Here is a 54,640-nt window from a genome sequence, read left to right on the forward strand (position 1 = left end):
CACCGGAATGCTCAATGCATTGCCATCCACGCCCAGCAGGGCCTGGGTCAGCTGGGCCTTGAGCACCTGGGGCAGGTGGATGTCGTAATCGCTGATGCTGGTCTGTGCATTGGCCTGGTCGCGCACGAAGGCGGCGCTGGCGTCATCCGGGTTGTCGTTCCAGGCCACGTTCCAGTGACCATGGGCGGCCGACTTGGGCAGCGCGGCGCTGCAGCCGGGCTGCTCGATGCTGAACCCCACGGAGATGGCCTGGGCCTTGTCGTTGGTCTGCCCGGCCAGCCAGCTCCAGGCCAGCCCGGCTCCCGGGCCGATGCCGGCAACCAGCGTCGGCGTGCCCTGCAACTGTTGCAAGGCCTGCTGCAGCGCCTGCTGCTGCAGGTTGCAGTCGCTCGGCGGCAGGATCACCTGTACCAGCTGGGCGCGGGCACTCTGGCTCAGGTCGATCAGTTGCTTGTCGCTCAGGGCCTGGTCCTGCGGCACGGCCACAGCCACCAGGTCCTTGCCTCGCGTGCTTGGGGTAACCCGCACCAGGCTGCTGCCATCGGCCAGGGTCAAATGTTCAAGGTGCGGTTGCGGGGCAGGGCGGGCCCACAGCCAGAAGCCCAGGGCCGCCGCGAGCAGGGCCAGCACCAGGGCGGCCAGTACATGAAGCCAGTAGCGTCGAATCATCAGCGTTTCACCAATCCGGTCAGGCCGCCTGCAATCAGGGCGGCGGTATCGGCCAGGGCCACCAGGGGATCGAGCCCGGCGGGTACGGCCATGTAACGGGGTTCCCAGTCAGGCTGGAACTTGTCTTTGAAGCGGCGCAGGCCCTGGAAGTTGTACAGTTGCTCGCCGCGCTGGAACACCATCGAGCCCAGGCGCTGGGTCAGAGGTGCGCCGCGACGCGGCTGCAGCCCGGACAACGGCACCATGCCGAGGCTGAAGCGCGCATATCCATGCGTCTTGTAGTGTTGGATCAGGCCGATCATCAGAAACTCCATGGTCAGCTTCGGTGCTTGCGGGTGCGCGCGCATCAGGTCCAGGCTGGCCAGCTCGCGGCTGTGGGTTTCGAGCAGGTTGGCAAAGGCCACCGGCTGGCCCTGGAAGCGAATCAGCGCGATGCGGAAGTGCTGCAGGTACTCTGCGCTGAAGCGGCCCAGCGAAAAGCCTTTTTCGCGCACGTTCTTGCCTTCGAGCCAGGCATCGGAAATCACCTTCAGTTCCTCGAGCGGGGCTTGCCCGGGCTCGTGGATCTCCAGGCTCAGGCCGTCGCGCCCGCCGCGGTTCCAGGTATAGCGCAGGTCTTTCATCTCCTTGCCCTTGGCGTCGAGGTCGAAGCGCAGCAGGTCCACGCGGGCCTCTTCGCCCAGCTTGATCGCGGTCAGGCCGATGTCCATGTAGAAGGGCAGGTTCTCGGCACGCACCTGGTAGAACACCGGTCGAGCGTGGTGGATATCGCACAGGTCGCGAAACTGCCAGATCATCTCGGCGCGGCGCTGGGCCGGGCCGATCGGGTCGTACAGCGCCACCAGGCTGCGCCCGCGGCGGGCGTACATCAGGAAGGCGTCATCCTGAGGGTGGAACAGCAACGCCTTGTCGCCGGTCAGCGCCAGGCCGCCATCGGGCTGGTCGGAGCTCTGCAGGATGCGGTTGGCCCGTTGCAGCTCGTCACCTGTAGGCAGGTGGATGGTCGGGCGTGCGGTACGCAGCAGCCAGGTCAGTGCAACGATCACCAGCAGTACCGCGCTACCGAGCAATGAGCGCAGCCCGCGCGGGGCATCGGCGTCCAGGGTGAACTGCCACCACAACTGGTGGCTGTAGGGCACGTCCTGGTAGGCGAACAGCAGCAGCCACACCGACGCGCCGATCACGCAGGCACTGGCCACCACGTAGACCGGCGAGAAGGGCAGCTCGAGCAGTCGGCTGGGCCGGTAGAACGAACCGCGGAACACTGCCAGCAGGCAGGCGGTAAACGTCAGTAGGCTGGCCTCTTCCCAGTCGAAGCCCTTTAGCAGCGACAGCAGGGCGCCGACCAGCAGCAGCACGGTGGTGAGTATCCAGGCTGCCGACAGGCGCCGCCGCAGTCCCTGGGCCAGCAGCAGGCACAGCACGCCGATCAGGCTGGCGCCGAAGTGCGAGGCATCGATCAAGCGGTGCGGCACCAGGAAACCCAGGTGCTCCAGGCGCGTGTCGATTTCAGGCGTGGCCCCGGAGAACAACAGCACCACGCCCGACAGGAACACCAGAATCGCCAGTACCGGTGCGGCAAGCCCGGAGGCCACCTTCATGGCCTGGCGCGCGAACAGAAAGCGCTTGGCTTCGCTGGCCAGCAGGACCACGCAGGCCACCAGCAGCGGCAGCACGACATAGATCAGGCGGTACAGCAGCAGCGCAGCGGCAAGTGGCGCTGCCCCCAGCTGGTCGGCGAAGGCGGCCAGCAGGATGGCCTCGAAGACCCCGACCCCGCCGGGCACGTGGCTGAGCACACCGGCAGCCAGGGCCAGCAGGTACACCAGCAGGAACGCACCGAAGGGCGGAGCCTCGGGCAGCAGCAGGTACAGCACCGTGGCGGCGGCAGCCACGTCCAGTGCGGTGATCAGCAACTGCAGCAAGGTCAGGCGCGCGCCCGGCAGGCGCAGTGTGCGTCGGCGTATGCGTACCAGCAGGTTGTCGGCCAGCGGCTGTTCCGGCAGTCGACGCCGGTACAGCCCGTAGGCCAGGGCCATGCTCAGGCCCAGTACCGCGACGGCGATGGCTGCCAGTACCGGGGCCGGCGTGCGCAGCGCCATGGCCGCGGCGGGCAGGTTGCTCAGGGTGGCCAGCGCTGCCAGCGGCGGCAGCGCGCAGCCCAGCGACAGGCTGGCAAACAGCGTCATGCGGGCCACTTCGGCACCGCCTATGCCGTGGCGGGCGTACAACCGGTAACGCACCGAGCCGCCGGACAGCAGCGACAACCCGATCGCGTTGCCGATGGCGAATGCACAGAAGCCGCCCATGGCCAGGGTGGCTGAAGGCAGCCGGACCCCGGCATAACGGCTGGCTGACCATTCATAGCCCAGCAGGATGACAAAGCCTGCGACCGTGGCCAGCAGTGCACCGGCCAGGGCGGGCTTGGGCACACTCAGCAGCGAATCGTGCAGGGCATAGATATCCAGCTCGCTGAGCAGATGGCGACAGGCAATCAGGGCGATGCCGAACAGTAGCAGGGTGACCGCCAGGCCGATCGGCTGACGATACCGGCTGAGCAGTTCCAGCCAGCGCAGGCGATGCGGGGCGATGGGCTGGGCGGCGCTAACAGGGGTTTCTGCTTCGGGCGTTTGTGGGCGCATCAATCACCTTTTTGGATTGCGCGCGACTGGACGATGTATCCGACCAAGTTACCAATCCCTATGGAAAAATAATGTCTGAATCTTACTCGCGATCATGCCGATCCGCGCCCATCAGGATAGTTAAAGAAGTTTCATGCTGCCGCAAGGGCATGGAGAGGAGGGGAAGGTAACTTTTCGCCAGACGCAAAAAAGGCCACTTTTTTCAAAGTGGCCTTTTCTGTTGTTTGGTTGCGGGAGCCGGATTTGAACCGACGACCTTCGGGTTATGAGCCCGACGAGCTACCAGACTGCTCCATCCCGCGTCTGTGGGGCGGATTCTACAGCGTATGGAGATGCTGTCAATGCTTAATTGTTGATTTACAACAAAAACCTGCTATGGGCCAAACAGCGCCCAACAAAAAAGGCCACTTTTTCAAGTGGCCTTCTCTGATGTTTGGTTGCGGGAGCCGGATTTGAACCGACGACCTTCGGGTTATGAGCCCGACGAGCTACCAGACTGCTCCATCCCGCGTCTGTGGAGTGGATTCTACAGATATCTCAGAACGTGTCAACCGCTAAAGTCCAGAAATCCTTTTTTGTTCAATTGCTTAGCGTTTGTGATCTGGCTGCGGGCGCGCTAAGGCGGGGGCTGCAGGGCATTTGCCCGGGGTGACGGGTGCAGGGTGCAGCCGGTGGTGACGAGTGAGATACTGCGCGTACGAATCAACGGTGTTAACGGTCATCCATGTCCCAACGCAAGATCATCCACATCGATTGCGACTGTTTCTACGCAGCCATCGAGATGCGCGACGACCCGCGGCTGGCCGGCAAGCCTCTGGCCGTGGGTGGCTCGGCCGACCGACGCGGGGTGATTGCTACCTGCAACTACGAAGCGCGGGCCTTTGGCGTACGCTCTGCGATGTCGTCGCACCACGCGTTGAAGCTGTGCCCCGACCTGACCATCGTCAAGCCGCGCATGGATGCCTATAAGGAAGCCTCGCGGGAGATTCACAACATCTTCCGCGAGTACACCGAGCTGATCGAGCCATTGTCGCTGGATGAAGCCTATCTGGACGTATCCGACAGCCCGAAGTTTTCCGGCAGTGCCACGCGCATTGCCGACGACATTCGCCGGCGGGTGTCCCAGCGCCTGCACATCACGGTATCGGCGGGGGTGGCGCCCAACAAGTTCCTGGCCAAGATTGCCAGTGACTGGCGCAAACCCAACGGCTTGTTCGTGATTACCCCGGCACAGGTGCAAGACTTCGTCGCCTGCTTGCCAGTGACCAAGCTGCATGGAGTTGGCAAGGTCACGGCTGACAAGCTGGGGCGCCTGGGCATTGTCGATTGCAAGGATCTGCGCGAGTGGGACCGCCTGGCCCTGGTCCGCGAGTTCGGCAGTTTCGGCGAGCGTCTTTACGGGCTGGCGCGCGGCATTGACGAGCGGGTGGTGCACAACGACAGCCGGCGCCAGTCGGTGAGCGTCGAGAACACCTACGACAGCGACCTGCCGGACCTGGCCAGCTGCCTTGAAAAACTGCCTGAACTGCTGGAATCGCTGGGCGGTCGCATGGCCCGGATCGACGACAGTTACCGGCCGGGCAAGCCGTTCGTTAAGGTCAAGTTCCATGACTTCACCCAGACCACCCTGGAGCAGGCGGGGGCGGGGCGTGATCTTGAAAGCTACCGGCAACTGCTCAGCCAGGCTTTCGCGCGTGGCGCCAAGCCGGTCAGGTTGCTGGGGATTGGCGTGCGGTTGCACGACTTGCGCGGGGCGCATGTTCAGCTGGAGCTGTTCACGCCCGAATGAAACGCCAGGCATCGTGGTCGATGCCTGGCGTTCATGGAGCTGGAGCTACTTCGCGCCGGGGTCTGCCACCAGGCGGCCGGCATCCCTGGTCAGCGCCTTGAGAAACTCCTGTTGCAGCTCAGGATCATTGCGGGTCAGCTCGATCAGGCTCTGTTCCAGCTCGCTGGCTTCCTCTTCCAGGCCCAGTTCGGACAAGCGCTTGACCCGGTGCACCCACTCGCTCACCTCGTCGTCTTCAAGGTCGTCGTAGATCAGCTCATGGGCTTCGACCAGTTTGCCGCGCAGCGTTGGGCTGAGCAGCAGGCTGGCGTCGGCACGCACGTTATTTTCTTCATCGGCCACGGCCAAGTGCAAGGTGCCCACCTGGGTCAGGTTCTGTTCGGTGAACGGGCTGTCGAGCAGGTTCAGGCGCAACACACCATTGCGGTCGGTGGTCAGCTCGTGGGTGAGCTTGCCAGCCTTGACTTCGACCGGGCGTTCGCCCCACGGCAGGCTGGTGTACTCCTGGCGTTTGTCCTTCTGCACTTCGCTGATACTGGCCAGGTTCTGTTGTGCGCGGCCGTTGGACTGCACGTTCATGAACGGGTTGAGCCCGGCCACGCCATAGCTGAGCCAGTCATGGGTCACGCTGTCGGGCAGGTTGCCCAGTGCGAACACATTGACCACATTGGCGCCGATACCGGCAACCACGGCCACTGCGCCCAGCGGGATCTCGTAGATTTCGCGCCAGGGTTGGTAGGGCGTGTAGCGATCATAACGACGGGTCACTTCGAATTCGGTGACTTCGAAGTTCTTCTGTTCGTGAACGCGCACGCGCCGTTGCGGCAGCTCGAGTACCTTGGGCTCTCCGACATCGATCTGCAGGCTGTGCTCGAGCAGCTTGCGCTCGATCCGCTCCTCATGCTCGCTGCGCTGGGACATCTGGTTGGCGCAGCCGCTGAGCAGCACGGCGCCGCACAGGGCGGCGCCTCCGAAGGTGATTCGCTTGAACATGGCTACTCTTGTGTTGGCTATCAGCGACGAATACGGGCTTGCAGGAACGACAGCACCTCGGCCACGGGCAAGGCCTGGGCCTCGCTGTCCTTGCGGTACTTGTATTCCAGGTTGCCTTCGGCCAGGCCCCGGTCGCTGACCACGATGCGGTGCGGGATGCCGATCAGTTCCATGTCGGCGAACTTGATCCCCGGGCTGGTTTTCTTGTCACGGTCGTCCAGCAGCACTTCGAAACCGGCGGCTGTCAGCTCGGCGTAGAGCTTGTCGGTGGCTTCGCGCACTTCAGCGGTTTCGTAGCGCAGCGGTACCAGGGCGATCTGGAATGGCGCGAGGCTATCGCTCCAGATGATGCCCTTGTCGTCGTAGTTCTGCTCGATGGCAGCGGCGACCACGCGCGAAACACCAATGCCGTAGCAGCCCATGGCCAGGGTCACCGGCTTGCCGTTCTCGCCCAGCACCTGGCACTTGAGTGCTTCGCTGTACTTGGTGCCCAGCTGGAAGATGTGCCCGACTTCGATACCGCGCTTGATCATCAGCGTACCCTTGCCGTCCGGGCTCGGGTCGCCGGCTACCACGTTGCGCAGGTCGGCGATTTCCGGTACGGGCAGGTCGCGCTCCCAGTTCACGCCGAAGTAGTGCTTGTCGTCGATGTTGGCACCGATGCCGAAGTCGCTCATGAAGGCCACGGAACGGTCGATGATGCACGGCAGCGGCAGGTTCAGCGGGCCCAGGGAACCGGCGCCGGCGCCGATGGCGTCGCGCAGTTCGGCGTCGCTGGCCATCACCAGCGGGCTGGCCACCTGTGGCAGGTTGGCAGCCTTGATTTCGTTGAGCTCGTGGTCGCCGCGGACGATCAGGGCAATCAGCTTGCCTTCTTCGGCGGCATGCACGATCAGGGTCTTGACGGTGCGCTCGATCGGCACGCCGTAGTTTTCGACCAGGGCGGCGATGGTTTTCGCGTCCGGGGTATCGACCAGGCGCAGCTCCTCGGTGGGGGCAGGGCGCACGGTTTCCCGCGGGATTGCTTCGGCCTTCTCGATGTTGGCGGCGTAGTCGGAGCTGTCGCTGAAGATCACGTCGTCTTCACCGGACTCGGCCAGCACGTGGAATTCGTGGGACCAGCTGCCACCGATCGAGCCGGTGTCGGCCTGCACGGGGCGGAAATCCAGGCCCAGGCGGGTGAACACATTGCAGTACGCCTGGTGCATTCGGTCGTAGGTTTGCTGCAGGGACGCCTGGTCGGCATGGAAGGAGTAGGCATCCTTCATGATGAACTCGCGACCGCGCATCAGGCCGAAGCGCGGACGGATCTCGTCGCGGAACTTGGTCTGGATCTGGTACATGTTCAGTGGCAGCTGTTTATAGCTGCTCAGCTCGTTGCGCGCGAGGTCGGTGATGACCTCTTCGTGGGTAGGCCCCACGCAGAACTCGCGACCATGACGGTCCTTCAGGCGCAGCAGCTCGGGGCCGTACTGCTCCCAGCGGCCGGACTCCTGCCACAGTTCAGCGGGCTGAATGGCCGGCATCAGCACTTCCAGGGCGCCTGCGGCGTTCATTTCCTCGCGTACCACGGCTTCGACCTTGCGCATCACGCGAAGGCCCATCGGCAGCCAGGTATAAAGGCCGGATGCGAGCTTGCGGATCATGCCGGCACGCAGCATGAGCTGGTGGCTGATGACGACCGCGTCGGAAGGGGTTTCTTTCTGTGTGGCGAGCAAATATTGACTGGTGCGCATGGTAGGCCGTTGTCGGTTGCTTAACTGAAATGACCCCGCATTGTACGGGGGCGATTCGGTGACGTATAGGATGGTGGCGCGGGAAACTGCGCCAAGTGCATCAACACAAAAGAAAAAGCCCGGCAGGGCCGGGCTTTTTCGAGCTGGGGTCCGTGAGCCGGAAGGCTTACAGGATGCTCAGCGGGTACTCGACGATCAGGCGCAGTTCGTCGATCGAAGGCGACGAGTTGTTGTACACCGCATCGCTGGAGCGGTAGGTGGCCTGGCGAACGCGGAAGCTCAGGTCTTTGGCCGGGCCTTCCTGCAGTACGTACTTGGCTTCGATGTCGCGTTCCCACTCTTTGCCGTTGTTGCCGGAGGAAACGTTGGCATCGGTACCACGGATGTAGCGGGTCATGAAGCTCAGGCCCGGTACGCCGAAGGTGGCCATGTTGATGTCGTAGCGAGCCTGCCAGGATTTCTCGTCTTCGGAGTTGAAGTCCGAACGTGCCACCGAGTTGGCCAGGAACACGGTACCGCCGCCGTCGACGCCGTAGGCGTAGCCGCCGTCGCCGCTGATGCGCTGGTGCGCCAGGGTGAAGGTGTGCGCGCCGATGGTGTAGGCAGCGGACAGGCTGAATGCACGGCTGTCGATCTTGTCGCCGTCGTAGGCTTTTTCCAGCGCGGCGCCGGTGCTCTTGGTGTTGTAGAAGTTGAAGTCGAACACCAGGCCCTGCTCGTCGTTGATCGGCAGGCTCCAGTTCACATTGGCGTAGTATTTGCGCCAGTAGTCTTCGACCTTGGAGTAGTAGAGGCTGGTGCTGAGCTCGTCGCTGAACGCGTAGGTGCCGCCCAGTACGTCGGCCTTGGTCAGGTGGATGCCGCCGTCACGGTTGGTCTGGTCTTGTGCGGTGATGCTGGTGAAGCGACCGGCGTTGAGCGTCAGCCCCTTGATTTCGTTGCTGGTGATCAACGCGCCCTGGGCCATTTCAGGCAGCAGGCGGCTGTCGTCGGTGGCCAGCACTGGCAGCGAGGTGAACTGGTCACCCACTTTCAGGACGGTGTCGGAAATCCGGAACTTGATGGCTGCGCCGCCTTTGGAGTAGTCGTCCTGCGAGCGTTCGTCGGAGCCGGTCGGGAACAGGCCGGTGCCGGCAGTGCCCTTGCCGCCGTCCAGTTTCAGACCCAGCATGCCGATTGCGTCGACGCCGACGCCGATGGTGCCTTGGGTGAAGCCCGACTCGAAGGTGCCGATGAAGCCTTGGCCCCACTCTGCAGCGCGGCTCTGCTCGGTGTTGGGGACGTTGCGGTAGTCACGGCTGAAGTACAGGTTGCGAAGTTTGACGTTCAAGCTGCTGTCTTCTACAAACCCCTTGGATTCATCCTGAGAAGACGCCATGGCCAGCTGCGAGGTGCCTGCCGCTACGGCCAGGGCGATTATGCTCCACTTCATCACGCGCATCGTGATTTGCTCCTTTGGTTTTGGAAGATTACGGCCTTGCCCCCTGGTTTTTTTATGGGGCGGCTCTTTCTTTTTTGAGTCGGCGAAATGTATATCACGCTGACTGTCGTTGGCGATACTTGCGAAAGGAACCTTTCATTAACTTTATGGTCCCGTCGCAAACGGTTAAATCCCTGTCGCAAATTACGCCCCGGCATGACCGGTGCGTTCAACTACAGCGCTGTTTCGCAGAGCAGCAAAGGCAGCGCAATCACGCCAAGCCTTTGATGCCAAAACTCCCTGGTTGCCCTTGCAGCTGTTGTTATTTGTCGCACTTGGCTTGCTTATGCAGGCGCCATGCCGACGTTGGGCAGAGATGAATGCAACAAGCGTGCTCAATTGCGCGGTGCGTTGATGAAATTTTCACATTTCGTTGGCCGAAGGGCGCGTGGTGCCCGAAAACCGGGGGTGTACAGATCTTTTGGTTTGAGGGTCGATGCCGTCGCGGAATAAGCAAAAAATCGACTTTGAAGTCAAAACGTTACCGGCTTGTAGGACAAGTGAGTAGTTTTCGGTAGGAGGCGGTGCTGATTGTGTTCGCGAGGCGCTATTTTGGTGCGAAAAGTAGCGTTTTGTTACCGGCGTGAGCGGACCTCCTGCGTGCAGTGTGGTCTGCCTGCCCCGGGATGGAGCGCCATGTACTCATGCCTGTGACTCCAATCGGGGGTATCCTTGCGTCAATCACCTGCCGGGTGCAGGTATCGGGATTGAAAGGTGCGAGGAGATTGTTCTGTGTTTGCTCTTGATTCACGTTTGCAACAAGACACGATTGCGCTGGGGGACTTACCTCTTTGTCGCTTGTTACTTAGTAAGGATGCTAACTATCCGTGGTTCATTCTGGTGCCGCGGCGCCCTGCTGTCAGCGAAGTATTCGAACTTGATGAAGAGGCGCAGCAGCAACTCTGGCAAGAGACCACGTTGCTGGCCAAGTTGCTCGACGGGCTGTTCGATGCCGACAAGATGAATGTCGCGACCCTGGGCAACGTCGTGAGCCAGTTGCACATGCATGTGATCGTGCGACGCCAGAGCGATGTGGCATGGCCTGGCCCGGTGTGGGGGCGCGTGCCGGCGCTGGTTTATACAGCCGAGGCGCTGGCTCATGTGCGCCGCATCGTCGAGCGTGAGCTTGGTGATTATCTTCAACCGATCGAGGCTTGAATCATGACCCTGGAAGCACGGGTAACCGAGCTGGAGAGTCGTCTGGCATTTCAGGACGATACGCTGCTGGCGCTGAACGATGTGTTGGTGGAGCAGCAGCGGGTGGTTGAAAGGCTGCAGCTGCAGATGGGCGCGCTGCTCAAGCGTTATGAGGAGATGGTGGGGCAGTACGAGTCCAACGAGGAAGAAGCGCCGCCCCCGCACTATTGATGCATGCGCCTCGCGCAGCGGGCCTAAAGGCTCAGTGCAGATCCACAGCAGAACAGGGCGGGTGAGTAGGCGTAAAAAAACCGCGATCGGCCGAGTGGCCGTCGCGGTTCTTCACGCGAGGATCAGCGACGCGGTGCCGCAATCACATCCTCGGCCTGCAGGCCCTTGTCCCGGTTCATCACCGAAAACTCCACGCGCTGACCCTCCACCAGCACCCGGTGACCCTCGCCACGAATGGCCCGGAAGTGCACGAAGATGTCATCGCCGGAATCCCGCGAAATGAATCCAAAGCCCTTGGACGTGTTGAACCACTTCACGGTGCCCGTGTCGCGGTTGCTCATGTCGTAGGCAGGTGCCTGGCTGCGCGCACGGCCAACCTTGGCCAGGCCCGCCACCAGATGCAGCAGCACGGCCAGCAGGGCGCAGACCATGGCCGCGACATTGCCCAGCTCCGGGCGCAGCAGCACAGTGACCGCTTGCAATACCACTGCAAGCACCAGCAGCGCGCTGGCAGTGTGTTGCAGGTACTGGCGCGCGCCGCGGTAGTGCATTGGCAGCACAGGCACCAGGATCAGGTTGAGCAGCCCGAACAGCGCCAGGTAGATGGCATCGGGTTGTTGCAGGAAAGGGACAGCTTCGCCCCTCAGGCTAGGAATCAGGGACAGCAGCAAGGCAGCTGCGCCCGTCAACAGGTGAACGATCTTGAACATGGTGGTTTGGCTCACATTTTATTCAGGCATATCACAGGAAGAGCTGAACCCACGGTGCGCGGTTACCGATGAGGCGCCAAAGCGTGGCTGCAGCCTATGCGCCATTGCACAAAAAATGCGCAATGACGGCACAGTGCCTATTTAACAGCAAAGCCGGGTGCTTCTCAAATCAGCGGGCCAAACGGGCCGCGCGGCTGCAGCCCTGTGTCGCACGCCAGACCGGCAATCGGAGCTGCAGGCACGCGCAACTCTTGGTACAGTGCTTCCAGCATGTTGAACTGACATCACAGGAAGGAAATGTACATGGCAATTGATATTGGTATCAGTGAAGAAGATCGCAAGTCCATTGTTGACGGCTTGTCGCATCTGTTATCGGATACATATGTACTGTACTTGAAGACCCATAACTTCCACTGGAACGTGACCGGGCCGATGTTCAATACACTGCACTTGATGTTCGAAGGCCAGTACAACGAACTGGCCCTGGCAGTCGATGCCATCGCCGAGCGAATTCGTGCACTGGGCTTCCCGGCGCCGGGTACTTATTCCACCTACGCCAAGTTGTCCTCGATCAAGGAGGAGCCAGGTGTGCCGGCGGCTGAAGAGATGATCAAGCAACTGGTCGATGGCCAGGAAGCCGTGGTGCGGACCGCGCGCAGCCTGTTCCCGTTGCTGGACAAGGTCAGCGACGAGCCGACCGCCGACCTGTTGACCCAGCGCATGCAGGCCCATGAAAAGACTGCCTGGATGCTGCGCTCGCTGTTGGCCAAGTGAGTGTTCGGCGCCTGTAAAGGCGCCTGTTGAAAGACGCAAGCCCGATTTTTCTTTAGAGGAGTCGGGCTTTTTTAATGGGTACTTCCTGCGTGCTGCGGCCGGCGTGGAACAGTTTCAGCAGGTGTGGTACATGAACTCAACTAAAAGGTTATTCCTACGCTGCGCAGGCTCGCGGTCTGCTGGTTGCAATACGATGAACAGCGCTTCATAGGCAGGTACCTGGATAGCAAGTATCCCGGTGATGAACTTCCTGTCAGTCAATGCGTGGGATGAATATGTCGCGAGTCGTGAATGAACGTGCATGCACCGCCGAGCAACTTCGTATGGCCCCTGGTGATCCTTTTCAGGCAGATTTCAATATGGGCCTGGCGCGCCCGCTGTCGCGTTCGGTGCGACTCAACGGCTTCGCCACCTGCTTGCGCCTGGAAGAGGTCTACTGGAAAATCCTCGAGCGCATTGCCGCCGCCAACCGGTGTACGGTCAATGCGGTGCTGTCCCATGTGGACCGCGAAGTCCACCTTCGCCACGGCGGCGTCAAGAATTTCAGCGGCCTGGTGCGGGTGATCTGCGTGGTCTACGTGCTGGGGGGCGGCGCCAAGCCCTGAACCATTCGTGCGCTGGCACGGCGGGCGGGCTGCACAGCCCCGGTTAACCATATATAATCCCGCTTTTTGCTGCGTGGCGCGGCCCGCGCAGTGGTCAACGAGATACGCCAATGCCCCTGTACGACTATCAATGCGGTTCCTGCAGCCACCAGATGGAAGTTCTGCAGAAGATCAGCGCAGCGCCGCTGACCGATTGCCCGGCCTGCCAGGCACCTGCCCTGAAGAAGCTGATTTCTGCCCCGGGCTTCCGCCTGGGCGGCACCGGCTGGTATGAAACCGACTTCAAGACCGGCACCAAAAAGAACCTGGCGGGCGCCGACAAGGCCGACTGAGTTGAACTGTACTGCCAGGGTCTTGCACTATGGGCCCCCTGGGGCCGGCAAGGTCCACACCCGAATTCACGAATGACGAGAAGCGAAACCACCATCATGATGCGCAGCCACTATTGCGGCCAACTGAACGAGAGCCTGGAAGGTCAGGAAATTACCCTTTGCGGCTGGGTCCATCGTCGTCGCGACCACGGCGGGGTGATTTTCCTCGACATCCGTGATCGCGAAGGCATGGCTCAGGTCGTGTTCGACCCGGACCGCGCAGAAAGCTTTGCCGCCGCCGACCGCGTGCGCAGCGAGTACGTGGTGAAGATCACCGGCAAGGTGCGTCCGCGCCCTGCAGGCGCAGTCAACGCCAACATGGCCTCGGGCGCCATCGAAGTGCTGGGCTACGAGCTCGAAGTGCTGAACGAAGCGGAAACCCCGCCGTTCCCGCTCAACGAGTACTCCGACGTGGGTGAAGAGACCCGCCTGCGCTATCGCTTCATCGACCTGCGTCGTCCGGAGATGGCCGAGAAGCTGCGTCTGCGCTCGCGCATCACCACCAGCATCCGTCGCTTCCTTGACGAAAACGGCTTCCTCGACGTCGAGACGCCGATCCTGACCCGCGCTACCCCGGAAGGCGCGCGTGACTACCTGGTGCCAAGCCGTACCCACGCTGGCAGCTTCTTTGCCCTGCCGCAATCGCCCCAGCTGTTCAAGCAACTGCTGATGGTGGCCGGTTTCGATCGCTACTACCAGATCGCCAAGTGCTTCCGCGACGAAGACCTGCGCGCCGACCGCCAGCCGGAATTCACCCAGATCGATATCGAGACCAGCTTCCTGGACGAGACCGAGATCATGGGCCTGACCGAAAGCATGATCCGCAAACTGTTCAAGGAAGTCCTGGACCTGGAGTTCGGCGAATTCCCGCACATGACCTTCGAAGAGGCCATGCGCCGCTACGGTTCGGACAAGCCTGACCTGCGCAACCCGCTGGAACTGGTGGATGTGGCCGACCAGCTGCAAGCGGTCGACTTCAAGGTGTTCAGCGGCCCGGCCAACGACCCGAAATGCCGCGTTGCCGCACTGCGTGTACCGGGCGGGGCGAGCATGCCGCGCAGCCGTATCGACGAGTACACCAAGTTCGTCGGCATCTACGGTGCCAAGGGCCTGGCGTACATCAAGGTCAACGAGCGCGCCAAGGGCGTCGAGGGCCTGCAGTCGCCAATCGTCAAGAACATCCCCGAGGCCAACCTGAACGTGATCCTCGATCGCGTGGGCGCGGTCGATGGCGACATCGTGTTCTTCGGTGCCGACAAGTCCAAGATCGTCAGCGAAGCCCTGGGCGCGCTGCGCATCAAGGTCGGCAACGACTTCAACCTGCTGACCTGCGAATGGGCACCGATGTGGGTTGTAGACTTCCCGATGTTCGAAGAGAACGACGACGGCAGCTTCACGGCGCTGCACCACCCGTTCACCGCGCCAAAATGCTCCCCTGAAGAGCTGGAGGCCAACCCGGCCACCGCGCTGTCGCGCGCCTATGACATGGTGCTCAACGGCACCGAACTGGGTGGCGGTTCGATCCGTATCCACCGCAAAGAGATGCAGCAGGCCGTGTTCCGCCTGTTGGGCATCGAGGCGGCGGAACAGGAAGAGAAGTTCGGCTTCCTGCTCGACGCGCTGAAGTTCGGTGCACCGCCGCACGGTGGCCTGGCCTTCGGTCTGGACCGCCTGGTGATGCTGATGACCGGCGCCCAGTCGATTCGTGAAGTGATCGCCTTCCCGAAAACCCAGAGCGCGGCGTGCGTCATGACCCAGGCCCCAGGCCTGGTCGATGCCAAGGCACTGCGTGAGCTGCACATCCGTCTGCGCGAACAGCCCAAGGCTGAGTAAGCGGGCCCGGGGCGCATCCACTTGGATGCGCCTTTGCGTTACGGCATACCGAATTGATTGCCCACGCCAGGTTTTCTTCTGGCGGGGGCGTGGTTTTGTTTCAAGGATTTCTGGAGTCAGTTATGGCGGGTCATTCCAAGTGGGCGAACATCAAGCACCGCAAAGAGCGCCAGGATGCCAAGAGAGGCAAGATCTTCACCAAGTGGATTCGTGAGCTGACCGTCGCTGCCAAGCAGGGCGGTGGTGACCCGAATTCCAACCCGCGCCTGCGCCTGGCGCTGGACAAGGCCTTGGGCGCGAACATGAGCCGCGACATCATCGATCGCGCCGTGGCCCGTGGTGCAGGCGCAACCGAAGCCGACAATGTCGAAGAGCTCAGCTACGAAGGCTACGGCCCGGGCGGCGTGGCGATCATGGTCGAGGCCATGACCGACAACCGCAACCGCACCGCCGCGGCCGTGCGCCATGCCTTCAGCAAGTGCGGTGGCAACCTGGGCACCGATGGCTCGGTGGCCTATCTGTTCGAGCGCAAGGGGCAGATCAGCTTTGCCGCCGGTGTCGATGAAGACGCGCTGATGGAAGCGGCGATGGAGGCCGATGCCGACGACGTGGTCAGCAACGAAGATGGCTCGTTCGACGTGTTCACCTCGTTTGCCAGCTTCTACGCGGTGCGTACTGCCCTGGAGGCTGCCGGCTTCAAGGCTGCGGATGCGGAAATCGTCATGCAGCCGACCACCAGCGCCGAACTCGACCTGGAGGGTGCACAGAAGGTGCTCAAGCTGATCGACATGCTTGAAGACCTGGACGATGTGCAGAATGTGTATTCCAACGCCGAAATTCCTGACGAAGTCATGGAACAACTCGGCTAAGGTTCAGTTCTGGCGTACTCGAGGCCGGATTCGTCCGCAGGCACCTTGTGCCCGTGACGGGTCCGGCTTCTGTCTTTTTAATGGCGCCCCGGTGCGCCACTGGTTGCGCAGGCGATATGACTCTGATTCTTGGTATTGACCCCGGCTCGCGGATTACCGGCTATGGTGTGGTGCGCCACACGGCGCGCGGGTGCGAGTACGTGGCCTCCGGTTGCATCCGTACCGGCAGCGGCGAGCTGCCCGAGCGCCTGCAGGTGGTATACCGCAGCGTGCGCGAAATCATCCAGTTGCACGGGCCGGTGACCATGGGTATCGAGCGGGTGTTCATGGCGCGCAACGCCGACTCGGCGCTCAAGCTCGGCCAGGCGCGCGGCGCCGCCATCGTCGCCGGGGTCGAAGAGGGCCTGGAGATCGCCGAGTACAGTGCCACCCAGGTCAAGCAGGCGGTCGCCGGTACGGGCGGGGCCAACAAGGAACAGGTGCAGATGATGGTCATGCACCTGCTCAAGCTCACCCAGAAGCCGCAGATAGACGCCTCCGATGCCCTGGCTATCGCCCTGTGCCATGCCCATACCCGTTCCAGCCTGGTGCCGCACGGGCTGGGCGCTGCACGCAGCCGCAGTGGCCGCCTAAGGCTCTGATAGCATCATCGGTTAACACAATTTCGCTTGCCGGCCACCGCCGGCTTGCAATCATGGCGGCTGATGGCGGGCTTGATCGCCCCGGCGCCCTGGATAAAGGACCTGAACGTGATTGGACGTTTGCGCGGTACCCTGGCTGAAAAGCAGCCGCCGCACCTGATTGTCGATGTCAACGGCCTGGGCTACGAGCTCGAGGTGCCGATGACCACCCTGTATCGCCTACCCAAGGTTGGCGAGGCAGTGACGCTGCACACCCACCTGGTGGTACGTGAAGACGCGCACCTGCTGTATGGCTTTCACGAAAAGCGCGAGCGCGAGTTGTTCCGCGAGCTGATCCGCCTCAACGGCGTAGGGCCCAAGCTGGCCCTGGCATTGATGTCGGGCCTGGAGGTCGACGACCTGATACGCTGCGTGCAGGCCCAGGACACCTCGGCGCTGGTCAAGGTGCCGGGGGTGGGCAAGAAGACCGCCGAGCGCCTGCTGGTCGAACTCAAGGACCGCTTCAAGGCCTGGGAAACCGCGCCAAGCCTGTTTACCCTGGTGTCCGACGGCCCGCAGCCGGTGGCAAGTGCCTCCACTGCCGAAACCGATGCGGTCAGCGCGCTGATCTCGCTGGGCTACAAGCCGCAGGAAGCCAGCCGCGCCGTGGCGGCCATCGATGCCAAGGGCCTGAGCAGCGAAGAGCTGATCCGGCGCAGCCTCAAGGGGATGATTTAAGTGATCGAAGCCGACCGACTCATAGCCGCTACCGGGCGCGACCGCGAAGAGGTCCAGGACCGGGCGATCCGGCCATTGCGCCTGGACGAGTACATCGGGCAGCCAGTGGTGCGCGAGCAGATGGCGCTGTTCATCCAGGCGGCACGTGGGCGCAGCGAGTCGCTGGACCATACGCTGATCTTCGGCCCGCCGGGTCTGGGCAAGACCACCCTGGCCAACATCATCGCGCAGGAGATGGGCGTTTCGATCAAGAGCACCTCCGGGCCGATCCTCGAGCGCCCGGGCGATCTGGCGGCGCTGCTGACCAACCTGGAACCCCACGATGTACTGTTCATCGACGAGATTCACCGGCTTTCGCCGATCGTCGAGGAAGTGCTGTACCCGGCCATGGAAGACTTCCAGCTGGACATCATGATCGGCGAGGGGCCGGCCGCACGTTCGATCAAGCTCGATTTGCCGCCGTTCACCCTGGTCGGGGCAACCACCCGCGCCGGCATGCTGACCAATCCGCTGCGCGACCGTTTCGGTATCGTGCAGCGCCTGGAGTTCTACAACACCGCAGACCTGGCCACCATCGTCAGCCGCTCGGGCGGGATTCTTGGCCTGCCGATCGAGGACGAGGGCGCCTTCGAGATCGCCCGGCGCGCCCGTGGCACCCCGCGTATCGCCAACCGCCTGCTGCGTCGTGTACGCGACTACGCCGAGGTGCGTGGCAAAGGTGACATCACCAAGGCCATCGCCGACCTGGCGCTGAACCTGCTGGACGTGGACGAGCGTGGTTTCGATCACCAGGACCGGCGCCTGCTGCTGACCATGATCGAGAAGTTCGACGGTGGCCCGGTGGGTGTTGACAGCCTGGCAGCGGCGATCAGCGAAGAACGTCACACCATCGAGGACGTGCTGGAGCCCTACCTGATCCAGCAGGGCTACATCATGCGCACACCCCGTGGGCGCGTGGTGACCCGGCACGCCTACCTGCACTTTGGCCTGAACATTCCGGGCCGCATGGGCGAGTCGGTCAACGGCGAGGGTTTTTCCGACCTGGCCGATGAATGACAGACTTATCCGGCGTTTTCGTGGTCCTATCGGCGGACACGCATGAGTCGCGCTGGCAATACGACATAATCCGTTAAAAACAGTTGGTGGGGCGGATTGGCAAGCTGAGGAGTTAGCACTAGAGTATGCGCGCGCAAAATGGGGTTGAGTCGTTCGCACATCGCTGTCGCGTCTATTACGAGGACACCGATGCGGGCGGCGTGGTGTATTACGTCAATTATCTGAAATTCATGGAGCGTGCCCGCACCGAGCGGTTGCGCGAGCTGGGCTTTGCCCAGTCTGCGATGGCAGAACAGAACACCTTGTTCGTCGTTCATTCCAGCGAGGCGCGCTACCACGCGCCGGCCCGCCTGGACGATGAATTGCGGGTCACCGCACAAGTGCTTGAATTGAATCGTGCCAGCCTGCGCTTTGTGCAGCAGGTCTGGCGCGAGCGTGATGCAACGCTGCTCTGCGAGGGGCAGTTCCTGGTGGCCTGTGTGCGCGCCGATACGTTCAAACCCCGGGCCATTCCTTCCGAGCTGCGTGCAGCCTTTGTGGCGGCGGATGGTGCGGGTAACCAAACAATTGCAGGAGATTAAGCGTGGAAGCTAACGTCGTCGACCATACCTCCATGTGGAGCCTGGTCAGTAATGCCAGCATCGTGGTGCAGCTGGTCATGCTGATTCTGGTGGCCGCATCGGTGACCTCGTGGATCATGATTTTTCAGCGCAGCACCATGCTGCGTGCCGGTCGTCGTGCGCTGGAAAGCTTCGAGGAGCGCTTCTGGTCGGGCATCGACCTGTCCAAGCTGTACCGCCAGGCCGGCAGCAACCCGGACCCGGACTCGGGTGTGGAGCAGGTCTTCCGTGCCGGCTTCAAGGAGTTCTCGCGCCTGCGCCAGCAACCGGGTGTCGACCCTGACGCCGTGATGGAAGGCGTTGGCCGGGCCATGCGCGTGGCCATCTCGCGTGAAGAAGAGAAGCTCGAACAGAGCCTGCCGTTCCTCGCCACCGTCGGTTCCACCAGCCCGTACATCGGTCTGTTCGGTACCGTATGGGGCATCATGAACTCCTTCCGCGGCCTGGCTTCGGCCCAGCAGGCGACCCTGGCCACTGTGGCTCCGGGTATCGCCGAGGCACTGATCGCCACCGCGATCGGCCTGTTCGCCGCAATCCCGGCAGTTATTGCCTACAACCGTTTCGCTGCACGCAGTGAAGTCTTGATCGGCCGCTACTACACGTTCGCCGACGAGTTCCAGGCCATCCTGCACCGTAAAGTGCACACCAGCGAAGAGTGATCAGGTAAAAGCCCATGGCTCGAGTTCGACACAAACGCAAGCCGGTCGCGGAGATGAACGTGGTGCCCTACATCGATGTGATGTTGGTACTGCTGGTCATCTTCATGGTGACCGCACCGATGCTCAACCAGGGCGTGAAGGTCGACCTGCCCAAGGTTTCCAGCGAAGCCTTGCCGCAGGACAACAACGTCCAGATCCTTACCATTTCGATCAAGGCCGACAAGACCTATTTCTGGAACCTTGGCAGCGAAGTCGACACCGAAAAGCAGATGGACAAGGCCATGACCTTGCCGCAAATGACCGACGCGGTGACCAAGATCATCGCGGCCGGACGTGACCAGGGCAAACAGACCCAGGTGTTCATCCGTGGCGACAAGGCCGTCGACTATGGCGCGGTGATGGGCGCCATGGGCGGGTTGCAGAAGGCCGGTGTCGGTAACGTTGGCCTGATTACCGAGGCGCCCTGATGCAACAGCGAGAGCCATCCGCCTCGGAAAGCTATTTCTGGCCCAGCGTCTGGGCCATCGCGCTGCACGTTCTGGTGTTCGGCATGCTGTTCGTCAGCTTTGCCATGACCCCGGAACTGCCGCCGGCCAAGCCTATTGTCCAGGCGACCCTGTACCAGCTGAAGTCCAAAAGTCAGGCCACCACCCAGACCAATCAGAAGATTGCGGGTGAAGCGAAGAAAACCGCTGCGCGCCAGACCGAAGTCGAGCAGATGGAACAGAAGAAGGTCGAGCAGCAGAAGCAGGAAGCGGTGAAGGCTGCGGAACAAAAGAAAGAAGAGGCGGCTCAAAAGGCCGAAGAAGCCCGCGAGGCGGCCGAAGCCAAGAAGGCCGACGAGGCCAAGAAAGCCGACGAGGCCAAAAAAGCGGACGCGGCCAAGAAAGCCGAGGAAGCCAAGAAGGTCGAAGAGAAACAGCAGGCCGACCTCGCCAAGAAGAAAGCCGAGGAAGAGGCCAAGAAACAGGCAGCAGAAGAGGCCAAGAAGCAGGCCGCTGAAGACGCCAAGAAGAAAGCCGCCGAGGATGCCAAGAAAAAGGCAGCCGAGGATGCGAAGAAAAAAGCGGCAGCCGAAGAGGCCAAGAAAAAGGCCGCCGAGGATGCCAAGAAGAAAGCCGCAGCCGATGCGGCCAAGAAGAAGTCAGCAGAAGCGGCGCGCAAGGCGGCGGAAGACAAGAAAGCCCAGGCCCTGGCTGAGCTGTTGTCCGACTCCACCGAACGGCAGCAGGCGCTGGCCGACGAGCAGGGTGACCAGGTGGCCGGCGACTTCGACGACCTGATTCGTGCCCGCGCAGCCGAAGGCTGGGCGCGCCCACCTTCTGCACGCAAGAACATGACGGTGGTCCTGCAGATTGGCATGTTGCCCGATGGCACCGTGACCACGGTGAGCGTTGCACGCTCCAGTGGTGATGGTCCGTTCGATGCCTCTGCGGTAGCAGCGGTCAAGAACATTGGCCGCCTGACCGAAATGCAGGGCTTGAAACCGAGCGAATTCAATCCCTATCGTTCATTCAAGATGACATTCACACCTGAGGATCTAGCCTTGTGATTAACCTTCTTAGAGGACTGCTGGTCGTTCTCTGCTGCGCAGCAGGGATGGCCGTTGCAGAAGAAAAGAACATCCTGGTCACCAGCGGCAGTGACCGTGCCACGCCGATCGCGGTCGTGCCGTTCGCCCTGCAGGGTGGCAGTGTGCTGCCCGAGGACATGGCCGATATCATTGGCAATGACCTGCGCAACTCCGGCTACTACGCGCCGATTCCGCGCCAGAACATGATCAGCCAGCCTAGCCAGGCCAGCGAAGTCATCTTCCGCGACTGGAAGGCCCTGGGCGCCCAGTACGTGATGGTAGGCAGCATCGTGCCAGCGGGCGGTCGCCTGCAGGTGCAATATGCGCTGTTCAACGTCGCCACCGAGCAGCAAGTGCTGACCGGCAGCGTCTCGGGCACTGCCGACCAGCTGCGTGACATGTCGCACTACATTGCCGACCAGTCGTTCGAGAAGCTCACCGGCATCAAGGGTGCGTTCTCCACGCGCATGCTGTACGTCACCGCCGAACGCTTCTCCAAGGACAACACTCGTTACACGTTGCAGCGTTCGGACTACGACGGCGCCCGCGCCGTGACCCTGCTGCAGTCGCGCGAGCCGATCCTGTCGCCGCGCTTCGCGCCAGACGGCAAGCGCATTGCCTATGTGTCGTTCGAACAGCGTCGTCCGCGTATCTTCGTACAGCACATCGACACTGGCCGTCGTGAGCAGATCACCAACTTCGAAGGCCTCAACGGTGCACCAGCCTGGTCGCCCGATGGTTCGCGCCTGGCGTTCGTGCTGTCCAAGGACGGCAACCCTGACATCTATGTGATGAACATGGCTTCGCGCCAGATGTCGCGTGTCACGGCCGGTCCGGGTATCAACACCGAGCCGTTCTGGGGCAAGGATGGTTCGACCATCTATTTCACGTCGGATCGTGGCGGCAAGCCGCAGATCTACAAAACCAACGTTTCGGGTGGTGGTGCCGAGCGTGTAACTTTCGTGGGTAACTACAACGCCAACCCTAAACTGTCGGCGGATGAAAAGACCCTGGTAATGATTCATCGCCAGCAAGGTTTCACCAACTTCAAGGTGGCCGCGCAGGATTTGCAGCGAGGAAGTGTAAAAATCCTCTCTGAAACAAGTCTTGATGAGTCACCCACTGTTGCGCCCAACGGCACCATGCTAATCTACGCCACCCGCCAGCAGGGCCGGGGAGTCTTGATGCTCGTCTCTCTCAACGGACGCGTGAGGCTCCCGCTTCCTACCGCTCAAGGCGAAGTCAGAGAACCGTCCTGGTCCCCTTACCTGAACTGACGCGGCGCTTTACGTAACACTTAACACATTGGGGTTCATTAGGAGTTTCACGATGGAAATGCTGAAGTTTGGTAAGTTTGCTGCGCTGGCTCTGGCCATGGCTGTAGCTGTAGGTTGCTCCTCCAAGGGCGGCGACAACGCTGGTGAAGGCGCTGTTGATCCAAACGCTGGTTACGGCGCTAACACCGGTGCTGTTGACGGTTCCCTGAGCGAAGAAGCCGCTCTGCGCGCAATCACCACCTTCTACTTCGAATACGACAGCTCGGACCTGAAGCCAGAAGCCATGCGCGCTCTGGACGTTCACGCCAAAGACCTGAAAGGCAATGGCGCTCGCGTCGTCCTGGAAGGCAACACCGACGAGCGTGGTACTCGCGAATACAACATGGCCCTGGGCGAGCGTCGTGCTAAAGCCGTACAGCGCTACCTGGTACTGCAAGGCGTTTCCCCAGCCCAACTGGAACTGGTTTCCTACGGCGAAGAGCGTCCAGTTGCTACCGGTAACGACGAGCAATCCTGGGCTCAGAACCGTCGCGTCGAACTGCGTAAGTAATTCGATATGCGAACGTGCCGCCGTGCTGTAACCGTCCTGGCTCTCGCCCTGCCACTCGTGGCCTGGGCCGAGGTTCCTGTTGTTGATGACAACGCTGGCTATAACGGCGCAAGCAGTTATCCGCCAGCGGGTTATGGTACGAGCGGCGCCTACGCCGGGGGAGGGGTTTCGGCCCCTGCCTCGGCGCAGGGTCAGCTGTTCATGCAATTGCAGCAGATGCAGGATCAGATTTCGCGTCAGCAAGGCGTGATCGAAGAACTGCAAAACGATGTAGCCCGCCTGAAACAGGAAGGCCTGGAGCGTTACCAGGACCTGGATCGGCGTATCGGAGCCGGCGGTGCACCCGCTGCAACTCCCGAGAATTCTTCCACCGGTGGTGATGTAGCCGCCGGTGCCGCTGCAGGCGCGGCCACCGCCCCTGCAGCCAGTAGCGAACCTGGCGACCCGGCGAAAGAAAAGCTCTATTACGACGCTGCTTTCGACCTGATCAAGGCCAAGGATTTCGACAAGGCCAGCCAGGCATTCAATGCCTTCCTGCGCAAGTACCCCAACAGTCAGTACGCCGGCAATGCCCAGTACTGGCTGGGTGAAGTGAACCTTGCCAAGGGCGACCTGCAGGGCGCCGGTCAGGCGTTTGCCAAGGTCAGCCAGCTGTATCCGAAGCACAGCAAGGTGCCGGACTCGCTGTACAAGCTGGCCGATGTCGAGCGCCGCCTGGGTCACACCGACCGGGTCAAGGGTATTCTGCAGCAGGTGGTCACCCAGTACCCGGGTACCTCCGCCGCACAGTTGGCCCAGCGCGACCTGCAGAAGCTCTGAACTGCCCGCCTGGAAGAAACCCGCGCTAGTCGCGGGTTTTTTCGTTAGAATCGATGCCCTTTTATTGACACACGCTGCTGCGAACTACGCGATGCCGGGTTCGCTGCAGTGCCTGACGGAGGCGGACAGCCTGTTTAGCTGTTACGTCCGTGGCGACTATGCAAGACACATTACGAATTACCGAAGTTTTTTACTCGTTGCAGGGTGAAACGCGTACCGCTGGGCTGCCCACGGTATTTGTACGTCTCACCGGCTGCCCTTTGCGTTGCCAGTATTGCGACAGTGCCTATGCCTTCAGTGGTGGTACCGTGCGCAGCCTCGACTCGATTCTCGAGCAGGTGGCTGGTTTTCGCCCGCGTTACGTGTGCGTCACTGGCGGTGAGCCATTGGCCCAACCCAACGCCATCCCCTTGCTCAAGCAATTGTGCGACGCCGGCTATGAGGTGTCGCTGGAAACCAGCGGAGCACTGGACATCTCGAAGGTCGACCAGCGCGTCAGCCGGGTGGTGGACCTCAAGACGCCGGGCTCCGAAGAGATGCACCGCAACCTCTACGAGAATATCGAGCTGCTGACCCCGAACGATCAGGTCAAGTTCGTCATCTGTTCCCGTGAAGACTATGACTGGGCGGTATCCAAGCTGATCCAGTATGGTCTGGAGAAGCGTGCCGGGGAGGTGCTGTTTTCGCCGAGCCACCATCAGGTCAAGGCCAGCGACCTGGCCGACTGGATCGTGGCCGATAATTTGCCGGTTCGTTTTCAACTGCAGTTGCACAAGCAATTGTGGAACGACGAGCCGGGACGCTGATTGGGGAGTGATGTCATGACTGATAAACGTGCGGTAATCCTGCTGTCTGGTGGCCTGGACTCGGCCACGGTGGTCGCGATGGCCAAGGCCGAAGGCTACAGCTGCTATACCATGAGTTTCGATTACGGCCAGCGTCATCGCGCCGAACTGGACGCCGCTGCGCGAGTTGCCCGTGACCTGGGTGCAGTCGAGCACAAGGTGATCGGCCTGAGCCTGGATGGCATTGGTGGTTCGGCGCTGACCGACAGCAGCATCGATGTACCCGAGACGCCGGGTGAAGGCATTCCAGTGACCTACGTACCGGCGCGCAATACCGTGTTCCTGTCGTTGGCGCTGGGCTGGGCCGAGGTGTTGCAGGCGCGGGATATCTTCATCGGCGTGAACGCGGTGGATTACTCGGGCTACCCGGATTGCCGTCCCGAGTTCGTCGAGGCATTCGAGCGCATGGCCAACCTGGCCACCAAGGCCGGTGTCGAGGGGCAGGGCTTTCGCATCCAGGCACCGTTGCAGAACCTGAGCAAGGCGCAGATCGTTCAGGCGGGCATGGCGCGTGGTGTCGACTACAGCCTCACTGTGTCGTGCTATCAGGCTGACGATCAAGGCCGTGCCTGTGGCAAGTGCGACAGCTGCCGCCTGCGTGCAGATGGCTTCCGGGCAGCCGGCGTGACCGACCCTACCCGATATTTTTGATTTTTTTTACGGTGGGGTGTTGATTTCCTTAAGGAAATCAGTATTATACGCCCCACGCAACGGGTCGTTAGCTCAGTTGGTAGAGCAGTTGGCTTTTAACCAATTGGTCGTAGGTTCGAATCCTACACGACCCACCATTTCGAAAAACCCGCTTTCCATGAGAAAGCGGGTTTTTTTTCGTCTGTTGAATTTCCCTCCCTGTTCAGCAACTGAACCGTGATCTGCGGGTTGACCTGGAGATTGCGTTCGCGCCAGCTCGGCTAGGTGCGAGCTGGCGCGGGAGGGGGTCACCGGTCTACGGGTTGCCTGCCGAGAGTGTCTGCAGGCCCTGGCTTCGGGCCTGCTCGAGCAGTTCTTCAGTGTCTGCCCCGCCGGGCAGCGCGAGCACGATGTCCGGTCGGCTATCGGCCAGCATGAAGCGGTTGCGCAGGCGTTCGGCCTGTTTGCCGTGGTGCTGCCAGTTGGGTGGGTAGCGCACGATGTGGGCTGCGTTTTCCCGGGCCCAGTCCTCGATATGTGCACCGAGGAACTGACTGCCACCGTGGATGACCACCTGCACCGGGTGCAGGCGCTGGAAAGCTTCCAGAACCTGCCGGCACACCCGGCTGTCGGCGTAATGGCGGCCGGCGCAAATCAGTACGCGCATAGGCGTTCTCCCTGAGCCACGTTCTTCAGAACCACTGCTTGAAGCGGCGGATGTACAAGGTCTTCATGGTCTGGGCGACCACGCAGTAGCTGAGCAGTGTGCCCACCAGCCAAGGGAAGTATTCCCACGGCAGCGGAACCAGGCCGACCATGCTGCCCAGCGGCGAGAAGGGCACGTAGATTCCCAGCGCCATCACCAGCCCCGTCGCCAGCATTACCGGCAAGGCTGCAGTGCTCTGGATGAACGGGATCTTGCGGGTGCGCAGCATGTGCACCACCAGGGTCTGGGACAGCAGCCCTTCGATGAACCAGCCCGACTGGAACAGGCTGGCCATTTCCACGCTGTTGGCGGCGAACACGTACCACATCAGCGCGAAGGTGGTGATGTCGAAAATGGATGAGGTTGGCCCTATCCACAGCATGAACCGCCCGATGTTCCGGGCATCCCATTTGCGTGGCTTGGCCAGGTACTCCTTGTCCATCTTGTCCCATGGCAGCGCCAGCTGGGAGAAGTCGTACATCAGGTTCTGCAGCAACAGGTGAATCGCCAGCATCGGCAGGAAGGGGATGAAGGCACTGGCGACCAGCACCGAGAACACGTTGCCGAAGTTGGAGCTGGCGGTCATGTTCAGGTATTTCATGATGTTGCCGAAGGTCTCGCGACCCTTGATCACCCCTTCCTCCAGTACCATCAGGCTCTTTTCCAGCAGGATGATGTCTGCCGACTCCTTGGCAATGTCGGTGCCGCTGTCCACCGAGATGCCGACGTCGGCGTCGCGCAGGGCAGGGGCGTCGTTGATCCCGTCACCCAGAAACCCGACAGTGTGGCCGTTGGCTTGAAGGGCCTTGAGTACGCGGGACTTCTGCAGTGGCGTGAGCTTGGCGAACACCGTGCGCTCTTCCACCCGGCGCGCGAGCACCTCATCGTCCATGTGCTCGATGTCGCGGCCCAGCAGCGGCTCGCCTGCCTCCAGGCCCACTTCCCGGCAGATCTTGGCGGTAACGGTGGGGTTGTCGCCGGTGAGTACCTTGACCGTCACGCCGTTGTCGCGCAGTGCGGCGATGGCCGGGCCGGCGCTTTCCTTGGGCGGGTCGAGGAAGGTCAGCAAGCCTTCGATGATCAGCTCGCGCTCATCGCTGGCGCTGTACTGGGTCTGCGTCTCGCCTGCGGCTATTTGGCGGGTACCCACCAGCAGCACGCGAAAACCGTCGCGGTTATAGGCCTCGGCGAGATTGAGCAGGGCCGAACGGCGCTCGGCATCCAGGCTTACGGCAGTGCCCTGCTGGCGGACCCGGCTGGCGGTCTCCAGCATCTCTTCCACGGCGCCCTTGCACACCAGCAGGTGACCACCACTGGCATCGGCCAGTATCACCGACAGACGCCGACGTACGAAGTCGAAGGGCAGTTCATCGACCTTGCGCCAGGCTGCCGGAGGGGTGAACTGCGGATTGTCCTCGGCGAAACTGACCACGGCGCGGTCCATGAGGTTTTTCATGCCGCTCTGGTGGTGGCTGTTGAGCCAGGCCAGTTGCAGCACCTCGTCGCAGCGGTTGCCGCCGACATCGACATGGTGTTCGAGGATGATGCGGTCCTGGGTCAGGGTGCCGGTCTTGTCGGTGCACAGTACGTCCATGGCGCCGAAGTTCTGGATCGCGTTCAGGCGCTTGACCACTACCTTGCGCCTGGCCATGGCGGCCGCGCCCTTGGCCAGGTTGGCGCTGACGATCATCGGCAGCATTTCCGGGGTCAGGCCAACCGCTACCGCCAGGGCGAACATGAAGGCTTCGGCCCAGTCCCCCTTGGTGAAGCCGTTGATCAGCAGCACGATGGGCACCATCACCAGCATGAAGCGGATCAGCAGCCAGCTCACGCTGTTGACCCCGCGGTCGAAGGCGGTCTGCGCGCGGGAGCCGACGATGGAGCGGGCCAGTGAGCCGAAATAGGTACGAGCCCCGGTGGCGACCACCACGGCCGTGGCGGTCCCGCTGACCACGTTGGTGCCCATGAAGCAGATGTTGGGAAGGTCCAGCAGGTCCTGTTGGTCGGCGGCCTGGGCCTTGGCGGATTTTTCCTGCACCGCACCCAGGGTGTCGTACTTTTCCACTGGCAAGGCTTCGCCGGTCAGTACCGCCTGGCTGATGAACAGGTCGCGGGACTCGATCAGGCGAATGTCTGCGGGGATCATGTCGCCGGCAGACAGCTGGATGATGTCGCCCACCACCAGTTCGCGCATGGGTAGTTCTCGAACCCGCGCCTGGGCCCCTAGCTGCTCGCGCCGCAGCACGGCTGCGGTGGTGCGCACCATCGCTTTCAGGGCTTCGGCGGCCTTGGCCGATCGGTGTTCCTGCCAGAAACGCATCACGCCGCTCGCCAACACCATCACCAGCACGATGATCACGCCGGTCAGGTCGGTTTCTTCGCCGGCCTGCAGCGGCAGCCAGAAGTCGGTGAAGAAGCTGATACCCGTCAAGGTCATCAGCACATAGATGAAGGGGTTGTTGAAAGCGTGCAGTAACTGCACCAGTGCATGGGGCGGACGGTCATGGGCGACTTCGTTGTGGCCGTCCCGTTGCAGGCGGCCCTGGGCTTCTTCTTCGGTGAGCCCGGCGGGGCTGGAGTTGACGTTGGCCAGGGTAACGGCCAGGCCGTTCTGGGCTTCGCGCGCGGCGCGCATCGACAGCTTGTTGCTGTCACGGGTGGGGTGGGTGTGGCGGGGTGTTGGGTTTTTTACAGTCATGGTCTGTGCTCCTGCCGCCTGCTCGCGGCACGACACACCGACAACTCAACTAATCATAGGCGAGTGAAAGTATGTCTAGTCGCGGGCAGGCGATCGATTCGAAGAGTGGAATCTTTAGCGGTGGCGTTCGCTGCCTGTTGAATGAACGTGCACAGGCAGCGAACCGACTACTGGCCTCTTCCATAATGTGCTCCACAGATTTTTATTAATGCGAAGGCAATAAAGTGCCGGCGAATTTTCCAACTAGAAAATTCGTTTTTTAATAAGCGCAAAGTTGCCGTTTATTCAAGGGGAAGTACGCACCCCGAATGCATGCAAACCTGGATCAGGCGTGCTGCAGAAACAGGGCGGCGCCCCGACTCGGTGGGTCCTGGCTGTCGTCCAGGCTCCAGCGCTGCTGGCAGGGGAGTCGCAGGGGAGCCTTGGCGCACGCACGGGCAGCCTGGGCGCGCGCAGAAGCCTGGCCCGCAGGGCTGAAGTGAAGGCGCGTACGCCCGGTATTGCAGAAGAAGTGAAGTACATAACGTGTGCCTCGCGACCGGACGAACCGGGGAGGCAAGCCACGTTGGAGCATCAAGCCCTAGCGCAGCTTACCCGACCGCGGAGTCGAGTCCCGTCATTTTCAGGGTTAAGTGCCTGGCGTTGCGCAGCGGCAATGACCAGACAGCGTCTAGATACTATGTCCATTGGCTTCTTTGGTGAGTTGAAAAAGGCCGGATTTCCGGCCCGCGCAATTTACTCAGGAGGGGGAGCGAAGTCAACAGCAATCAGGCGTGAAAATTGAAACGTTAATAAAATTTCACACAAAGCAGCCAGCGGCTGAGGAGAGTCTGCCTGTGCCAAGGAATAATGCTAAGTGGGCAGAGTTTCACCGGTGGGATGATAATATTTTTTTGAAACAGAAATTAATGTCTGTTTTGCTATAGCGATTCTGTATATGGCATTTTTTTATAATTGCTATGGTACTTGGCATGGATTCAAAACCAGCCAGGGAGTGGGGCTATGTCTAAAACTATTGTCATCGTGGGGGGAGGTGTAGGCGGCACGATGCTCGCCAATCAATTGGTCAGACAACTTTACCCGGAAATACTCAAACACCAGGTCACGGTCAAACTGCTGTCGAATTCGCCGGATCATTATTACAAACCTGCCTTCATGTACGTTGCCTTCAACAGCTATTTCCAGGAAGACCTGAAACGGCCCGAGCGTTCGCTGTTGCGACCTGAAATCGACTTCCAGGTGGAGGAGGTGACCCGCTTCGACTTCCCCGGGCAAACCCTGCACACCCGCTCTGGAAGGCGCGTGGGCTATGACTTTCTGGTGATCGCGACGGGCTGCGTACCCGCTCCCGAGCGCATCGAGGGGCTGCAGGAGGCGGGGGATCATTTCTATCAGTACAAGGCGGCGCGACAATTGGCGCAACGTCTGATGACGATTGAAAAAGGGCGCATCTTCATATCCGTTTCTTTCCCACAGACGCCCAATGTTCCGCACCAGTGCGGTATTGCGCCGGTGGAAACTACCTTGATGCTGGATGACTTGCTGCGCCGTCGCGGTGTTCGCAATAACGTTGAAATTATTTATACCTATCCGACCACTGCGCAATTGCTCAGAAACTGTCTGTTCATGCAGCGGCCAACCGGAGAACTGCTGCCCACCCTTTTTGAACAGAAGAACATCAGGTTTCAGCGTGGCTTCACCCTGGACCGCGTGGACCCGGATCAACGTATTGCCTATTCGGCCGAAGGCCAGGCGCAGCCGTTCGACATCCTGATGGCGACCCCACCCATTCGTGCAGTGGACGCGGTGATACAGAGCGGTGCGTCCCAGGCCCCCAACAACGAGGGCTGGCTGCCGACCAACCACGAGACCCTGCAGGTCTACGGCCTGGAGAACGTCTACGTGATCGGCGACACCATGGACCTACCCATCAGCAAGGCGGGCGGTGCCTGCCATAACCAGGCACCGGTGGTGGCCAACAACATCGCCGGCGAGATCCGCCTGGGCACCCCCTGCGCCGTCTACGACGGGAAGGTCCAGGCCGTTGCGCAGATGGGCCTCAACGCCGGCATGCCACTGACCTACAACTACCAGCAGGATGTGGTGCCCACCCCGCCGACCAAGCTGGGCGGCCTGTTGCGCAATGGATTCAACCGGGGCCTCTACTGGGCGGTTGCCCGTGGAATGATCTGAGTCGAGCGGTGCAGGAGTACGTCGATATGGAAACCTTCGAGCCTACCGTGGAACACCTTGCTCACCCGGGCGTTGACGCCCTGATGAAAAAACTCGAACCGCTGCTGGTCAGTGGTCGCATGGACAACATCATCGACTTGCTGTCGCTGGGGTCCGACCTGGTCGACCTGCTCGACACTGCGATGGTGGACAAGCTGGCCCATGGGTTCGAGGACGTGACAGCCCTGACCTGGATCGTGGGCAACGCGCTGCGCATGGCGCAGGCGCAGAGCAGCGATACCCAGCCACCAAGCCTGCTGGGCCTGGTGCAACTGCTGCGCGAGCCGCAAACGCGAAGTGGTATCGCGCTGGTGTTGAGGGTGTTGAACAATCTTGGACGGCAATATTGATCGCATGGAGCGAGAGGAACGTGGCAATGCTTGTAAAACAGCAACAGGGTCTGCGCGGGAGTACGACCTGGGACCCGCAAGGCTATCAGCAGTTTTCGCGTTTGAGGGAGCGTCCGGTGATCGAGTTGCTCGATCACCTGCCGTTGCAGGCACCAGCGTCCATCTATGATTTGGGCTGTGGTACCGGAATCGCCACCCGGCTGCTGGCCGAACGCTGGCCAGAGGCACAGTTGTTCGGCGTCGACAGCTCGGCAGAAATGCTCGCCGAGGCCCGAGCCCTGCCGGTCAATGCCCAATGGCTGAACAGCGACATAGGCCAGTGGGAGCCCAAGCAGCCGGCAAGCCTGCTGTTCGCCGCTGCCGTGCTGCATTTCATGGAGGACCACGAAAACCTGCTGCCGCGGCTGCTCGGCAATCTGCACGCCGGCGGCTACCTGGCGCTGCACATGCCCAACTGGCGGGATGCACCCTGGTACCACCTGATGCTCAGGGCCCTGAGCGAATGCGGGCCTGCGGGCCGGGTGATCGGCACGCTGGAGCTGCGCAAGTTCATGTCGGCGCGCAATGTCCTGTCCCTGGACTGCTACTACCGGTTGCTGGCGCCGCTTACCAGCAAGCTGGATATCTGGGAAACCGAGCATCTGCAGGTGGTCGAAGGCCAGTCGCCGGTGTTCGACTGGGTCAAGGTTTCGGCACTGCGCCCGGTGCTCAGCTCCCTGGATGACGAGGACCGTGAGGCCTTTCTGCGCAAGTACCTCAGGCTTCTGGAAGCGCACTACCCGCGTGAGGACGACGGGCGCACGCTGTTCCCGTTCAAGCGCACCTTCATCGTGGCCTCGGTCTGAGATTGCCCTTGGTCGGTCACTCTCGACAGCCCTGCAAGCCGCGACTGGTCTCTCCCTGAGAATGAGGGGGGCAGCGCGTGCAGGGCTTCTGGAGGGGGGGCGTTTTCGTTTTCTGTTCGCTTATTTTTGTTTGGGTTCGGGTCTGGCGACTGTCGGAGTGTCGGGCAGGAATGGTATGTTCTCCTCCAGAATGAAGATGAAGAAACTGGAATGATCATGCCTAGAGCCTCCCACCAAGATTTGCGCCGTGCCTTTCGTAAACTCCTGGCCTCCCCGGTCTGCTATCACACGGCTTCCGTGTTCGACCCGATGTCTGCGCGAATCGCCGCCGACCTCGGCTTCGAAGTCGGCATCCTGGGCGGCTCGGTGGCTTCGTTACAGGTGCTGGCGGCTCCGGACTTTGCCCTGATCACCTTGAGTGAATTTGCCGAGCAGGCCACGCGCATCGGGCGTGTCGCACAGCTGCCGGTGATCGCCGACGCCGACCACGGCTACGGCAACGCGCTGAACGTGATGCGCACCGTCACCGAGCTCGAGCGCGCCGGCGTGGCTGCGCTGACCATCGAAGACACCCTGCTGCCTGCCCAGTTCGGGCGCAAGTCCACCGACCTGATCAGCATCGACGAAGGCGTGGGCAAGATCCGCGCTGCCCTGGAGGCTCGCGTCGACCAGGAGCTGTCGATCATCGCGCGCACCAATGCCGCGCTGATCCCGGTCGAAGAAGTCATTGCCCGCGTGGTCGCGTACCAGAATGCTGGCGCCGACGGCGTGTGCATGGTCGGCATCCGCGATTTCGATCACCTCGAAGAGATTGCCCGCCACGTCAGCGTGCCGCTGATGCTGGTGACCTACGGCAACCCGCAGCTGCACGACGACACGCGCCTGGCCGAGCTGGGCGTGCGTATCGCCGTGGATGGCCATGGCGCCTACTTCGCCGCGATCAAGGCCACCTACGACTGCCTGCGCGAGCAGCGCCGCATCACCAGCAGCGCCTCGGACCTCAGTGCCACCGAACTCACCCATACCTACACCGTACCCGGCGACTACATCGTCTGGGCGCGGGAGTTCATGGACGTCAACGAGTAACATCGCTTCACCTCAATATGGATAGCAAACGGATCAATTCATGAAGAAAACACTGGGAGTGGTGTGCGGGCTTGCCGTCGCCGTAGCGGCCGTATGCACGGCCGGGGCGTGGTATACGGGCAAGCAGTTGCCTGGCGTGCTGGAGCACGCTACCGCACAGTCCAATCTGCAGATGCAAAAGTCGTTCAAGGGCCTGGGTGCCACGGCGCGGCTTGAGCTGGTATCGCTGGAGCAACACCTGTTCAGCAGTGTCGCGCGTTACAGGTTCACCGTGCAGAACCTGGAGCTGGGCGATGAGCCGAGCAACCTGGAACTGACCCTGGTCGATCGCATCGAGCACGGGCCGTTTCCCTGGCAGCGGGTCAAGGCATTCAAGCTGATGCCGGTGATGGCGGCATCCAGCACTTCGATCGAGAAGGATGCCACCACAGCCGAGTGGTATGCGGCCAGCGGTGATGTCTCGCCGGTGCAGGGCGAGTTCAGCCTGGGTTATGACCAGTCGTATGACGGCACGTTGAGGCTGATGCCGCTGGACATCGCCAAGGACGGTTCGTCGGTGAAGTTCTCCGGCTTCGACCTGGGCATGAGCGGTGACTTCGAAGGCAAGCGCCTCAAGCTCGATGGCAGCATGGGCACCTTGCAGGTGTCGATGGTCGATAGCGAGACGCCGCCGCTCAAGTTCGACCTCAAGGGCCTGAAACTGGTTGCAGACCTCACCCTGACGCCCTACGACTTCTATGAAGGCCAGGCCGACGTGACCCTGGACGACAGCGCCTTCACCTTTGGCGATCGCCAGGTACCGCTGAGCGTCAAGGGTGTGGAGCAACGCAACACCTACAAGGTCAACGGCGACAAGGTCGATGCCAGGGCCGCCTACAAGGTCGACGCCATCACCTATGACGGCAAGGCCGTGGGCGGCGGGCAACTGGTGGTGGCGGTCAACCGCTTCGATATCCCTGCGCTGCAGGCGATCATGGCGATCTATGAGAAGCACATGCCCCAGTTGCAGGAGACGGCCGCTGCCGGCCAACCGCCCGAGCTGGAGCTGAATGCCGAAGAGCAGGCGCTGATGCAGGTGCAGATGATGCAGTTGCTGGCGGGCAAGCCTCAGGTGGCCGTGGAGGACCTTTCCTTCAAGACCGCCAACGGTGAAAGTCGCTTCAACCTCACCCTGGACCTGGCCAAGCCGACGTCGGCCGACCTGCCTTCCGATCAGTTGGTGCGCCAGATGATCGAGAAACTGCAGAGCAGCTTGTCGCTGTCCAAGCCGATGATCGGTGACCTGGCAGCCTTGCAGGCCAGCCTGGCAGGGCAGGACGAGGCGCAGGTCAAGCAGGCCGCAATGGCCGGCGAGATGGTCGGGCAGATGGCCTTGTATTCCAAGCTGGCCACGCTCAAGGGCAATGACATCATCGCCAACCTGCACTATGCCGATGGCCAGGTGGCCTTCAACGGGCAGAAGATGACCGTTGAAGAGTTCGCCGCGCTGGTGATGTCCAGCCTCGGCGGCCTGCAACCGGCAGGCAACTGACCGCTGGGCTGGCGGGCTTGCCCCGCCAGCCTGGTTTGGCAAAAAACCCTTTAGAATTCATTCGATTAACTGTAGCCTTCGGCAACCCATAAAACCCGAGGCCGCAGAGGGTCTTTGGTTCTGTCGTACAGGCTGAACCGTTATCCGATTTGCCAGGGCTCGGTGATACACTCGACTTACGCGCACTAGCGCCTGCAGGTCTTGCGAACATGACCCAGATTTCCGAACGCCTTCTGGTCCAGGCCCACCTCGACGCCAAGCAGCCCAAGCCGCTGACGCCCGAGCAAGAGGCTGACTACCGTGCCGCCATCGCCGCCGAGCTCAAGGCTCAGGACGCCGTGCTGGTGGCCCACTTCTACTGTGATCCGGTGATCCAGGCCCTGGCCGAGGAGACCGGCGGTTGCGTGTCCGACTCGCTGGAGATGGCCCGTTTCGGCAACCAGCATCCGGCCAAGACCGTGGTGGTGGCCGGTGTACGCTTCATGGGTGAGACGGCGAAGATCCTCAACCCCGAAAAGCGCGTGCTGATGCCGACCCTGGAGGCTACCTGCTCGCTCGACCTGGGTTGCCCGGTGGAGGACTTTTCGGCGTTCTGCGACAAGCACCCCGAGCGCACCGTTGTGGTGTATGCCAACACGTCGGCGGCGGTCAAGGCGCGGGCCGACTGGGTGGTGACCTCCAGCTGTGCGCTGGAGATCGTCGAAAGCCTGATGGACAACGGCGAGACCATCATCTGGGGGCCTGACCAGCACCTGGGCCGTTACATCCAGAAGAACACCGGCGCCGACATGTTGCTGTGGGACGGTGCCTGCATCGTTCACGAGGAGTTCAAGTCGCGTCAGTTGCTGGACATGAAGGCGCTGTACCCGGACGCGGCGATCCTGGTGCACCCCGAGTCGCCAGAGGCGGTGATCGACCTGGCCGATGCGGTGGGTTCCACCAGCCAACTGATTGCGGCTGCGCAGCGCATGCCGAACAAGACCTTCATCGTGGCCACCGACCGCGGCATTTTCTACAAGATGCAGCAGCTGTGCCCGGACAAGGTCTTTGTCGAGGCGCCCACTGCCGGCAACGGCGCGGCGTGCCGCAGTTGCGCGCACTGCCCGTGGATGGCGATGAACACGCTTGAGCGCACCTTGCAGTGCCTGCGCGAGGGCAGCAACGAGATCTTCGTCGAGCCGGCGCTTATCCCGCAGGCACTCAAGCCACTCAAGCGCATGCTGGACTTCACCCAGGCGGCGCGGCTCAAGCTCTCCGGCAACGCCTGAAAGCAGCATCGCGGGTCGAGCCCGCTCCCACAAGGGGGCGGGGCTGACCCGCGATATGGTGTGCGCGCTACCTTGATGCGTGTCAGCGCATCATGTCCTTGACCATCCGCTGCTGTTCCATCAGCTCGCGCTGACGGGCATCGATCTTCGACGACAGCACAAAGTTGTTGCCCGCCCGCTGCTTGGCGTAGTCGAGCTGCTGCAAGGCCTGGTCGAAGTCGCCCACCAGGGCAAAGTACTCGGCGCGAGCCTGGTGCAGGCCGATTGTGTTGCCCGACAGGCCGCGAACCTCCGCCACCTCATACCAGACATCCGGGTCTTGCGGCCGATTCTTGAGCAGCGCATCCAGCGCCTTCTCTGCCTCGGCCGGGCGGTTCTGCTTGAGCAGCAGGTCGATGCGTGACTGCTGCAGCGGGTAGTTGCCCGGGTACAGGGCTCGCATCTTCTCCACCCGTTGCTGGGCATCGGCCAGGCGGTTGTTGGTGACGTCCAGGTCGATCTGCGCAAGGTTGTAGGTGATGTCGTTGGGTGCCTTGGCGAGCAAGGGCTTGAGGCTCTCGCGGGCCTCGTTGAGCTGGCCGCCCTTGATCTGCGCCAGTGCCAGGCCGTAACGCGCCGCATCCAGGTTGGGGTTTTCGTCCAGCAGGGCGCGGAAGCGCTTGGCACCCAGGCCCGGCGTGCCTTCGTAGGTCAGTTGCAGGCGTGCACGAATCAACTGGTAGCGCAGGCTGTCATCCACACCGCCCTTGGGGGCCTGTTCGGCACGGTTGCGGGTGTCGGCGACCCGCGACTCGGTAACCGGGTGAGTCAGCAGAAATTCCGGTGGCTTGGCGCTGTACTGGTACTGGCGCATCAGCCGTTCGAACATGGTCGGCATGTTGCGTGGATCGTAGCCGGCCTTTTCCAGGTTGAGGATGCCGATGCGGTCGGCCTCCTGTTCGTTCTGGCGCGAGAAGCGCCGTTGTTCCTGGATCGCGGCGGCCTGGGTGCCGGCAATCGCGGCGATGCCGGCATCGCCAGCCCCGGCAGCGGCGGCAATGATGCCCACCAGCAGGGCGCCCATCATCGGCAGTTGCATGCGTTGCTGGGCTTCCACGCCGCGGGCGAAGTGGCGTTGCGACAAGTGCGCCAGTTCGTGGGCCAGCACCGAGGCGTACTCGCCCTCGGTCTGGGCGTTCAGGAACAGGCCGCCGTTGACCCCCACGATCCCGCCAGGGGCGGCGAAGGCGTTGAGTTCCTTGCTGTCGATCAGGATGAACTCCAGGCGCCGGTCCTGCAGCTGGCTGGTTTCGGCAAGGCGGTAGACGCTGGTTTCGACGTAGTCCTTGAGCTGGGGGTCGGACAGCTGGCGCACGTTGCCGCGCAGCAGGCTCAACCAGGCGCGGCCCAGTTGGTGTTCCTGTTGCGGGGAAACGATGGCCGAGCTGGCGTCGCCGAGTGACGGCAGGTCGTCGGCATGGCTCGGTAGAGCCAGCAGGCAAGCCAGCGTCAGCAGGGTAGGGCGCAGAAAATTCATGCACGAAGCTCGGGTCGACAAAGAACCTTACTGTAGCCGGCTCACACGTTGACGACCAGTGGCGGTATCCTACGAGGTCTGTGCATGCCGCTACCTGCCGTGGGCATGCACCTGCCTGGAGAAGCCCGATGACCGATGCCGTACCCTGCGACGCCGAACTGGATGCCAGCGGCCTGAATTGCCCCTTGCCGTTGCTCAAGGCCAAGATGGAGCTCAACCGCCTGGGCAGTGGTGCAGTACTCAAGGTGGTGGCCACCGATGCCGGCTCGCAGCGCGACTTCCGCACTTTTGCCCGCCTGGCCGGTCATACGCTGCTGCATGAGCAGGCCGACGCCGGGGTCTACACCTACTGGCTCAAGAAAGCCTGAACCCTTTTCTTTAAGGATCACCGATGTTCAAAGTGCTTCGTGGCTGGCTGCACCGCTATTTCTCGGATGAAGAAGCGGTGGTGCTGGCGGTCCTGCTGTTTCTGGGGTTCACCGCGATACTGACCCTGGGCGGCATGCTGGCGCCGGTGCTGGCGGGCATGGTGCTGGCGTTCCTGATGCAGGGCCTGGTCAATGCGCTGGAGCGCCTGCGGGTGCCCAGCAAGGTGGCGGTGGGGCTGGTGTTCCTGCTGTTCCTGAGCGCGCTGGCGGTGTTCCTGCTGGTGCTGGTGCCGTTGCTCTGGCACCAGTTGATCACCCTGTTCAACGAACTGCCGGGCATGCTTGGCAAGTGGCAGTCGCTGCTGTTGCTGCTGCCGGAGCGCTACCCGCATCTGGTCTCGGATGAGCAGGTGCTGCAGGCCATCGAGGCGATGCGCGGCGAGATCGGCAAGTTCGGTCAATGGGCGCTGACCTTCTCGCTGTCGAGCCTGCCGTTGCTGGTCAACATCATGATCTACCTGGTGCTGGTGCCGATCCTGGTGTTCTTCTTTCTCAAGGACCGCGAGCAGATCGCGCGCTGGGTCAGCGGCTACCTGCCGCGCGAGCGGGCCCTGATGACCCGCGTGGCCGAGGAGATGAACCGCCAGATCGCCAACTACATTCGCGGCAAGGGCATCGAGATCCTGATCTGCGGCGTGGCCACCTACATCGCGTTCATCGCACTGGGCCTGAACTATGCGGCGCTGCTTGCGCTGCTGGTGGGGTTGTCGGTGGTGGTGCCGTATGTGGGGGCGGTGGTGGTAACCGTACCGGTGACCCTGATTGCCCTGTTCCAGTGGGGCTGGGGCGACCAGTTCATCTACCTGATGGCGGTGTACGCGATCATCCAGGCGCTGGACGGCAACGTGCTGGTGCCGCTGCTGTTCTCCGAAGCGGTCAGCCTGCACCCGGTGGCGATCATCTGCGCAGTACTGCTGTTTGGCGGATTGTGGGGCTTCTGGGGGATCTTCTTCGCGATCCCGCTGGCGACGCTGTTCAAGGCGGTGCTCGACGCCTGGCCGCGGCGTGAGCCGGTGGTGGCGCCGCTGCTTTAGCCGCGGCGCACGCTTCGCCGGCGAAGCGCTTCAGCCGTTGTTCAATGCTTGCGCCTGCGCCAGCACCGCTTCCACATGCCCGGGCACCTTCACGCCGCGCCATTCCTTGCGCAGCACACCCTCGCTGTCGATCAGGAAGGTGCTGCGGTCCACCCCCATGTATTCCTTGCCGTACAGCTTCTTGAGCTTGATCACGTCGAACAGCTGGCACAGGGCTTCGTCTTTGTCGCTGATCAGCTCGAACGGGAAGCCCTGCTTGGCCTTGAAGTTCTCGTGGGACTTTAGCCCGTCACGCGATACGCCGAACACCTCGGTGTTGGCCGCCTGGAACGCCGCGTACTGGTCGCGAAAGCCCTGGCCTTCGGTGGTGCAGCCCGGGGTGCTGTCCTTGGGGTAGAAGTAGATCACCACTTGGCGACCCTTCAGGCCGCTCAGGCTGACGGTCTGGGCGCCGGTGGCTTGCGCCTCGAAATCGGCGACGGGTTGGTCGAGTGCTACGGCCATTGCGGGTTTCCTTACATGGGGTTCTGTGGGCGCCACGGTTCGATCAGCGCATCCAGGTTCAGGGCGTCGGAGAAGTCCAGGAACTGGTCACGCAGCCAGCTGATCTGGGTGCCGGCCGGCAGGGTCACGGTGAACGTGGCGTTGAGCATGGTGCCGCCGGTCTGTGGTGCCTGATAGGTGTCGCAGGTCAGGTTCTCCAGCTCGACGTTGTGGTCGATGAAGAACTGGCACAGCTCGTTGATGATGTCGGGGCGGTACGCGGCACTGACATAGGCGACGTAGGGCAGCGACAGCGGGCGCACTTCGAGTTCGGCGCTACGCACCACATTCACGGTGAAGGTGTGCTTCTTGGCCAGGGTCGGCAGCGCCGCTTCGAAACGCGCCAGGGCGTCCCAGCTACCGGTGACCTGCAGCACCAGTGCGCTGCACTCGCCGTGGCGGGTCAGGCGCGAGGTGACGACCGAGCAGCGATTGTCGTTGCTGGCCCGGCACAGAATGTTGGTCAGTTCCATGGGGTTGGCGCCCAGGGCACTGATGACAAGGAATTGTTCGCGAACGGTGGGGGTGGACATGCAGCATTCCTAAAGCGATGAGCGGTCGGTACGTGACGGGGCAAATAGGCTTGTCGGCGTGGTTCCGTGGCTCAGGATCGAGGGCTCGGGCACTGTCGGGGCGCGTTGTCGGCAGCCCGGCGGGCCGCTGTGTACCGATCAAAGAGAGAAGGGTAGCGAAAATGGTCGCCGAGGGGAATGCTCCTGCCGCCTGCTTCGCTTGTGCAAGCCCTGTGGCGCCAGTACCATTACCGCTCTCTTTTTCCGGCAGGAGCAGCTTCATGATTGCGGGCAGTATGGTGGCATTGGTCACACCCATGGATGCACAAGGGCGTCTTGACTGGGACAGCCTCAGCAAACTCGTGGACTTCCACCTGGAAAACGGCACCCACGCCATCGTTGCGGTCGGTACCACCGGCGAATCGGCGACCCTGGATGTCAATGAGCACATCGAAGTCATCAAGGCCGTGGTCAAGCAGGTCAACGGCCGTATTCCGGTGATCGCCGGTACGGGTGCCAACTCCACCAGCGAAGCGGTGCACCTGACCCGCAATGCCAAGGACGCCGGTGCCGACGCCTGCCTGCTGGTGGTGCCTTACTACAACAAGCCGACCCAGGAAGGCCTGTACCAGCACTTCAAGCACATTGCCGAAGCCGTCGACATCCCGCAGATCCTCTACAACGTGCCCGGCCGTACCGCCTGTGACATGCAGGCCGAGACCGTGATCCGTCTCTCGAGCGTGCCGAACATCATCGGCATCAAGGAAGCCACCGGCGACCTCAAGCGTGCCAAGGCGATCCTGGATGGCGTGAGCAAGGATTTCATCGTGCTGTCCGGCGATGATCCGACCGCCGTCGAACTGATCCTGCTGGGCGGTAAAGGCAACATCTCGGTGACCGCCAACGTCGCCCCGCGCGAAATGGCCGACCTGTGCAACGCCGCACTCGAAGGCAAGGCCGACGAGGCCCGCGCCATCAACGAAAAACTGATGCCCCTGCACAAGGACCTGTTCGTCGAAGCCAACCCGATTCCGGTGAAGTGGGCTTTGGTCGAAATGGGCCTGATGCACAAGGGCATCCGCCTGCCGCTGACCTGGCTGAGCGAATCCTGTCACGATACGGTACGCCAGGCCATGCGCCAGTGCGGCCTGAAGTTTTAATTGAGGACGTACACCGCATGAAGCGATTGGCTGGTCTTTCCGCCCTTGCCTTGATCATCTCCAGCACCAGTGGTTGTGGCTGGCTCTGGGGCGAAGAGGGTTACTTCCGTGACCGGGGCAGCGATTATCTGGAGGCCACTCAAAAGCCGCCGATGCAGCTGCCGCCGGATGTCAGCAACGTCAAGCGTCTTGACCCGCTGCTGCCGATTCCGCGCAACGTCGCCGACGACAACGTCAAGGGCGAGTTCGAAGTGCCGCGTCCACAGCCGTTGGCGGCAGGTGCCGACATCAGCGATTTCAGCCTGCAGAAGAGCGGCGCTTCGCGTTGGGTTCTGGCCCAGCGCGCCCCGGCCGAGGTGTGGCCGGTGGCCCACCAGTTCTTCGAGGACAACGGCTTCCGCATCGCCGAAGAGCGCCCGCAGACCGGTGAGTTCAGCACCACCTGGCAGCGTTTCGACGAGTTGTCGGCGTCCATGGCCCAGCGCCTGGGCGGTGTTGCAGGCAGCAGCAACAATGAAATCCGTGCCCGGGTTCGTATCGAGCCGGGCGTACAGCGCAATACCAGTGAAGTCTATGTGGTGACCGTCGAGCGTGCTGCCGGCAGCACCGCCGAACAGGACTTCCCGGCACGCGCCGAGAACACCGGTGTGGACGCTGCACTGGTCGACGAAATGCTTGCCAGCATGACCCGCAGCGCCGAGAAGGGCGGTTCGGTATCGCTGCTGGCGGCCCGTGACTTCGATACCCCGAGCCGTGTCAGCCTGAGCGAAGACGGCAGCGGCAACCCGGTACTGAACCTGGGCGCCGACCTCGATCGCGCCTGGTCCAGCGTCGGCCGTGCCCTGGAGCAGGGCGAATGGCGGGTTGAGGACATCAACCGCAGCCTGGGCCTGTACTACATCAACCTTGCCGAAAAAGCCGAGGCCAAGGACCAGGAGCCTGGTTTCTTCAGCCGCCTGTTCGGCAGCGCGCCGAGCAAGGAAGAGCGTGAAGCCCGCGCCGAGCGCTATCAGGTACGCCTGAGCAAGGTGGGTGACAGCGTGCAGGTGACGGTCGAGAAGAACATCAACACCGTGGCCCCGGCCGATGTGGCCCGTCGCGTGCTGAGCGTCATCCAGGACAACCTGGGTTAAGTGCGCTTCGCCGTACTCGGAAGTGGCAGCCAGGGAAATGGCACGCTGATTGTCAGTGGCAGTACCTGCGTACTGGTCGATTGCGGGTTCTCCCTGCGCGAAACCGAGCGGCGTCTGGCGCTGCTCGGCGTGTCGGCGGCGCAGTTGAGCGCGGTGCTGGTGACCCACGAGCATGCCGACCACGTGCATGGGGTGGGTTTGCTGGCGCGGCGCTACAATGTGCCGGTGTACCTCAGTCGTGGCACCTTGCGCGGGATGCGCAAGCCCGTGGAGCCCAGCGGCTTCCTGGCAGCTGGCGATACCCTGCAGCTGGGTGCATTGAGCATTGCCGCCGTTGGCGTCAGCCACGATGCGCTGGAGCCCTTGCAGTATGTGTTCAGCGATGGCCGCCGCCGGTTTGGCGTGCTGACCGACCTGGGCTCGTACGACGCGGCCCTGCTCGACAGCTATCAGGGCCTGGACGCCTTGCTGATCGAAGCCAACCATTGTCGCGACATGCTGGGCCGCGGGCATTACCCGATGTTCCTCAAGCAGCGCGTGGGTGGCGACTACGGACATTTGAACAACCACCAGGCCGCGCGCCTGGTGTCGGAGTTGGGCTGGCAGAACCTGCAGCACCTGGTGCTGGCCCACCTCAGCAGCAAGAACAACCTGCCACAGCTGGCCCGGCAATGTTTCGTCGACGCCCTCGGGTGTGACCCGGACTGGCTGCAAGTGGCGAATCAGGATTACGGGCTCGACTGGCGCGAAATCGCCTAGCCCATTTCAATTTAGCAAGCGGAGCCCATCATGGAAAAACGTGAAGAACTCTACCGCGGCAAAGCCAAGTCGGTGTACAAGACCGACGACGCCGACCGCTTGATCCTGCTGTTTCGCAACGACACCTCGGCGTTCGACGGCAAGCGTATCGAACAGCTCGACCGCAAGGGCATGGTGAACAACAAGTTCAACGCCTTCATCATGCAGAAGCTTGAAGAAGCCGGCATTCCAACCCAGTTCGACAAGCTGCTGGGCGACAACGAATGCCTGGTCAAGAAGCTCGACATGATTCCGGTCGAGTGCGTGGTGCGCAACTACGCAGCCGGCAGCCTGGTCAAGCGCCTGGGCGTGGAGGAGGGCATCAAGCTGGAGCCGTCGACGTTCGAGCTGTTCCTCAAGAACGACGAGAAAGGCGACCCGTTCATCAACGAATCCCACGTGGTTGCGTTCGGCTGGGGCACCGCCGAGCAGCTGGTGAAAATGAAGGCGCTGTCGTTGAAGGTCAACGAAGTGCTGAGCAAGCTGTTCGACGACGCTGGTCTGCTGCTGGTGGACTTCAAGCTCGAGTTCGGCGTGTTCCATGGCGAGATCGTGCTGGGTGACGAGTTCAGCCCGGATGGTTGCCGCCTGTGGGACAAGGAAACCCGCAAGAAGATGGACAAGGACCGCTTCCGTCAGGGTCTGGGCGACGTGATCGAAGCCTACGAAGAAGTTGCCAAGCGTCTGGGCGTGCCGCTGTAAGCGCGTGACTGACGCAAGCGCCTGATACCACGCGAATTTTTTTCACAAGAAGCTTTGCGTTTGGGGAAACTGCTGGTATCATGCGCGCCACTGGAGAGATGCCGGAGTGGCCGAACGGGACGGATTCGAAATCCGTTGTACTGGCAACAGTACCTAGGGTTCAAATCCCTATCTCTCCGCCATACATGCAAGAGCCCCTGAAACCTACGGTTTCAGGGGCTTTTTGCTTTTCGCGTGCGCACAGCAATTGTGCGTAGGAAACACTGTTCCCTGTTTCGGCGCATTCTGGCACTCAAGTAACACCCCATAAACCACGTATTCACGCCTGGAGTCAGGACTTTTCCTATGGGCAGTGAAAGTGGCCGGTATTACTCTCGACCTGCACCTGAAAACAAGTGCGCACATGAATCCATCATGAAAAGGATATTTCCATGGGTAAGTACTGCTGCATGTATATCAACGAGTTCAAGGTCGACCAACCTGCTGAAGACGAAGTGGATAGCGTCAAGCTGGAAGAAGAGTTCACGCCAGAAGAAGCTGCTGTACTGGCTGAGTGATGAAAATGAATGAGGCGCTTGCTGCGCCTCATTTTTCTTTCAGCGTATATGGAAATTCCAGCCGATGAACATGATTGCTCCCGAACGAACGTTGTCATTGCAAGATGCAGAAAGTGTGATAGATCAGCACTTTATCAACGAAGGAATACAGGTAACCCTGAACCGTTACGGTAGCCCGCTGTCCAGCACTGTGGCCACGCTTGAATTCCCCTTTGACAGCCGTGACATGGAGTCTGTCGGCTGCGGAAAAGGGTATGAAGCAGAGGCGCGCATCGGCGCCAAGTATGAAGCGTATGAACATAGCATGGGGCCACTTCAACTACGCTCCCATAGCGCCTTGCAGTGTTTTGATTCGGTTGTTTCCCAACCGGCCCTGCAGGACGTACTGCCGGTGCAGATGCTTCGTCATTCGAAGACTGCACAGATGGCTGTCATCCACTTTGCGGCGCATGAAGCATCAGGCGGCGCTGATCTGCACTACCCGTCATTCCTGATCAATCATCAGTATGCCAATGAAGCCATCGCTGGCGATGATACCGACTATGGCGCTGCGCGCCGATATTCCTGTGGTACGGGTGTGGCAGCAGGCTACGGGTTCGCCGAGGCGGCGATACATGCCGCGAGCGAAGTCATAGAGCGCCACGGTATCGGCCGCTTTATTGCACAGCACTTCTTTTACGAGTGCAAAACACCCATAAGAAAGATCGCTCACGCCTCGATGCCGCAAGCATTGCTGCAAACCTTGCGCGATGCGCAAGGTGCTATCGGGGCCTCGATCGAAGTGTTCGACGCCACCAGCCAGATACCCTATCCCGTTTTCATTGCCTATTGCCCAGACAAGACAATCGCCGATGTGCATGTGGTTGGCGGTGGCTGTTCGCTGTACCCGAGCCACGCCGCAGCACGCGCCATCAAGGAGCTGGTGCAGCAATACAAGGTCGCCGAAGGCCTGGAAGAGGTCACCCGGGAATGGACAGGTTCAAGGAACAACCTGGCACGGCACCCACGGCTGCTGCGGTGCCTGCGCCTGGCGTTTGATTCGACGCAGCGCGCCAGGATGACATCTGCCCCCATGCCACGCGACCCGGACAGAATGCCACTGGATCAACATTTGCTGCACCTGAAGCACGAGTGTTTCAAGGCGGATCATCCCATCTGGGTAAAGGAGCTGCATTGCAGCGCGGCCCAAGTGAGCCTGGCCTGTGCCGTCATGCCGAAAATGGAAAGGTTCTCCATCGTCTCGCTGGGTGGAAAAGTGGTGCCTTGCTACAAGTACGAGTAAACGGCACCACCCTCAGGTCGCCAGGGGCAGGTCATCATCAACGGGCTGGATCAGCCCTCTCTTTCGGAATCAGGCCATTCATGAGCCCAACCAAAAACGTGAGCCCGCGTGAACGGCAGCGCCGTGATTATCTGCTGTCTTCGCCACTCGGCGCTGCTACCCGCGCGATCCACCTGGGGCAACATGAGGCGGGCCTGGATCAGTTTCCAGTGCCCGCACTGATCTGCAATTCCGCGGCACTGTTGGACTCCGTAGAAGCGGGGAGGGACATGCTCGGCAATGCAGAGGAGGAAAACTTTGCCTACCAGCGCTACGCCAACCCCACCGTTTCCGTCCTGGAGGCGAAGTTTCGTGCCATCGAACACTGCGCCTACAGTCTGGCAGTCAACAGCGGAATGACCGCCTGCCTGCTGGTCTTTCGCGCGCTGCTTGGTGCAGGTGACCATGTCATCGTGCCCCGCGGCCTGTTCTATGAAGTGATCGAACAGCTTGAGCATGAAACACGTCAGCGTGGCATGACGCTGTCGGTCATTGAAGCGTACGAAACGGCGGCGTTTCAGGCGGCCCTGCGGCCCGACACCAGAATGATCTTTATCGAGGCACCTACCAACCCGGCTTTTCTGGACATCAATATTGCGGAACTGGCGCAACTTTGCATGAAGAACGCCGTTCTTCTGGTTGTCGACAATACCTTTCTAACGCCACTCTGCCAGAAGCCGTTGTCGCTGGGGGCGGCAGTGACCTTGTATTCCACCACCAAGCATATCAATGGGCACGGCGATGTAATGGGCGGGATGGTAAGTACCAATGACCCGGATCTGTTCAAGGCATTGAAGTCTCACAGGGAAAGTGCCGGGCTGATCCTCGACCCGTTTTCGGCCTGGCTCACGGTGCGTGGTTTGAGAACACTTGCGCTCAGATTGAAAAAGCATGCCGACAATGCACTTGCGGTCATTGCCATGTTGAATCAGGAGTTTCCCACGTTGCAATGGCGTGCCGTTTGGTCGACCAGGAGCGCACAGGCCAACGGCATTGATCCGTCATTGCATACAGGCCTTATTGCCATTGTGCTGCCTTCGCAGGAAGCGGGCACAATCTTTGTTAGTCAACTGCAATTGATACGAACAGGTACCACCTTCGGGAACATTGAATCCCTGTGTTATCACTACGGTAGTTTTGCCCGAGCAGGCGGCACCGACCTGGAGCGAATGGGCGTACCTCGCGGGTTGGTCCGGATCTCTGTGGGGCTGGAAGACACCGACGATATCAATGCAGACATCAGGCGCGCACTGCGCCTTGCCATGCTCACCCAAGCCTCGGCAGCAGGCGAAGTGTCGCCGGTGTGAAGCTCGAGAATCTGAGCCGAAAATCAGAATGACCGTCGAAGTCGATTCGCAGGCCCTGCCCGGGCAACTAGCACGAACGTTCCACAAGACTTTGAAAGGTGTAACAAATCTTTTGATTTATTGTGCTGGCCTCCTTACAATCGCCGCGCCATCAGTAAGACGGCGAATCGTAATTTAAGGGATTTAGAATGAAAAAGTTTATCAAGGCATCGGTCGCAATCGCTGTTGTTTCGGGTGTTGCCCTGCTGTCCGGTTGCACTGGCCAAGTGTACAACCAGCCAAAGAACTGCTCGTACGATTACCTGTTCCACCCTTCGGTTTCCATCTCCAAGGTTATTGGTGGCTGCGGTCCAATCGACAAACTGCCGCAGCAGCAGTAAGTTTGGCGTGATCAGGCCATTGCGGCCTGATCAAGAAACCCCGACACGCCAAGTGTCGGGGTTTTTTTTGGCTTGCCAATTATCTGGCAAAAAAATTGATATCAAAATGATATTAACTGTTGTGGTCAACTAAGATTTATCCAGCACGGCCAGCGGTACAACGCCTAGGCCTTGAGATGGTCGACGATCTCATCCTTGGTCAGCAGCCGTTTCTTGCGCAGTTCCGTCACCTGATCGTCCGTGGCGCTGCCGCTTTCTGCCTCGACCACTTGGGCGTCGATCGCGTTGTACTTCTCGTGCAACGTACTGAGCCGCGGATCGGTTTTCTTTTTTTCGTCGAAGGCTTCCCTGGTCAGATTCAGGTCTGCAAGCAAATCGTGTTTGACCGGCATCTCTTCACCTCTGCTGATAGGTTGGTGGGCATGAACCTTCAGGATAGACGCGTTTGCCGCCCCCCGCAGATGGGGTAGTCTGTCGAATCATTTCCCCCGACGGACGCCCGAGTCATGCCCCATCTGCACCTGGAATACAGCGCCAACCTGCGCGAGCTTGAAGTCGACAAGGTTCTGCTGCGCCTGAATCACGCGCTGGTCGGCAGTGGTCAGTTCGCCCAGGAACTGGATATCAAGAGTCGCGCGCGCGCCTTCGAACATTTTCGTGTGGGCGTGGCCCCGGTCGAGCGGGCATTTGTCTGTGTGCGGCTGTCACTGCTCAGCGGCCGCTCCCCGGAGGTCAAGAAGCAGCTCTCGGGCAGCCTGCTCGAGGTGCTCAAGGATGCGGTGGTCGAGATGAGCGGTCGCGAGCTTCAATTGAGCGTCGAGCTGGTCGACATGGACCGCGACAGCTACGCCAAGGTGCTGTTGCCCGCCTGACCGCTGTTCGGGAGCAGGGCGACAAGGCCCTGTTCCTGAATAAAGGCTGAACAAGAAGTGTTCTGCCCTTCGTTCAATAAAGTGCAATTATTTGTTGGCGTCTTTTTCACGAAAAATTGATGGCACCCTGCCTACAGTCCGCCTTGTTTTTTATTGATGTTGCAATGACATCGTCCCGGACTTTCAAGAAGCGAAGCGCCATGTTCAAGTTAAAGCCCCTGCGTGCCGAATGGGTAACGTTGATTGCCAGCCTGTACCTGTTGATCGGTTTCAACGCGGTACTGTGGCAGCATGTTTTCAGTATCGTGCCGGGGGATGCCCCGGGCCTGGTGCTGCGCCTGGCGTTTGCCGTGCTGGTGTTCTGCGCGTTCAACCTGATGCTGACCCTGGTGGCCTTCCGGCCCGTGTTCAAGCCGGTGCTGGCGGGGTTGTTCCTTGTCAGCGCGGGGGTGGCCTACTTCATGAACCGCTACGGCGTGCTGATCGATGTGGGCATGTTGCGCAATACCATGGAAACCAATGCCACCGAAGTGCGTGATCTGCTCTCGTTCACGTTGGCCGGCTATATCCTGTTACTGGGCGTAGTGCCGAGTATTCTTTTATATAAAACCCCGATTCTTTATCGCACCTTCCCCCGTGAGTTGTTGAGCAAGTTGGTGGTCGGTACGGCCAGCGCAACAGTACTGGGCGCGGTGGCATTGCTCAATTACCAGGGGCTTTCCTCGTTGTTTCGCAATCACCATGAACTGCACCTGATGGTCGTGCCCAGCAACTATGTCGGCGCCGCAGTAGCCTATGTCAGCGAGCAGCTAGGCAGCGCGCATGTACCGTTGCGCCGCATTGGCGAAGATGCCGTGCGCCCGCTGGCGGTAACGCCCCAGGCCCGCAAGTCGTTGACCGTGCTGGTGGTGGGCGAGAGCGCCCGCGCACAGAACTTCGGCCTGCTCGGTTACGACCGCGATACCACGCCTCAGCTGAGCAAGGAGGCGGGGCTGGTGGCCTTCAGCGACGTGCATTCGTGCGGCACCGAAACGGCGGTGTCGGTACCCTGCATGTTCTCCACCTTCACCCGCAAGCAGTATGACGCCAGCAAGGCCAGGAACCAGGAGGGCCTGCTCGACGTGCTGCAGCGTGCCGGCATCGCGGTGCACTGGCGCGACAACCAGTCCGGCTGCAAGGGCACCTGCGATCGCGTGGCGTTCGAGGATGTCAGCAACCTCAAGGACCCGGCCCTGTGCGCCGACAGCGAATGCCACGACGAAATTCTGTTGAAGGGGCTGGAGGCGATGCTCGACAACCTGCAGCAGGACACCGTGCTGGTACTGCACCAGATGGGCAGCCACGGGCCGGAGTACTTCAAGCGCTACCCCAAGGCCTACGAGCGTTTCACCCCGGTGTGCCGCAGCAATGCCCTGGACAAGTGCGACCGCCAGAGCATCATCAATGGCTACGACAACACCCTGGTGTACACCGACCACGTGCTGGCCACGCTGATCGACGTCCTGCGCAGCCGCCAGGACAAGGTCGACACCGCCATGCTGTACCTGTCCGACCATGGCGAGTCGCTGGGTGAGTACAACCTGTTCCTGCACGGCACGCCCTACATGCTCGCTCCCGAGCAGCAGAAGCACATACCGATGCTGGCGTGGTTTTCCGATGGCTATCGCAAGGACTATGCCGTCGATACCGACTGTCTGCAGCGCTCGCGCAACCAGCCGCTGAGCCAGGACAACCTGTTCCATTCGATGCTCGGCCTGCTGCGGGTGCACACCTCGGTGTACGACCCGCAACTGGACATGTTCGCCAGTTGCCGTCCGGTTGTCGCTACACACTGACCGCGTGCGCAGGCTGGCGAGGGAACGGCGGTCGAGCGGTTTCCCGGCGGTGGCCTGCGCCGTATATACTGCGCGCCATTGTTCGTGGGAGAGCCTTGTGGCCATCGATATTCACTGGATTTGCGACGACCGCAGCCTGGCCGAGCACTGCCGACAGTGGCGGCAGTTGCCTTATGTAGCGCTTGATACCGAATTCATGCGGGTTGACACGTTTTACCCCATCGCCGGTTTGATCCAGGTCGGCGACGGGCAGCGTGCCTTTCTGATCGATCCGTTGCTGATCGGCGACTGGCAGCCGCTGGCCGAGCTGCTCGAAGACAGCGCCGTGACCAAGGTGCTGCATGCCTGCAGCGAAGATCTCGAAGTGCTGATGCGCCTGACCGGCAGCCTGCCGGCGCCGCTGTTCGACACCCAACTGGCCGCCGGCTACCTGAATCTCGGGTTCTCCATGGGCTACTCGCGACTGGTGCAGGAAGTACTCGGCATCGAGCTGCCCAAGGGCGAGACCCGTTCGGACTGGCTGCAGCGTCCGCTGTCGGAAACCCAGGTCAGCTACGCCGCCGAAGATGCCGTGCACCTGGCCGAAGTCTACGAGCGCCTGCGCCCGCAGCTGTCCGAAGACAAGAATGCCTGGGTGCTGGAAGACGGCGCCGAGCTGGTGGCCCAACTGCGCCGCGAAACCGACCCCTACGAGCTGTACCGTGATGCCAAGCTGGCCTGGAAGCTGTCGCGTGCGCAACTGGCGGTACTGCGCGAGCTGTGCGCCTGGCGCGAACGCGAGGCGCGTGCGCGCAACCTGCCGCGCAACCGGGTGCTGCGCGAGCAATCGCTGTGGCCTCTGGCCCGTACCCAGCCCGACAATCTGTCGGCCCTGGCCAAGATCGAAGACATGCACCCGCGCACCATTCGCCAGGATGGCGAGTTCCTGCTCGAGCTGATCAAGAAGGCCGCCAGCGTGCCGCCCAGCGAGTGGCCGCCGGCCCTGCCCGAGCCCTTGCCGATCGAGGCTTCGGCGCTGCTCAAGCAGCTGCGTGCCATCGGCCAGGCCGAAGGCGAGCGCCTGGGCATCGCGCCCGAACTGATGCTGCGCAAGAAAACCCTCGAGGCGCTGCTCAAGAGCGGCTACCCCAACGGGCCCTATCAACTGCCTGATTCGTTGCGCGGCTGGCGCCGCGAGCGGATGGGCCAGGCGCTGCTCGATTGCCTGGCCGGCACCGGAGACCAGCCATGAAACGTATCTGCTCGATCTACAAGAGCCCGCGCAAGAATGAAATGTACCTCTACGTGCTCAAGGCCGATGGCCTGGAGCGCGTGCCCGAGGGGCTGCTGCCGGCCTTTGGCAAGCCGGTGCATGCCTTCGACCTGGTGTTGACCCCCGAACGCCAACTGGCCCGCGAAGACATCACCCAGGTGCTGGCCAATCTGGAGAAGCAGGGCTACCACCTGCAGATGCCGCCACTTGAAGACGAGTACATCGAGCATCTTCCCGAAGAGCTGTTGCGGCGCAACGACCCGGTCTGAGCTTTTTTCTGTCTTGCATGGCGCGGCCCGCGCAGTGAGCGGGCCAGCGCCGTGGTTTATGCCAAGGTTATCCAAAACATGCGCGTTCTGATCGTTGAACAGGATCATGCCCTTTACGCTCGCCTGCTGCGCGAGATGGCACCGGACCTCGAGGTAGTGACCAGCGGCGACTCTGCCGAACTGTCGAAGCTGGCAGCAGAGTGCCCGGTGTGGCTCGGCCAGCCCGATCTGCTGGCCACCCTGCTGCGTCAGGGCCACGGCCCTGCCTGGGTGCAGTCGACCTGGGCCGGCATCACCCCGCTGTTGGTCGACGGCTTGCCGCGTGGCTATCGCCTGACGCGGGCGGTGGGCATCTTTGGCCAGGTGATGGCCGAGTACGTGCTCACCTACATGCTCGGCCATGAGCGCGAGGTGCTCGCGCGCGTGCTCAGCCAGGTGGAACGCAAGTGGGACGGGCGCCTGGGGCGCAGCCTGGAAGGGCGGCGCGTGCTGATCGTGGGCACCGGTGACATCGGCCAGCAGGTTGCCGAGTTCCTGCTGCCCTTCGGTGTCACCTTGTATGGCGTGGCCAGCCAGGCCCGCGTACAGGCGCCGTTTGTCGAGGTGGCCGGCCTGGATGAGCTGGGGCGGTTGGTGGGCGAGGTGGATTATGTGGTCAACCTGCTGCCCGACACGCCTGCCACCCACGACCTGTACAACGCCGCGCTGTTCGCCAGGTTCAACCCCCAGGCGCTGTTCATCAATGCCGGGCGTGGGGTGTCGGTGGTCGATGCCGATCTGGTCGAGGCGCTGAAGCTGGGGCACCTGGCGGGCGCGGTGATCGATGTATGCCGCCAGGAGCCGCTGCCGCAGCGTCATCCGTTCTGGACCGCCTGGGGCCTGCTGCTGACCGGGCACAGCTCGGCGCCGACCTCGCCGACGGCGATGGTGCGTTTGTTCGTGGAGAATCTGCGGGCATACGAGGCGGGGCAGGCGTTGCGTGGCGAGGTGGATTTCGAGCGGGGCTACTGACTGAAACCGCGTCGCAGCCGTCGTTGGCAAGGCCGGCGCCTACAGGAGATCCTTTAGGCGCCGGCCTTGCCGGCGAACGGGGCGCCGCGAACTTCAGCCCTACAGGCTGAAATCACCCTCGGCCGCCAGCTCGCTCAACGGCTTGCGCGGGCTTGGCACTTCGCGGGCCTGCAGGTACTCGGCCAGGCTGGCCTTGTCGCCCAGCTTGCCGATGGCGACCATCGCATGCAGTTCATAGCCGTCCGGAATCTTCAGCTCCTTGCGCGCCAGCGCCTGGTCGAACCCGGCCATGCCGTGGGTATGCCAGCCACTGATGCTGGCCTGCAACGCCAGGTGGCCCCAGGCCGAGCCGGTGTCGAAGGTGTGCCACAGCGCCGGGGTTTCTTCGCTGGCGCCAGGGGCGGTAAAGGTGGTCTTGGAAATCACCAGCACCAGCGCCGAGGCGTGCTGGGCCCAGCTGCGGTTGAATTCGTTGAGCAGGCCCAGGAAGCGCTCCCAGTTCGGCGTGTCACGGCGCGCGAACAGAAAGCGCCACGGCTGCGAGTTGTAAGCCGAGGGGGCCCAGCGCGCCGCTTCGAAGAAGCTCAGCAGGGTGTCTTCGGCAATCGGTTCGGCGGTAAACGCCCGGGGCGACCAGCGCTGGATGAACTGCTCGGCAATGGCATAGTCGGCAACGCGAGGGTTGGCACTCATGGAGGGGTTCCTGACAGGGTGGGAAAACACACAGCCTGTCAAACTACTGCGTGGCGCCAGCCCTGACAAGCGGTCTGGCAAAGCCCGGCCACACGCCCTAGACTGGCGCCGCCACGCGCGCGCACTTGAATTGAAACAGGACAAAACGCACCATGCCTGCCACCCAACCCTTCTGGATCAGCAAGCCCCTCGATCAGCTCGATCGCCAGGAGTGGGAGTCGCTGTGCGATGGGTGCGGCCTGTGCTGCCTGCAAAAGCTCGAGGACGAAGACGACAACAGCGTCTACTACACCAGCATTGCCTGCAAGCTGCTCGACCTCAAGACCTGCCAGTGCAGCGATTACCCCAACCGCTTTGCCTCGGTACCCGACTGCATCCAGCTCACCCCGGGCAAGGCCGACCAGTTCAAGTGGCTGCCGCCCACCTGTGGCTATCGGCTGGTCAGCGAGGGCAAGGACCTGCCCAGCTGGCATCACCTGGTCAGTGGCGATCGCGAGCAGGTGCACAAGCAACGCATTTCGTGGTCTGGCCGCATGCTCAGTGAAGACAGCGTGGCCGAAGACGATTGGGAAGACTATCTGATTTTCCGCGCCGGCTGAGGCTGCGGCGCAAGGGGATGTGAATGGAGATACGTCGCTGTTTGCTGGGGGCTGCGCTGTTGCTGGCGAGCCATGGCGCCTGGGCGAAGAAGGTCGACCTGGATTACCACGTGCGCCTGCTGCCCCAGAGCGGGCAGGCCGAGGTGCGCCTGACCTTGGCCGACGGCGCAGCGGTGCGCAGCCTGGATTTCGACCTGGGCAAGGAAGCCGTCTACAGCGATTTCAAGGCCGATGGCGCCTGGCAGTTGCAGGCCGGAGCACGCCGTGGTCTGTGGCAGCCGGGGGCGGGAGTGTCCAGCCTGAGCTACCGGGTACAGCTTAACCATGCCCTGAAGAACGCCGGCTACGACAGCCGCATCACTGCGCAATGGGCCTTGTTCCGGGGCGATGACCTGGTGCCTGCCGCACGCCTCGACCAGCAGGACGGCACCGAGCTGGTCGCGCGCCTGGTGTTCGAGTTGCCGGGCGACTGGAAGAGTGTCGAAACGCCCTGGCCGCGGATTGGCAAGCAGCGTTTCCGCATCGACAACCCTTCGCGCTTGTTCGACCGGCCTACCGGCTGGATGCTCGCCGGCAACCTGGGCAGCCGGCGCACCCGTCTGGGCGAGACCGAGGTCACCGTCGCCGGGCCCCAGGGCCAGGGCCTGCGGCGCATGGACACCCTGACCCTGCTGACGTTCGTGTGGCCACAGCTGCAGAGCGTGTTCCCGCGCAACCCGCCCAAGCTGCTGCTGGTGGGCGCCCGCGACCAGTTGTGGCGCGGCACCCGGGCCGGC

Annotated in this window: 56 protein-coding genes and 4 tRNA genes (2 of these 60 running past the window's edge); 45 read left to right on the forward strand and 15 right to left on the reverse strand. The window is 61.8% G+C overall.

Features of this window, described 5'->3' with window-relative positions:
- The 4 genes from DN387_RS12060 to DN387_RS12075 all read right to left on the reverse strand — a co-directional run.
- A protein-coding gene (locus tag DN387_RS12060) for a virulence factor family protein (protein ID WP_043864256.1) crosses the window boundary here: on the reverse strand, positions 1-669 show its 5' portion. 624 nt of this gene lie to the left of the window's left edge; the window shows 669 of its 1,293 coding nt (coding positions 1-669); it begins with the start codon at positions 667-669; its stop codon lies off the left edge, out of view.
- Positions 669-3,311 (reverse strand): bifunctional lysylphosphatidylglycerol flippase/synthetase MprF, encoded by a 2,643-nt coding sequence (gene mprF, locus DN387_RS12065; protein ID WP_043864255.1) that lies wholly within the window; start codon positions 3,309-3,311, stop codon positions 669-671. Before mprF ends, DN387_RS12060 begins: the two co-directional genes overlap by 1 nt.
- Before the next feature lie 225 nt (positions 3,312-3,536).
- Positions 3,537-3,613: transfer RNA gene (locus DN387_RS12070), tRNA-Met, on the reverse strand.
- A gap of 132 nt (positions 3,614-3,745) precedes the next feature.
- Positions 3,746-3,822 (reverse strand) — tRNA-Met (locus tag DN387_RS12075).
- Positions 3,823-4,035: 213 nt separating this feature from the next.
- Here DN387_RS12075 and dinB point away from each other — a divergent pair.
- Complete coding sequence (gene dinB / locus DN387_RS12080) at positions 4,036-5,100, forward strand: DNA polymerase IV (RefSeq protein ID WP_043864254.1); 1,065 nt, start codon at positions 4,036-4,038, stop codon at positions 5,098-5,100.
- Between the two features lie 45 nt (positions 5,101-5,145).
- Here the strand turns inward: dinB and DN387_RS12085 are convergent, their stop codons facing one another.
- The 3 genes from DN387_RS12085 to DN387_RS12095 form a co-directional block, all read right to left on the reverse strand.
- Complete coding sequence (locus DN387_RS12085) at positions 5,146-6,093, reverse strand: lipoprotein (RefSeq protein WP_043864253.1); 948 nt, start codon at positions 6,091-6,093, stop codon at positions 5,146-5,148.
- A gap of 20 nt (positions 6,094-6,113) precedes the next feature.
- Positions 6,114-7,829 (reverse strand): proline--tRNA ligase, encoded by a 1,716-nt coding sequence (locus tag DN387_RS12090; protein WP_043864252.1) that lies wholly within the window; start codon positions 7,827-7,829, stop codon positions 6,114-6,116.
- 166 nt (positions 7,830-7,995) lie between these two features.
- Complete coding sequence (locus DN387_RS12095) at positions 7,996-9,270, reverse strand: OprD family porin (RefSeq protein WP_043864251.1); 1,275 nt, start codon at positions 9,268-9,270, stop codon at positions 7,996-7,998.
- 771 nt (positions 9,271-10,041) lie between these two features.
- On the opposite strand from DN387_RS12095, the gene DN387_RS12100 reads away from it, so the two are divergent.
- Positions 10,042-10,467 carry an HIT domain-containing protein gene (locus DN387_RS12100; RefSeq protein WP_043864250.1) on the forward strand — a complete coding sequence of 142 codons (426 nt, stop codon included), beginning with the start codon at positions 10,042-10,044 and terminating at the stop codon, positions 10,465-10,467.
- A 3-nt stretch (positions 10,468-10,470) separates the two neighbouring features.
- Positions 10,471-10,677, forward strand: a complete 207-nt coding sequence (locus DN387_RS12105) for a SlyX family protein (RefSeq protein ID WP_043864249.1) — start codon at positions 10,471-10,473, stop codon at positions 10,675-10,677.
- 122 nt (positions 10,678-10,799) lie between these two features.
- On the opposite strand, the gene DN387_RS26045 is transcribed toward DN387_RS12105, so the two are convergent.
- Positions 10,800-11,387 carry a cold-shock protein gene (locus DN387_RS26045; protein WP_043864302.1) on the reverse strand — a complete coding sequence of 196 codons (588 nt, stop codon included), beginning with the start codon at positions 11,385-11,387 and terminating at the stop codon, positions 10,800-10,802.
- Positions 11,388-11,690: 303 nt separating this feature from the next.
- On the opposite strand from DN387_RS26045, the gene DN387_RS12115 reads away from it, so the two are divergent.
- The 18 genes from DN387_RS12115 to DN387_RS12200 all read left to right on the forward strand — a co-directional run bounded on the left by DN387_RS12115 (position 11,691) and on the right by DN387_RS12200 (position 25,384).
- Entirely contained in the window at positions 11,691-12,161 is a 471-nt protein-coding gene (locus tag DN387_RS12115; protein ID WP_043864248.1) for a Dps family protein, read from the forward strand.
- Between the two features lie 275 nt (positions 12,162-12,436).
- Complete coding sequence (locus DN387_RS12120; protein ID WP_054914974.1) at positions 12,437-12,766, forward strand: ribbon-helix-helix domain-containing protein; 330 nt, start codon at positions 12,437-12,439, stop codon at positions 12,764-12,766.
- A 110-nt stretch (positions 12,767-12,876) separates the two neighbouring features.
- Positions 12,877-13,098, forward strand: a complete 222-nt coding sequence (locus tag DN387_RS12125) for an FmdB family zinc ribbon protein (protein WP_043864246.1) — start codon at positions 12,877-12,879, stop codon at positions 13,096-13,098.
- Between the two features lie 96 nt (positions 13,099-13,194).
- Positions 13,195-14,970 (forward strand): aspartate--tRNA ligase, encoded by a 1,776-nt coding sequence (aspS, locus tag DN387_RS12130; RefSeq protein ID WP_043864301.1) that lies wholly within the window; start codon positions 13,195-13,197, stop codon positions 14,968-14,970.
- Positions 14,971-15,092: 122 nt separating this feature from the next.
- Positions 15,093-15,839 carry a YebC/PmpR family DNA-binding transcriptional regulator gene (locus DN387_RS12135; RefSeq protein ID WP_043864245.1) on the forward strand — a complete coding sequence of 249 codons (747 nt, stop codon included), beginning with the start codon at positions 15,093-15,095 and terminating at the stop codon, positions 15,837-15,839.
- Positions 15,840-15,955: 116 nt separating this feature from the next.
- A complete protein-coding gene (gene ruvC / locus DN387_RS12140) occupies positions 15,956-16,480 on the forward strand; it encodes a crossover junction endodeoxyribonuclease RuvC (RefSeq protein WP_043864244.1) in 525 nt (174 codons plus the stop codon).
- 108 nt (positions 16,481-16,588) lie between these two features.
- Positions 16,589-17,197, forward strand: coding sequence for a Holliday junction branch migration protein RuvA (gene ruvA / locus DN387_RS12145; protein ID WP_043864300.1), 609 nt, complete (start codon positions 16,589-16,591; stop codon positions 17,195-17,197).
- Complete coding sequence (ruvB, locus tag DN387_RS12150; RefSeq protein WP_043864243.1) at positions 17,198-18,253, forward strand: Holliday junction branch migration DNA helicase RuvB; 1,056 nt, start codon at positions 17,198-17,200, stop codon at positions 18,251-18,253. It abuts the gene before it with no gap.
- A gap of 125 nt (positions 18,254-18,378) precedes the next feature.
- Complete coding sequence (gene ybgC / locus DN387_RS12155) at positions 18,379-18,834, forward strand: tol-pal system-associated acyl-CoA thioesterase (protein WP_043864242.1); 456 nt, start codon at positions 18,379-18,381, stop codon at positions 18,832-18,834.
- 2 nt (positions 18,835-18,836) lie between these two features.
- Complete coding sequence (gene tolQ / locus DN387_RS12160; RefSeq protein ID WP_043864241.1) at positions 18,837-19,532, forward strand: protein TolQ; 696 nt, start codon at positions 18,837-18,839, stop codon at positions 19,530-19,532.
- A gap of 14 nt (positions 19,533-19,546) precedes the next feature.
- A complete protein-coding gene (gene tolR / locus DN387_RS12165; protein ID WP_043864240.1) occupies positions 19,547-19,999 on the forward strand; it encodes a protein TolR in 453 nt (150 codons plus the stop codon).
- Positions 19,999-21,084: a cell envelope integrity protein TolA gene (tolA, locus tag DN387_RS12170; protein WP_043864239.1), complete on the forward strand. Its 1,086-nt coding sequence runs from the start codon at positions 19,999-20,001 to the stop codon at positions 21,082-21,084. The genes tolR and tolA overlap by 1 nt, the downstream gene beginning before the upstream one ends.
- Positions 21,085-21,131: 47 nt before the next feature.
- Positions 21,132-22,382 carry a Tol-Pal system beta propeller repeat protein TolB gene (gene tolB, locus DN387_RS12175; protein ID WP_236171536.1) on the forward strand — a complete coding sequence of 417 codons (1,251 nt, stop codon included), beginning with the start codon at positions 21,132-21,134 and terminating at the stop codon, positions 22,380-22,382.
- A 52-nt stretch (positions 22,383-22,434) separates the two neighbouring features.
- A complete protein-coding gene (gene pal, locus DN387_RS12180) occupies positions 22,435-22,932 on the forward strand; it encodes a peptidoglycan-associated lipoprotein Pal (protein WP_042121796.1) in 498 nt (165 codons plus the stop codon).
- 6 nt (positions 22,933-22,938) lie between these two features.
- On the forward strand, positions 22,939-23,751 hold the full coding sequence (ybgF, locus tag DN387_RS12185; protein ID WP_054914972.1) for a tol-pal system protein YbgF: 813 nt from the start codon (positions 22,939-22,941) through the stop codon (positions 23,749-23,751).
- A 158-nt stretch (positions 23,752-23,909) separates the two neighbouring features.
- Positions 23,910-24,557, forward strand: coding sequence for a 7-carboxy-7-deazaguanine synthase QueE (gene queE / locus DN387_RS12190; RefSeq protein WP_043864236.1), 648 nt, complete (start codon positions 23,910-23,912; stop codon positions 24,555-24,557).
- A 15-nt stretch (positions 24,558-24,572) separates the two neighbouring features.
- Positions 24,573-25,247: a 7-cyano-7-deazaguanine synthase QueC gene (gene queC, locus DN387_RS12195; RefSeq protein WP_043864235.1), complete on the forward strand. Its 675-nt coding sequence runs from the start codon at positions 24,573-24,575 to the stop codon at positions 25,245-25,247.
- A gap of 61 nt (positions 25,248-25,308) precedes the next feature.
- Positions 25,309-25,384 (forward strand) — tRNA-Lys (locus DN387_RS12200).
- 158 nt (positions 25,385-25,542) lie between these two features.
- On the opposite strand, the gene DN387_RS12205 is transcribed toward DN387_RS12200, so the two are convergent.
- A complete protein-coding gene (locus DN387_RS12205; RefSeq protein ID WP_043864234.1) occupies positions 25,543-25,893 on the reverse strand; it encodes a DUF2493 domain-containing protein in 351 nt (116 codons plus the stop codon).
- Positions 25,894-25,918: 25 nt separating this feature from the next.
- Positions 25,919-28,630: a magnesium-translocating P-type ATPase gene (gene mgtA / locus DN387_RS12210; RefSeq protein ID WP_054914971.1), complete on the reverse strand. Its 2,712-nt coding sequence runs from the start codon at positions 28,628-28,630 to the stop codon at positions 25,919-25,921.
- Positions 28,631-29,632: 1,002 nt separating this feature from the next.
- Here mgtA and DN387_RS12215 point away from each other — a divergent pair.
- From DN387_RS12215 to nadA, 6 genes are all read left to right on the forward strand, one after another.
- Positions 29,633-30,823, forward strand: coding sequence for an NAD(P)/FAD-dependent oxidoreductase (locus DN387_RS12215; RefSeq protein WP_054914970.1), 1,191 nt, complete (start codon positions 29,633-29,635; stop codon positions 30,821-30,823).
- Positions 30,824-30,849: 26 nt separating this feature from the next.
- Complete coding sequence (locus DN387_RS12220; RefSeq protein ID WP_054914969.1) at positions 30,850-31,212, forward strand: DUF1641 domain-containing protein; 363 nt, start codon at positions 30,850-30,852, stop codon at positions 31,210-31,212.
- A gap of 26 nt (positions 31,213-31,238) precedes the next feature.
- Positions 31,239-32,057, forward strand: coding sequence for a methyltransferase domain-containing protein (locus DN387_RS12225; RefSeq protein ID WP_043864230.1), 819 nt, complete (start codon positions 31,239-31,241; stop codon positions 32,055-32,057).
- A gap of 216 nt (positions 32,058-32,273) precedes the next feature.
- A complete protein-coding gene (locus DN387_RS12230) occupies positions 32,274-33,143 on the forward strand; it encodes an oxaloacetate decarboxylase (RefSeq protein ID WP_043864299.1) in 870 nt (289 codons plus the stop codon).
- A gap of 40 nt (positions 33,144-33,183) precedes the next feature.
- A complete protein-coding gene (locus DN387_RS12235; protein ID WP_054914968.1) occupies positions 33,184-34,674 on the forward strand; it encodes a YdgA family protein in 1,491 nt (496 codons plus the stop codon).
- Between the two features lie 209 nt (positions 34,675-34,883).
- A complete protein-coding gene (gene nadA / locus DN387_RS12240; protein ID WP_043864228.1) occupies positions 34,884-35,942 on the forward strand; it encodes a quinolinate synthase NadA in 1,059 nt (352 codons plus the stop codon).
- A gap of 82 nt (positions 35,943-36,024) precedes the next feature.
- Here the strand turns inward: nadA and DN387_RS12245 are convergent, their stop codons facing one another.
- Entirely contained in the window at positions 36,025-37,458 is a 1,434-nt protein-coding gene (locus DN387_RS12245; protein WP_043864227.1) for a M48 family metalloprotease, read from the reverse strand.
- A 128-nt stretch (positions 37,459-37,586) separates the two neighbouring features.
- Between DN387_RS12245 and DN387_RS12250 the strand changes: the two genes are divergently transcribed.
- Entirely contained in the window at positions 37,587-37,826 is a 240-nt protein-coding gene (locus DN387_RS12250; RefSeq protein WP_043864226.1) for a sulfurtransferase TusA family protein, read from the forward strand.
- Positions 37,827-37,849: 23 nt separating this feature from the next.
- Positions 37,850-38,920 (forward strand): AI-2E family transporter, encoded by a 1,071-nt coding sequence (locus DN387_RS12255; RefSeq protein WP_043864225.1) that lies wholly within the window; start codon positions 37,850-37,852, stop codon positions 38,918-38,920.
- Between the two features lie 30 nt (positions 38,921-38,950).
- Here DN387_RS12255 and DN387_RS12260 read toward each other — a convergent pair whose 3' ends face one another.
- Positions 38,951-39,424 (reverse strand): peroxiredoxin, encoded by a 474-nt coding sequence (locus DN387_RS12260; protein WP_054914967.1) that lies wholly within the window; start codon positions 39,422-39,424, stop codon positions 38,951-38,953.
- An 11-nt stretch (positions 39,425-39,435) separates the two neighbouring features.
- The gene (locus tag DN387_RS12265) at positions 39,436-39,996 is read right to left on the reverse strand and encodes a glycine cleavage system protein R (protein WP_043864223.1); all 561 of its coding nucleotides are present in this window, start codon (positions 39,994-39,996) and stop codon (positions 39,436-39,438) included.
- 260 nt (positions 39,997-40,256) lie between these two features.
- Here DN387_RS12265 and dapA point away from each other — a divergent pair, with 260 nt between their 5' ends.
- From dapA to DN387_RS12305, 9 genes are all read left to right on the forward strand, one after another.
- Positions 40,257-41,135, forward strand: a complete 879-nt coding sequence (dapA, locus tag DN387_RS12270; protein WP_043864222.1) for a 4-hydroxy-tetrahydrodipicolinate synthase — start codon at positions 40,257-40,259, stop codon at positions 41,133-41,135.
- A gap of 17 nt (positions 41,136-41,152) precedes the next feature.
- Positions 41,153-42,268 carry an outer membrane protein assembly factor BamC gene (gene bamC / locus DN387_RS12275; RefSeq protein WP_043864221.1) on the forward strand — a complete coding sequence of 372 codons (1,116 nt, stop codon included), beginning with the start codon at positions 41,153-41,155 and terminating at the stop codon, positions 42,266-42,268.
- Positions 42,269-43,027 carry an MBL fold metallo-hydrolase gene (locus tag DN387_RS12280; RefSeq protein ID WP_043864220.1) on the forward strand — a complete coding sequence of 253 codons (759 nt, stop codon included), beginning with the start codon at positions 42,269-42,271 and terminating at the stop codon, positions 43,025-43,027. It abuts the gene before it with no gap.
- A gap of 30 nt (positions 43,028-43,057) precedes the next feature.
- On the forward strand, positions 43,058-43,768 hold the full coding sequence (gene purC, locus DN387_RS12285) for a phosphoribosylaminoimidazolesuccinocarboxamide synthase (protein ID WP_010223163.1): 711 nt from the start codon (positions 43,058-43,060) through the stop codon (positions 43,766-43,768).
- Between the two features lie 92 nt (positions 43,769-43,860).
- Positions 43,861-43,950 (forward strand) — tRNA-Ser (locus DN387_RS12290).
- Positions 43,951-44,199: 249 nt separating this feature from the next.
- Positions 44,200-44,325 (forward strand): hypothetical protein, encoded by a 126-nt coding sequence (locus DN387_RS26050; RefSeq protein WP_254996984.1) that lies wholly within the window; start codon positions 44,200-44,202, stop codon positions 44,323-44,325.
- Between the two features lie 64 nt (positions 44,326-44,389).
- Positions 44,390-45,607, forward strand: a complete 1,218-nt coding sequence (locus tag DN387_RS12295; protein WP_054914966.1) for a YcaO-like family protein — start codon at positions 44,390-44,392, stop codon at positions 45,605-45,607.
- Between the two features lie 80 nt (positions 45,608-45,687).
- Positions 45,688-46,953, forward strand: a complete 1,266-nt coding sequence (locus DN387_RS12300; RefSeq protein WP_054914965.1) for a PLP-dependent aspartate aminotransferase family protein — start codon at positions 45,688-45,690, stop codon at positions 46,951-46,953.
- A 188-nt stretch (positions 46,954-47,141) separates the two neighbouring features.
- On the forward strand, positions 47,142-47,333 hold the full coding sequence (locus DN387_RS12305; protein ID WP_043864211.1) for a YhfL family protein: 192 nt from the start codon (positions 47,142-47,144) through the stop codon (positions 47,331-47,333).
- 164 nt (positions 47,334-47,497) lie between these two features.
- On the opposite strand, the gene DN387_RS12310 is transcribed toward DN387_RS12305, so the two are convergent.
- On the reverse strand, positions 47,498-47,725 hold the full coding sequence (locus DN387_RS12310; RefSeq protein ID WP_043864210.1) for a YdcH family protein: 228 nt from the start codon (positions 47,723-47,725) through the stop codon (positions 47,498-47,500).
- Between the two features lie 114 nt (positions 47,726-47,839).
- On the opposite strand from DN387_RS12310, the gene DN387_RS12315 reads away from it, so the two are divergent.
- The 5 genes from DN387_RS12315 to DN387_RS12335 all read left to right on the forward strand — a co-directional run bounded on the left by DN387_RS12315 (position 47,840) and on the right by DN387_RS12335 (position 52,572).
- A complete protein-coding gene (locus tag DN387_RS12315; protein WP_043864209.1) occupies positions 47,840-48,205 on the forward strand; it encodes a 5-carboxymethyl-2-hydroxymuconate Delta-isomerase in 366 nt (121 codons plus the stop codon).
- 200 nt (positions 48,206-48,405) lie between these two features.
- Complete coding sequence (locus DN387_RS12320) at positions 48,406-50,040, forward strand: phosphoethanolamine transferase (RefSeq protein WP_043864208.1); 1,635 nt, start codon at positions 48,406-48,408, stop codon at positions 50,038-50,040.
- 97 nt (positions 50,041-50,137) lie between these two features.
- The gene (rnd, locus tag DN387_RS12325; RefSeq protein WP_043864207.1) at positions 50,138-51,271 is read left to right on the forward strand and encodes a ribonuclease D; all 1,134 of its coding nucleotides are present in this window, start codon (positions 50,138-50,140) and stop codon (positions 51,269-51,271) included.
- A complete protein-coding gene (locus tag DN387_RS12330) occupies positions 51,268-51,561 on the forward strand; it encodes a YcgL domain-containing protein (protein WP_043864206.1) in 294 nt (97 codons plus the stop codon). Before rnd ends, DN387_RS12330 begins: the two co-directional genes overlap by 4 nt.
- Positions 51,562-51,639: 78 nt before the next feature.
- Complete coding sequence (locus DN387_RS12335; RefSeq protein WP_043864205.1) at positions 51,640-52,572, forward strand: D-2-hydroxyacid dehydrogenase; 933 nt, start codon at positions 51,640-51,642, stop codon at positions 52,570-52,572.
- A gap of 99 nt (positions 52,573-52,671) precedes the next feature.
- On the opposite strand, the gene DN387_RS12340 is transcribed toward DN387_RS12335, so the two are convergent.
- Entirely contained in the window at positions 52,672-53,265 is a 594-nt protein-coding gene (locus DN387_RS12340; protein ID WP_043864204.1) for a nitroreductase family protein, read from the reverse strand.
- Positions 53,266-53,417: 152 nt separating this feature from the next.
- On the opposite strand from DN387_RS12340, the gene DN387_RS12345 reads away from it, so the two are divergent.
- Positions 53,418-53,864, forward strand: coding sequence for a YcgN family cysteine cluster protein (locus DN387_RS12345; RefSeq protein ID WP_043864203.1), 447 nt, complete (start codon positions 53,418-53,420; stop codon positions 53,862-53,864).
- A gap of 23 nt (positions 53,865-53,887) precedes the next feature.
- Positions 53,888-54,640 carry the 5' portion of a hypothetical protein gene (locus DN387_RS12350; RefSeq protein WP_054914964.1) on the forward strand. 468 nt of this gene lie beyond the right edge of the window, so only the first 753 of its 1,221 coding nucleotides appear in the window; it begins with the start codon at positions 53,888-53,890; the stop codon falls past the right edge of the window.

The sequence above is a fragment of the Pseudomonas sp. FBF18 genome (assembly GCF_024261405.1).
Classification (GTDB): domain Bacteria; phylum Pseudomonadota; class Gammaproteobacteria; order Pseudomonadales; family Pseudomonadaceae; genus Aquipseudomonas; species Aquipseudomonas palmensis.

What these genes read in the sequence shown, in the direction of transcription:
- DN387_RS12120 (WP_054914974.1), top strand. Translation starts at nt 12,437, where the DNA reads ATGTCGCGAGTCGTGAATGAACGTGCATGCACCGCCGAGCAACTTCGT.
- DN387_RS12320 (WP_043864208.1), top strand. Translation starts at nt 48,406, where the DNA reads ATGTTCAAGTTAAAGCCCCTGCGTGCCGAATGGGTAACGTTGATTGCC.
- DN387_RS12315 (WP_043864209.1), top strand. Translation starts at nt 47,840, where the DNA reads ATGCCCCATCTGCACCTGGAATACAGCGCCAACCTGCGCGAGCTTGAA.
- mprF (WP_043864255.1), bottom strand. Translation starts at nt 3,311, where the DNA reads ATGCGCCCACAAACGCCCGAAGCAGAAACCCCTGTTAGCGCCGCCCAG.
- DN387_RS12260 (WP_054914967.1), bottom strand. Translation starts at nt 39,424, where the DNA reads ATGGCCGTAGCACTCGACCAACCCGTCGCCGATTTCGAGGCGCAAGCC.
- tolR (WP_043864240.1), top strand. Translation starts at nt 19,547, where the DNA reads ATGGCTCGAGTTCGACACAAACGCAAGCCGGTCGCGGAGATGAACGTG.
- DN387_RS12085 (WP_043864253.1), bottom strand. Translation starts at nt 6,093, where the DNA reads ATGTTCAAGCGAATCACCTTCGGAGGCGCCGCCCTGTGCGGCGCCGTG.
- DN387_RS12095 (WP_043864251.1), bottom strand. Translation starts at nt 9,270, where the DNA reads ATGCGCGTGATGAAGTGGAGCATAATCGCCCTGGCCGTAGCGGCAGGC.
- DN387_RS12135 (WP_043864245.1), top strand. Translation starts at nt 15,093, where the DNA reads ATGGCGGGTCATTCCAAGTGGGCGAACATCAAGCACCGCAAAGAGCGC.
- DN387_RS12340 (WP_043864204.1), bottom strand. Translation starts at nt 53,265, where the DNA reads ATGAGTGCCAACCCTCGCGTTGCCGACTATGCCATTGCCGAGCAGTTC.
- DN387_RS12105 (WP_043864249.1), top strand. Translation starts at nt 10,471, where the DNA reads ATGACCCTGGAAGCACGGGTAACCGAGCTGGAGAGTCGTCTGGCATTT.
- DN387_RS12250 (WP_043864226.1), top strand. Translation starts at nt 37,587, where the DNA reads ATGACCGATGCCGTACCCTGCGACGCCGAACTGGATGCCAGCGGCCTG.
- aspS (WP_043864301.1), top strand. Translation starts at nt 13,195, where the DNA reads ATGATGCGCAGCCACTATTGCGGCCAACTGAACGAGAGCCTGGAAGGT.
- DN387_RS12220 (WP_054914969.1), top strand. Translation starts at nt 30,850, where the DNA reads ATGGAAACCTTCGAGCCTACCGTGGAACACCTTGCTCACCCGGGCGTT.
- DN387_RS12330 (WP_043864206.1), top strand. Translation starts at nt 51,268, where the DNA reads ATGAAACGTATCTGCTCGATCTACAAGAGCCCGCGCAAGAATGAAATG.
- DN387_RS12205 (WP_043864234.1), bottom strand. Translation starts at nt 25,893, where the DNA reads ATGCGCGTACTGATTTGCGCCGGCCGCCATTACGCCGACAGCCGGGTG.
- mgtA (WP_054914971.1), bottom strand. Translation starts at nt 28,630, where the DNA reads ATGACTGTAAAAAACCCAACACCCCGCCACACCCACCCCACCCGTGAC.
- DN387_RS12230 (WP_043864299.1), top strand. Translation starts at nt 32,274, where the DNA reads ATGCCTAGAGCCTCCCACCAAGATTTGCGCCGTGCCTTTCGTAAACTC.
- DN387_RS26045 (WP_043864302.1), bottom strand. Translation starts at nt 11,387, where the DNA reads ATGTTCAAGATCGTTCACCTGTTGACGGGCGCAGCTGCCTTGCTGCTG.
- dapA (WP_043864222.1), top strand. Translation starts at nt 40,257, where the DNA reads ATGATTGCGGGCAGTATGGTGGCATTGGTCACACCCATGGATGCACAA.
- ruvC (WP_043864244.1), top strand. Translation starts at nt 15,956, where the DNA reads ATGACTCTGATTCTTGGTATTGACCCCGGCTCGCGGATTACCGGCTAT.
- dinB (WP_043864254.1), top strand. Translation starts at nt 4,036, where the DNA reads ATGTCCCAACGCAAGATCATCCACATCGATTGCGACTGTTTCTACGCA.
- queE (WP_043864236.1), top strand. Translation starts at nt 23,910, where the DNA reads ATGCAAGACACATTACGAATTACCGAAGTTTTTTACTCGTTGCAGGGT.
- tolB (WP_236171536.1), top strand. Translation starts at nt 21,132, where the DNA reads ATGGCCGTTGCAGAAGAAAAGAACATCCTGGTCACCAGCGGCAGTGAC.
- DN387_RS12335 (WP_043864205.1), top strand. Translation starts at nt 51,640, where the DNA reads ATGCGCGTTCTGATCGTTGAACAGGATCATGCCCTTTACGCTCGCCTG.
- DN387_RS12310 (WP_043864210.1), bottom strand. Translation starts at nt 47,725, where the DNA reads ATGCCGGTCAAACACGATTTGCTTGCAGACCTGAATCTGACCAGGGAA.
- DN387_RS12300 (WP_054914965.1), top strand. Translation starts at nt 45,688, where the DNA reads ATGAGCCCAACCAAAAACGTGAGCCCGCGTGAACGGCAGCGCCGTGAT.
- DN387_RS12265 (WP_043864223.1), bottom strand. Translation starts at nt 39,996, where the DNA reads ATGTCCACCCCCACCGTTCGCGAACAATTCCTTGTCATCAGTGCCCTG.
- bamC (WP_043864221.1), top strand. Translation starts at nt 41,153, where the DNA reads ATGAAGCGATTGGCTGGTCTTTCCGCCCTTGCCTTGATCATCTCCAGC.
- purC (WP_010223163.1), top strand. Translation starts at nt 43,058, where the DNA reads ATGGAAAAACGTGAAGAACTCTACCGCGGCAAAGCCAAGTCGGTGTAC.
- pal (WP_042121796.1), top strand. Translation starts at nt 22,435, where the DNA reads ATGGAAATGCTGAAGTTTGGTAAGTTTGCTGCGCTGGCTCTGGCCATG.
- ybgC (WP_043864242.1), top strand. Translation starts at nt 18,379, where the DNA reads ATGCGCGCGCAAAATGGGGTTGAGTCGTTCGCACATCGCTGTCGCGTC.
- DN387_RS12305 (WP_043864211.1), top strand. Translation starts at nt 47,142, where the DNA reads ATGAAAAAGTTTATCAAGGCATCGGTCGCAATCGCTGTTGTTTCGGGT.
- DN387_RS12235 (WP_054914968.1), top strand. Translation starts at nt 33,184, where the DNA reads ATGAAGAAAACACTGGGAGTGGTGTGCGGGCTTGCCGTCGCCGTAGCG.
- queC (WP_043864235.1), top strand. Translation starts at nt 24,573, where the DNA reads ATGACTGATAAACGTGCGGTAATCCTGCTGTCTGGTGGCCTGGACTCG.
- DN387_RS12125 (WP_043864246.1), top strand. Translation starts at nt 12,877, where the DNA reads ATGCCCCTGTACGACTATCAATGCGGTTCCTGCAGCCACCAGATGGAA.
- DN387_RS12255 (WP_043864225.1), top strand. Translation starts at nt 37,850, where the DNA reads ATGTTCAAAGTGCTTCGTGGCTGGCTGCACCGCTATTTCTCGGATGAA.
- ybgF (WP_054914972.1), top strand. Translation starts at nt 22,939, where the DNA reads ATGCGAACGTGCCGCCGTGCTGTAACCGTCCTGGCTCTCGCCCTGCCA.
- nadA (WP_043864228.1), top strand. Translation starts at nt 34,884, where the DNA reads ATGACCCAGATTTCCGAACGCCTTCTGGTCCAGGCCCACCTCGACGCC.
- DN387_RS12215 (WP_054914970.1), top strand. Translation starts at nt 29,633, where the DNA reads ATGTCTAAAACTATTGTCATCGTGGGGGGAGGTGTAGGCGGCACGATG.
- DN387_RS12245 (WP_043864227.1), bottom strand. Translation starts at nt 37,458, where the DNA reads ATGAATTTTCTGCGCCCTACCCTGCTGACGCTGGCTTGCCTGCTGGCT.
- DN387_RS12115 (WP_043864248.1), top strand. Translation starts at nt 11,691, where the DNA reads ATGGCAATTGATATTGGTATCAGTGAAGAAGATCGCAAGTCCATTGTT.
- DN387_RS12225 (WP_043864230.1), top strand. Translation starts at nt 31,239, where the DNA reads ATGCTTGTAAAACAGCAACAGGGTCTGCGCGGGAGTACGACCTGGGAC.
- DN387_RS12345 (WP_043864203.1), top strand. Translation starts at nt 53,418, where the DNA reads ATGCCTGCCACCCAACCCTTCTGGATCAGCAAGCCCCTCGATCAGCTC.
- DN387_RS12295 (WP_054914966.1), top strand. Translation starts at nt 44,390, where the DNA reads ATGAACATGATTGCTCCCGAACGAACGTTGTCATTGCAAGATGCAGAA.
- tolA (WP_043864239.1), top strand. Translation starts at nt 19,999, where the DNA reads ATGCAACAGCGAGAGCCATCCGCCTCGGAAAGCTATTTCTGGCCCAGC.
- DN387_RS12090 (WP_043864252.1), bottom strand. Translation starts at nt 7,829, where the DNA reads ATGCGCACCAGTCAATATTTGCTCGCCACACAGAAAGAAACCCCTTCC.
- DN387_RS26050 (WP_254996984.1), top strand. Translation starts at nt 44,200, where the DNA reads ATGGGTAAGTACTGCTGCATGTATATCAACGAGTTCAAGGTCGACCAA.